The sequence below is a fragment of the Nocardia panacis genome (assembly GCF_003598715.1).
Classification (GTDB): domain Bacteria; phylum Actinomycetota; class Actinomycetes; order Mycobacteriales; family Mycobacteriaceae; genus Nocardia; species Nocardia panacis.
The window spans coordinates 173,015-230,459 of sequence record NZ_QZFU01000006.1; the positions used below are offsets into that span (position 1 = coordinate 173,015).

Annotated in this window: 56 protein-coding genes and 1 pseudogene (2 of these 57 cut by a window edge); 26 read left to right on the forward strand and 31 right to left on the reverse strand. The window is 67.8% G+C overall.

From position 1 onward, the window contains the following. On the forward strand, positions 1-669 hold the 3' portion of the coding sequence (locus tag D5S18_RS01160; RefSeq protein WP_120037023.1) for a methyltransferase domain-containing protein. 90 nt of this gene lie to the left of the window's left edge; only the last 669 of its 759 coding nucleotides appear in the window; the start codon falls outside the window, past its left edge; its stop codon occupies positions 667-669. 67 nt (positions 670-736) lie between these two features. Here the strand turns inward: D5S18_RS01160 and D5S18_RS34300 are convergent, their stop codons facing one another. Then, positions 737-943: a hypothetical protein gene (locus tag D5S18_RS34300; protein WP_147403802.1), complete on the reverse strand. Its 207-nt coding sequence runs from the start codon at positions 941-943 to the stop codon at positions 737-739. Between the two features lie 254 nt (positions 944-1,197). Between D5S18_RS34300 and mtnA the strand changes: the two genes are divergently transcribed. The 3 genes from mtnA to mtnC are packed head-to-tail and all read left to right on the forward strand — an operon-like array spanning position 1,198 to position 4,150. Then, a complete protein-coding gene (gene mtnA, locus D5S18_RS01165) occupies positions 1,198-2,898 on the forward strand; it encodes an S-methyl-5-thioribose-1-phosphate isomerase (RefSeq protein WP_120037322.1) in 1,701 nt (566 codons plus the stop codon). Then, positions 2,895-3,470, forward strand: a complete 576-nt coding sequence (locus D5S18_RS01170; protein ID WP_120037025.1) for a 1,2-dihydroxy-3-keto-5-methylthiopentene dioxygenase — start codon at positions 2,895-2,897, stop codon at positions 3,468-3,470. The genes mtnA and D5S18_RS01170 overlap by 4 nt, the downstream gene beginning before the upstream one ends. Then, positions 3,467-4,150: an acireductone synthase gene (gene mtnC / locus D5S18_RS01175; RefSeq protein ID WP_120037027.1), complete on the forward strand. Its 684-nt coding sequence runs from the start codon at positions 3,467-3,469 to the stop codon at positions 4,148-4,150. Before D5S18_RS01170 ends, mtnC begins: the two co-directional genes overlap by 4 nt. A gap of 42 nt (positions 4,151-4,192) precedes the next feature. Here mtnC and D5S18_RS01180 read toward each other — a convergent pair whose 3' ends face one another. Both D5S18_RS01180 and D5S18_RS01185 read right to left on the reverse strand, forming a co-directional pair. Then, complete coding sequence (locus D5S18_RS01180) at positions 4,193-4,627, reverse strand: YdeI/OmpD-associated family protein (protein ID WP_120037029.1); 435 nt, start codon at positions 4,625-4,627, stop codon at positions 4,193-4,195. Between the two features lie 20 nt (positions 4,628-4,647). Continuing rightward, complete coding sequence (locus D5S18_RS01185; RefSeq protein ID WP_120037031.1) at positions 4,648-5,103, reverse strand: VOC family protein; 456 nt, start codon at positions 5,101-5,103, stop codon at positions 4,648-4,650. Positions 5,104-5,300: 197 nt separating this feature from the next. Here D5S18_RS01185 and D5S18_RS01190 point away from each other — a divergent pair, with 197 nt between their 5' ends. Continuing rightward, entirely contained in the window at positions 5,301-6,998 is a 1,698-nt protein-coding gene (locus D5S18_RS01190; RefSeq protein ID WP_120037324.1) for a metallophosphoesterase, read from the forward strand. 6 nt (positions 6,999-7,004) lie between these two features. On the opposite strand, the gene D5S18_RS01195 is transcribed toward D5S18_RS01190, so the two are convergent. Genes D5S18_RS01195 through D5S18_RS01205 form a run of 3 tightly spaced genes read right to left on the reverse strand, consistent with a single transcriptional unit; the run spans position 7,005 to position 12,746 of the window. Then, on the reverse strand, positions 7,005-7,985 hold the full coding sequence (locus tag D5S18_RS01195; protein WP_120037326.1) for an alpha/beta hydrolase: 981 nt from the start codon (positions 7,983-7,985) through the stop codon (positions 7,005-7,007). Between the two features lie 23 nt (positions 7,986-8,008). Next, on the reverse strand, positions 8,009-8,713 hold the full coding sequence (locus tag D5S18_RS01200; RefSeq protein WP_120037033.1) for a DUF6875 domain-containing protein: 705 nt from the start codon (positions 8,711-8,713) through the stop codon (positions 8,009-8,011). Between the two features lie 37 nt (positions 8,714-8,750). Beyond that, a complete protein-coding gene (locus D5S18_RS01205; protein WP_239003457.1) occupies positions 8,751-12,746 on the reverse strand; it encodes a non-ribosomal peptide synthetase in 3,996 nt (1,331 codons plus the stop codon). 302 nt (positions 12,747-13,048) lie between these two features. Between D5S18_RS01205 and D5S18_RS01210 the strand changes: the two genes are divergently transcribed. From D5S18_RS01210 to D5S18_RS34305, 4 genes are all read left to right on the forward strand, one after another. Next, complete coding sequence (locus D5S18_RS01210) at positions 13,049-13,951, forward strand: helix-turn-helix domain-containing protein (RefSeq protein ID WP_120037035.1); 903 nt, start codon at positions 13,049-13,051, stop codon at positions 13,949-13,951. Beyond that, on the forward strand, positions 13,948-14,145 hold the full coding sequence (locus D5S18_RS01215) for a DUF397 domain-containing protein (RefSeq protein ID WP_120037037.1): 198 nt from the start codon (positions 13,948-13,950) through the stop codon (positions 14,143-14,145). The genes D5S18_RS01210 and D5S18_RS01215 overlap by 4 nt, the downstream gene beginning before the upstream one ends. Positions 14,146-14,566: 421 nt before the next feature. After that, positions 14,567-15,085: a hypothetical protein gene (locus D5S18_RS01220; protein ID WP_147403804.1), complete on the forward strand. Its 519-nt coding sequence runs from the start codon at positions 14,567-14,569 to the stop codon at positions 15,083-15,085. A 43-nt stretch (positions 15,086-15,128) separates the two neighbouring features. Continuing rightward, positions 15,129-16,382, forward strand: coding sequence for a coiled-coil domain-containing protein (locus D5S18_RS34305; protein ID WP_147403806.1), 1,254 nt, complete (start codon positions 15,129-15,131; stop codon positions 16,380-16,382). Between the two features lie 150 nt (positions 16,383-16,532). Here the strand turns inward: D5S18_RS34305 and D5S18_RS01235 are convergent, their stop codons facing one another. The 6 genes from D5S18_RS01235 to D5S18_RS01260 form a co-directional block, all read right to left on the reverse strand. Next, positions 16,533-17,240: a sirohydrochlorin chelatase gene (locus tag D5S18_RS01235; protein ID WP_120037328.1), complete on the reverse strand. Its 708-nt coding sequence runs from the start codon at positions 17,238-17,240 to the stop codon at positions 16,533-16,535. Further along, a complete protein-coding gene (locus D5S18_RS01240) occupies positions 17,240-18,430 on the reverse strand; it encodes a uroporphyrinogen-III synthase (RefSeq protein ID WP_120037045.1) in 1,191 nt (396 codons plus the stop codon). Before D5S18_RS01240 ends, D5S18_RS01235 begins: the two co-directional genes overlap by 1 nt. Before the next feature lie 6 nt (positions 18,431-18,436). Next, on the reverse strand, positions 18,437-18,832 hold the full coding sequence (gene nirD / locus D5S18_RS01245) for a nitrite reductase small subunit NirD (RefSeq protein ID WP_120037330.1): 396 nt from the start codon (positions 18,830-18,832) through the stop codon (positions 18,437-18,439). 64 nt (positions 18,833-18,896) lie between these two features. Further along, positions 18,897-21,425 (reverse strand): nitrite reductase large subunit NirB, encoded by a 2,529-nt coding sequence (gene nirB, locus D5S18_RS01250; protein ID WP_120037047.1) that lies wholly within the window; start codon positions 21,423-21,425, stop codon positions 18,897-18,899. A gap of 23 nt (positions 21,426-21,448) precedes the next feature. After that, the gene (locus D5S18_RS01255) at positions 21,449-22,924 is read right to left on the reverse strand and encodes a nitrate/nitrite transporter (RefSeq protein WP_239003458.1); all 1,476 of its coding nucleotides are present in this window, start codon (positions 22,922-22,924) and stop codon (positions 21,449-21,451) included. Between the two features lie 172 nt (positions 22,925-23,096). Further along, positions 23,097-24,341: an MFS transporter gene (locus tag D5S18_RS01260; RefSeq protein ID WP_439651062.1), complete on the reverse strand. Its 1,245-nt coding sequence runs from the start codon at positions 24,339-24,341 to the stop codon at positions 23,097-23,099. 65 nt (positions 24,342-24,406) lie between these two features. Here D5S18_RS01260 and D5S18_RS01265 point away from each other — a divergent pair, with 65 nt between their 5' ends. After that, positions 24,407-25,081, forward strand: coding sequence for a FadR/GntR family transcriptional regulator (locus D5S18_RS01265; RefSeq protein WP_120037335.1), 675 nt, complete (start codon positions 24,407-24,409; stop codon positions 25,079-25,081). A gap of 3 nt (positions 25,082-25,084) precedes the next feature. On the opposite strand, the gene D5S18_RS01270 is transcribed toward D5S18_RS01265, so the two are convergent. From D5S18_RS01270 to D5S18_RS01280, 3 genes are all read right to left on the reverse strand, one after another. Beyond that, positions 25,085-25,936 (reverse strand): TIGR02569 family protein, encoded by an 852-nt coding sequence (locus D5S18_RS01270; protein WP_120037051.1) that lies wholly within the window; start codon positions 25,934-25,936, stop codon positions 25,085-25,087. Positions 25,937-26,010: 74 nt separating this feature from the next. Further along, the gene (moeZ, locus tag D5S18_RS01275; protein ID WP_120037053.1) at positions 26,011-27,195 is read right to left on the reverse strand and encodes an adenylyltransferase/sulfurtransferase MoeZ; all 1,185 of its coding nucleotides are present in this window, start codon (positions 27,193-27,195) and stop codon (positions 26,011-26,013) included. A 98-nt stretch (positions 27,196-27,293) separates the two neighbouring features. Then, a complete protein-coding gene (locus tag D5S18_RS01280) occupies positions 27,294-28,418 on the reverse strand; it encodes a DUF3152 domain-containing protein (protein ID WP_120037055.1) in 1,125 nt (374 codons plus the stop codon). A 117-nt stretch (positions 28,419-28,535) separates the two neighbouring features. Between D5S18_RS01280 and fasR the strand changes: the two genes are divergently transcribed. Then, the gene (gene fasR, locus D5S18_RS01285; RefSeq protein WP_120037057.1) at positions 28,536-29,204 is read left to right on the forward strand and encodes an HTH-type transcriptional activator FasR; all 669 of its coding nucleotides are present in this window, start codon (positions 28,536-28,538) and stop codon (positions 29,202-29,204) included. A gap of 65 nt (positions 29,205-29,269) precedes the next feature. Here the strand turns inward: fasR and D5S18_RS01290 are convergent, their stop codons facing one another. Together D5S18_RS01290 and D5S18_RS01295 are read right to left on the reverse strand one after the other, a co-directional pair. Further along, complete coding sequence (locus D5S18_RS01290) at positions 29,270-29,500, reverse strand: DUF3107 domain-containing protein (protein ID WP_120037059.1); 231 nt, start codon at positions 29,498-29,500, stop codon at positions 29,270-29,272. Between the two features lie 104 nt (positions 29,501-29,604). Continuing rightward, entirely contained in the window at positions 29,605-30,135 is a 531-nt protein-coding gene (locus D5S18_RS01295) for a YceI family protein (protein ID WP_120037061.1), read from the reverse strand. Between the two features lie 101 nt (positions 30,136-30,236). Between D5S18_RS01295 and D5S18_RS01300 the strand changes: the two genes are divergently transcribed. Continuing rightward, entirely contained in the window at positions 30,237-31,073 is an 837-nt protein-coding gene (locus D5S18_RS01300; protein ID WP_120037063.1) for a helix-turn-helix transcriptional regulator, read from the forward strand. Here the strand turns inward: D5S18_RS01300 and D5S18_RS01305 are convergent, their stop codons facing one another. Both D5S18_RS01305 and D5S18_RS01310 read right to left on the reverse strand, forming a co-directional pair. After that, on the reverse strand, positions 31,074-31,772 hold the full coding sequence (locus tag D5S18_RS01305) for a ferritin-like fold-containing protein (RefSeq protein WP_120037065.1): 699 nt from the start codon (positions 31,770-31,772) through the stop codon (positions 31,074-31,076). Positions 31,773-31,889: 117 nt separating this feature from the next. Continuing rightward, a complete protein-coding gene (locus D5S18_RS01310) occupies positions 31,890-32,753 on the reverse strand; it encodes an SCO6745 family protein (RefSeq protein ID WP_147403808.1) in 864 nt (287 codons plus the stop codon). A 280-nt stretch (positions 32,754-33,033) separates the two neighbouring features. Here D5S18_RS01310 and D5S18_RS01315 point away from each other — a divergent pair. The 5 genes and pseudogenes from D5S18_RS01315 to D5S18_RS01335 all read left to right on the forward strand — a co-directional run. Next, a pseudogene (locus tag D5S18_RS01315) lies at positions 33,034-34,503 on the forward strand (DEAD/DEAH box helicase); the annotation flags it as partial. A 562-nt stretch (positions 34,504-35,065) separates the two neighbouring features. Further along, positions 35,066-36,298, forward strand: coding sequence for an Rv3212 family protein (locus D5S18_RS01320; RefSeq protein WP_120037069.1), 1,233 nt, complete (start codon positions 35,066-35,068; stop codon positions 36,296-36,298). A gap of 57 nt (positions 36,299-36,355) precedes the next feature. Next, the gene (locus tag D5S18_RS01325; protein ID WP_120037071.1) at positions 36,356-36,967 is read left to right on the forward strand and encodes an acid phosphatase; all 612 of its coding nucleotides are present in this window, start codon (positions 36,356-36,358) and stop codon (positions 36,965-36,967) included. Next, a complete protein-coding gene (locus tag D5S18_RS01330; protein WP_120037073.1) occupies positions 36,964-37,449 on the forward strand; it encodes a GNAT family N-acetyltransferase in 486 nt (161 codons plus the stop codon). The genes D5S18_RS01325 and D5S18_RS01330 overlap by 4 nt, the downstream gene beginning before the upstream one ends. Positions 37,450-37,456: 7 nt before the next feature. Continuing rightward, positions 37,457-38,173, forward strand: coding sequence for an endonuclease V (locus tag D5S18_RS01335; RefSeq protein WP_120037075.1), 717 nt, complete (start codon positions 37,457-37,459; stop codon positions 38,171-38,173). Here D5S18_RS01335 and D5S18_RS01340 read toward each other — a convergent pair. Then, entirely contained in the window at positions 38,152-38,565 is a 414-nt protein-coding gene (locus tag D5S18_RS01340; protein WP_239003459.1) for a hypothetical protein, read from the reverse strand. The genes D5S18_RS01335 and D5S18_RS01340 overlap by 22 nt on opposite strands. A 38-nt stretch (positions 38,566-38,603) precedes the next feature. On the opposite strand from D5S18_RS01340, the gene D5S18_RS01345 reads away from it, so the two are divergent. Next, entirely contained in the window at positions 38,604-39,569 is a 966-nt protein-coding gene (locus D5S18_RS01345) for a diacylglycerol/lipid kinase family protein (RefSeq protein WP_120037077.1), read from the forward strand. A 255-nt stretch (positions 39,570-39,824) separates the two neighbouring features. Further along, positions 39,825-40,079, forward strand: coding sequence for a WhiB family transcriptional regulator (locus D5S18_RS01350; RefSeq protein WP_011211115.1), 255 nt, complete (start codon positions 39,825-39,827; stop codon positions 40,077-40,079). A 159-nt stretch (positions 40,080-40,238) separates the two neighbouring features. Here D5S18_RS01350 and D5S18_RS01355 read toward each other — a convergent pair whose 3' ends face one another. After that, entirely contained in the window at positions 40,239-41,753 is a 1,515-nt protein-coding gene (locus tag D5S18_RS01355; RefSeq protein ID WP_120037079.1) for a sensor histidine kinase, read from the reverse strand. 57 nt (positions 41,754-41,810) lie between these two features. Beyond that, positions 41,811-42,026 carry a biotin/lipoyl-binding carrier protein gene (locus D5S18_RS01360; RefSeq protein ID WP_120037081.1) on the reverse strand — a complete coding sequence of 72 codons (216 nt, stop codon included), beginning with the start codon at positions 42,024-42,026 and terminating at the stop codon, positions 41,811-41,813. 122 nt (positions 42,027-42,148) lie between these two features. Here D5S18_RS01360 and D5S18_RS36540 point away from each other — a divergent pair, with 122 nt between their 5' ends. Continuing rightward, positions 42,149-42,223, forward strand: a complete 75-nt coding sequence (locus D5S18_RS36540; RefSeq protein WP_120037341.1) for a 50S ribosomal protein bL37 — start codon at positions 42,149-42,151, stop codon at positions 42,221-42,223. Positions 42,224-42,308: 85 nt separating this feature from the next. Here the strand turns inward: D5S18_RS36540 and rsrA are convergent, their stop codons facing one another. Both rsrA and D5S18_RS01375 read right to left on the reverse strand, forming a co-directional pair. Continuing rightward, positions 42,309-42,569, reverse strand: coding sequence for a mycothiol system anti-sigma-R factor (gene rsrA / locus D5S18_RS01370; RefSeq protein WP_120037343.1), 261 nt, complete (start codon positions 42,567-42,569; stop codon positions 42,309-42,311). Between the two features lie 20 nt (positions 42,570-42,589). Continuing rightward, the gene (locus D5S18_RS01375) at positions 42,590-43,330 is read right to left on the reverse strand and encodes a sigma-70 family RNA polymerase sigma factor (protein WP_439651068.1); all 741 of its coding nucleotides are present in this window, start codon (positions 43,328-43,330) and stop codon (positions 42,590-42,592) included. 236 nt (positions 43,331-43,566) lie between these two features. On the opposite strand from D5S18_RS01375, the gene ybaK reads away from it, so the two are divergent. Beyond that, the gene (ybaK, locus tag D5S18_RS01380; RefSeq protein ID WP_120037083.1) at positions 43,567-44,073 is read left to right on the forward strand and encodes a Cys-tRNA(Pro) deacylase; all 507 of its coding nucleotides are present in this window, start codon (positions 43,567-43,569) and stop codon (positions 44,071-44,073) included. A 97-nt stretch (positions 44,074-44,170) separates the two neighbouring features. Continuing rightward, complete coding sequence (locus D5S18_RS01385) at positions 44,171-44,524, forward strand: hypothetical protein (RefSeq protein WP_120037085.1); 354 nt, start codon at positions 44,171-44,173, stop codon at positions 44,522-44,524. 17 nt (positions 44,525-44,541) lie between these two features. Here the strand turns inward: D5S18_RS01385 and D5S18_RS01390 are convergent, their stop codons facing one another. Next, complete coding sequence (locus D5S18_RS01390) at positions 44,542-45,312, reverse strand: SOS response-associated peptidase (protein ID WP_120037087.1); 771 nt, start codon at positions 45,310-45,312, stop codon at positions 44,542-44,544. A 160-nt stretch (positions 45,313-45,472) separates the two neighbouring features. Between D5S18_RS01390 and D5S18_RS01395 the strand changes: the two genes are divergently transcribed. Genes D5S18_RS01395 through rsgA form a run of 3 tightly spaced genes read left to right on the forward strand, consistent with a single transcriptional unit; the run spans position 45,473 to position 49,297 of the window. After that, positions 45,473-46,975: an aldehyde dehydrogenase family protein gene (locus D5S18_RS01395; RefSeq protein ID WP_120037089.1), complete on the forward strand. Its 1,503-nt coding sequence runs from the start codon at positions 45,473-45,475 to the stop codon at positions 46,973-46,975. A gap of 40 nt (positions 46,976-47,015) precedes the next feature. Beyond that, positions 47,016-48,299 carry a 3-phosphoshikimate 1-carboxyvinyltransferase gene (gene aroA / locus D5S18_RS01400; RefSeq protein ID WP_120037091.1) on the forward strand — a complete coding sequence of 428 codons (1,284 nt, stop codon included), beginning with the start codon at positions 47,016-47,018 and terminating at the stop codon, positions 48,297-48,299. Next, on the forward strand, positions 48,269-49,297 hold the full coding sequence (gene rsgA, locus D5S18_RS01405; protein WP_120037093.1) for a ribosome small subunit-dependent GTPase A: 1,029 nt from the start codon (positions 48,269-48,271) through the stop codon (positions 49,295-49,297). The genes aroA and rsgA overlap by 31 nt, the downstream gene beginning before the upstream one ends. A 40-nt stretch (positions 49,298-49,337) precedes the next feature. Here rsgA and bluB read toward each other — a convergent pair whose 3' ends face one another. The 6 genes from bluB to D5S18_RS01435 all read right to left on the reverse strand — a co-directional run bounded on the left by bluB (position 49,338) and on the right by D5S18_RS01435 (position 56,129). Continuing rightward, positions 49,338-49,985 (reverse strand): 5,6-dimethylbenzimidazole synthase, encoded by a 648-nt coding sequence (bluB, locus tag D5S18_RS01410; protein ID WP_439651064.1) that lies wholly within the window; start codon positions 49,983-49,985, stop codon positions 49,338-49,340. A 36-nt stretch (positions 49,986-50,021) separates the two neighbouring features. Next, complete coding sequence (locus tag D5S18_RS01415) at positions 50,022-51,299, reverse strand: fatty acid desaturase family protein (protein ID WP_120037097.1); 1,278 nt, start codon at positions 51,297-51,299, stop codon at positions 50,022-50,024. A 70-nt stretch (positions 51,300-51,369) separates the two neighbouring features. Continuing rightward, entirely contained in the window at positions 51,370-52,848 is a 1,479-nt protein-coding gene (locus D5S18_RS01420; RefSeq protein WP_120037099.1) for a fatty acid desaturase, read from the reverse strand. 84 nt (positions 52,849-52,932) lie between these two features. Next, positions 52,933-54,102 (reverse strand): ferredoxin reductase, encoded by a 1,170-nt coding sequence (locus tag D5S18_RS01425; RefSeq protein ID WP_120037101.1) that lies wholly within the window; start codon positions 54,100-54,102, stop codon positions 52,933-52,935. A gap of 109 nt (positions 54,103-54,211) precedes the next feature. After that, complete coding sequence (locus tag D5S18_RS01430; protein ID WP_120037350.1) at positions 54,212-54,727, reverse strand: DUF6912 family protein; 516 nt, start codon at positions 54,725-54,727, stop codon at positions 54,212-54,214. A gap of 10 nt (positions 54,728-54,737) precedes the next feature. After that, positions 54,738-56,129 carry a WS/DGAT/MGAT family O-acyltransferase gene (locus tag D5S18_RS01435; RefSeq protein ID WP_120037347.1) on the reverse strand — a complete coding sequence of 464 codons (1,392 nt, stop codon included), beginning with the start codon at positions 56,127-56,129 and terminating at the stop codon, positions 54,738-54,740. A gap of 267 nt (positions 56,130-56,396) precedes the next feature. Here D5S18_RS01435 and secA point away from each other — a divergent pair, with 267 nt between their 5' ends. Further along, a protein-coding gene (gene secA / locus D5S18_RS01440; RefSeq protein WP_120037103.1) for a preprotein translocase subunit SecA crosses the window boundary here: on the forward strand, positions 56,397-57,445 show its start. Its footprint extends 1,774 nt past the window's final position; only the first 1,049 of its 2,823 coding nucleotides appear in the window; the start codon lies at positions 56,397-56,399; its stop codon lies beyond the right edge, outside the window.

Consider the following 57,445-nt stretch of genomic DNA (forward strand, 5'->3'; position numbering starts at 1 on the left):
GAACAGCGTCCGTCCTGGGGTTATCAGCGCCTGATGAGCGAGCGACTGGCGAAAGCGGATGCGGCGCTTGATATCCAAACCGGCGGCGGCGAGGTGCTGGCGGGTGCGCCGAAATTCCCGCCGCTGCTGGCCGCCACCGAATCCTGGCCGCCGAATATCGAGCGGGCGACGCGACTGCTGCATCCGCGCGGCGCGGTGGTGGTGGCCGTCGCGCCGCAGCCGCCGCTGCCCTTCGGGGACGATGCCTTCGATCTGGTGCTCAGCAGGCATCCGATCGCGCCGTGGTGGTCGGAGATCGCGCGGGTGCTGCGCCCGTCCGGGGCTTATTTTGCCCAGCATGTCGGGCCTGCCAGCGTCTTCGAACTGGTGGAGTGGTTCATCGGCCCGCAGTCGCCTCCGGTGCGCCGTCGCCGCCATCCCGACGACGATGTGGCGGCGGCCGAGGCGGCGGGCCTGCGGGTCACCGATCTGCGGGTCGAGCGGCTGCGGGTGGAATTCCGCGATATCGGCGCGGTGGTCTACTTCCTGCGCAAGGTGCCGTGGATGGTGCCCGATTTCACCCCGGAACGCTATGGCGAAGCCTTGCGCAAGATGTATGCCGAAATCGCCGAGAACGGCCCATTCATCGCCTATTCCAGTCGATTTCTCATCGAGGCGCGAAAACCGTGACGACACGCCATTTCGGCCGGTAATTCAGCTATTTCCGGCCATTTCCAACACCGCGGTCGGGCACTGGCTAGTGTGTTGCCTTGGGCGAATACCTATCCCCGGAAAGGACCGTGTGGAGATGGCTGACAAACAGAAGAAAACGCCTAAGAAAATGCCCAAGCAGATGCAGCGCCAGCAGCAGCAACAGCGCCAGGGTCAGGGTCAGGGGCAGGGGCAGCGCCAGGAGCAGCAGGAGCAGCAGCAGGGCATGGGCAGCACCCAGCGCCCCGGTCACCAATGATCTGAGTTCTCCCGGCGACGCCGCCGATCCCGTGCGGATCGGCGGCGTCGCCGTGTCCGGCGGCGACCGCGCGGCCGATGTGACTGCCCGGCCGAATTCGATTCACGTGGCGCGGAAAGCCGGCATTCGCACCCGATCGCGGGTTGACTGGAGTCGCGGCCGGGGGCCGCACCGGATTTCCGGCGGGGCGAGCGCGTCGGATACCGTGCACCAGGCTCGATGCGGTTCGCGACCTAAGGATGCGCCTGATGGATGACAGCTCTCTGACCTGGGTGGATGGCGCACTGACCACCATCGATCAGCGCGGGCTGCCGCACGAGGCGCGCGAGTTGCGGCTCAGCACCGTGGACGAGGTCATCGAGGCCATTCGCACCCTGGCGGTGCGCGGTGCGCCCGCCATCGGGATCGCGGGGGCCTTCGGCGTGGTCATCGCGGCCCGTGCGCACACCGTCGACGGCGCGATCGATACCGCGCGGGTCGAGGCCGAGGCCGAGCGCATCGCCGCCGCCCGACCCACCGCCGTGAATCTGGCCTGGGCCGTGCGCCGGGTGCTGACCAAGGTCGGCGCGGGCGCGCAGGCCATGTTGGACGAGGCACTGGCCATGGTCGCCGAGGACAGCCGGGTCAACAGGGCGGCGGCTACCCACGCGGCCGACCTGGTGCAGCGGTTGCGGCCGGGTCGCCCGCTGCGGCTGCTCACCCACTGCAATACCGGTCGTCTCGCCACCAGCGCCTTCGGCACCGCCATCGGCGCCCTGCGCGTGCTGGCCGAGCGCGGCGCGGTGACAGAGGTGCTGATCGACGAGACCCGCCCCCTGCTCCAGGGCGCGCGGCTCACCGCGTGGGAGCTGGCCGAGGCGGGTATCCCGCATCGGCTCACCATCGATTCCGCCGCCGCCTGGGCGATGGCCACCGGTCAGGTCGACTGTGTCCTGGTCGGTGCGGACCGGATCACCGCCAATGGCGACGTGGCCAACAAGATCGGCACCTACGGGCTGGCACTGGCGGCGCGCCACCACGGCATTCCGTTCATTGTGGTGGCCCCGGAATCCACCAGGGACCCGAATACGGCGACCGGCGGGCAGATCGTGGTGGAGCAGCGGGCCGCCGACGAGGTCACCGGATTCGGCGGTGTGTCGACCGCGCCGTCCGGGACCGAGGTATTCAATCCGGCCTTCGATGTGACGCCCGCCGAACTGGTCACCGCCGTGGTCACCGAGTGCGGCGTGGTGTACTCGAACGGAGAGTCCCGTGGCGACAACGCATCCCGCGATATCGCCGCGATAGCCCGCGAACTGTACGGGCAGGGCTGGATGGCGGGCACGGCGGGCAATATCTCCGTGCGTGCGGGCGAGCGGGCCATCGTCACCGGCAGCGGACTGTCCAAGGGTGAGCTCACCGCCGCCGACATGGTCACCGTGCGGGTCGCCGATTCCGCGCCGCTCCCGGATCAGACGCGAAAGCCCTCCGCCGAGACCACGATTCACACCGCCGTCTACCGCACCCGGCCCGCCGGAGCCGTCGTGCACGTGCACCCGCCGTACGCGACCACCCTCGCCACGCTCACCGGCGCCGCCGACGCGGTGACCACGCTGCGCATCACCGACTTCGAGCTGATCAAGGGCTTGGGCAGTCCGGATCCGGCGGCCATCGATATCCCGATCTTCCCCAACTGGCCCGACGTCCCCCGCATCGGCGCCGATATCGAACGGTACCTGCGCGAGAATCCGGACGCGCCACCGGTTTTGGGGATCGCGGGACACGGGATCACCACGTGGGGGGAGAATCTTTCCCAGGCGCGCGACCGCGCCGAATGCCTGGAGGCGCTGTGCGAGCTGGTGGCCCGCACCGGACGCCGCACCGCCTTCGCGGCTTCGACCGATGACAGTACGGTCGCGCCCGGCACCGCCGCCCCGCGCGCCACCGCCCTCGAGATTGGACTGAGATGACCCTGCTCCAGGTAATGTCCGCCGACAACGCGGCCGACGTCCGGGTCCGCACCACCGACGAAACCGTCATCGCCGCCGAACTCGGCGAGTACGGCGTCACCTACGCGCACTGGCCGGTGCTCGACGAACCCGAGCGGATCCCCTCCGAGGAACTGCTCGAGCGCTACCGCGCCGAGGTCGCCGAGCTCAATGCGTCCGGCCGCTACAAGCACATCGATATCGCGCGAATCCACCCCGACGACGCCAACCCGCAGTGGCCCGCCATCGCCAAGGGCGCGCGGGAGAAGTTCCTCGACGAGCACCGGCACGCCGAGGACGAGGTGCGCTTCTTCGCCGCCGGACGCGGCTGCTTCTACCTGCACCTGGGTTCGGAGGTGCTGGCCACCGTCTGCGAGGCGGGCGACCTGGTGTCGGTGCCCGCAGGCACCCTGCACTGGTTCGATATGGGCGACCGTCCCGATTTCATCGCCATCCGCTTCTTCGAGGAGGAGGACGGCTGGGTCGGCGATTTCTCCGGCGACAAGATCAGCGCCGGATTCCCGACCCTCGACGAACTGCTGGCGGCCCGATGAGCAGCGCCGTCGTCCTCGATGTCGAAGGCACCACCAGCCCAACGAGTTCGGTCCGCGAGGATCTGTACGGCTATACGCGGCAGCAGCTTGCGCGGTGGCTGGCCGAGAACCGCACGGGCGCGGCGGCGGCCATCCTCGCCGAGACGCGCGAGCTCGCGTCCCGCCCCGAGGCCGATACCGACGAGGTGGCCGAGATCCTGCGCGGCTGGCTGGATTCGGATATCAAAGCCGAACCACTGAAGGCCGCGCAGGGCGGCATCTGCGCCGAGGGCTTCCGATCCGGCGCGCTGCACGGCGAATTCTTCCCCGATGTGCCGCCCGCGCTGCGCGCCTGGCACGCGGCCGGACTGAAACTGTATGTGTACTCCTCGGGATCGGTGCGCAATCAACAGGATTGGTTCGCCTTCGCCCGAGGCGGCGAGCTCGGCTCCCTGATCACCGACAACTACGACCTGTCCAACGCCGGTCCCAAGCGCGAGGCATCCTCCTACGAGAAGATCTCCTCCGCCATCGGCATCGCCCCCGAGCACACCCTGTTCCTGTCCGACCACCCCGACGAACTCGACGCGGCCGTCGCGGCGGGCTGGTCTGCCATCGGTGTGCATCGCCCCGGCGAACCCAATCCCGCACGCCCGCCCCATCGCTGGATCGCTTCGTTCGCCGAACTCACGCTGCCATAGGATGCCTGTGCCCAGCGGCCGAAATGGACCGCTGGGCACTGCTCAGCCGAGTCGAGCGAGTAGCTGCGCTATGCGGCGGGCTCGGGTTTCGGGTTTCTTCGCGGCGGTGACGGATTCGACGGCTTCGCGACGTTTGGTGTGGGAGAGCGCGTCGAACGCAGAGCGGGCGCCTGCGGCTGTCAACGCGGCGGCCAAGTCCTCGGGGACGTCGACGGCGCGCGGGGCGGTCTCGCGACGAAGGGTCACGGTGACCGAATCTCCCGGTCCTTTACCGAGTTTCGCACGGATGGACTTCAGCATGCCGAGGCAGGGACCCGCGCCCATGGCAACGATCGAACCCTGGTAGTCGATACCGTCGAACCGGGCCAGCACGGGGATGCGCGCGCCACCGCCCAGGGCGGCGATGACCGACGGTGGCACCGCCACATAGGCGCCGCCGCCGTCGGCCTGCTCGATCACGCCCTCGAAGCGCTCCATACCGGCCAAACTACCCCGGATCAGGCCCGATCGTAGGCATCCTGAATCGGAGCAAGCTCGAGTTTGCGCATCGTCAGCATGGTCGCGGCCGCGGCCGAACTCTTGACCGGATCCGCGCCGGAGACGAGTTCGGGCAATCCCGCGGGCACCACCTGCCAGTTGACGCCCCAGCGGTCGGCGAGCCACCCGCACTGGCCGGGTGTGCCGCCGTCGGCGAGCAGGGCGTCCCAGAGGCGGTCCACCTCGGCTTGGCCGTCGACGATGAGCTGCAAGGAGGCGGCATCGGTCTGGGGATGGCCCGGACCACCGTTCATGAGGGTGACCGAATGGCCGCCGATCTCGAGGCTCACCACGAAGGCGTCGCCGTTCGGGTGCCGAGTGATGCCGGTGACCTCGGAGTCGGGGATGAGCTCGGCGTAGCGGCGGCCCGCGGCCTCGGCGTCGCTGTCGAACCAGAGGAAGGTGGTGATGTCCATGGCGCACTCCTTATATCGTGTGACCTGCTGTCATCTCCTGGTCGGAACCGATCGGCGCGGATCGACCCATCGCGCGGAATTTTCTCGGAGCATATTTCGGCGACAGCGCGTCCGGGAATAATTCATCCAATGTTTGTCCAGCACCGGGAGTCACCGAGTTGCCCCGCACCGCCGCGACGGACCAGCATCTGAAGACCATGCAGCCGCTCAATCCCGCCGGAGATATCCCAGACACCGGAGTGCCCGCCCACCTCGCAGCCCACATGACGATGGACGAGCAGCACGATTGGCATCGCGACTATCTACGCCGCCGCGCCGTCACCCGGCGCAATATCCTGCGCGGCGCCGCGGCGGCCGCCGCCGTCGCCGCCGTGGGCGGCTCCCCCTTCGGTCGGCGCGCCTATGCCGAGGGCGCGCAACTCGCGGTGGGCGGTCGACACGTCGGCTACGGCGCGGACGCGGCCAGTCAACTGCGCTTCTCGGCGCAACTCTCGCGCAGGCCCGACGGTGCGAAGGTCTTCCTCGATCACGGCCCGACACCCGCGCTGGGCGCGACCGCCGAGGCCGAGGTGCGCAATCTAGTGACCCAACTGCCCACCGCCGACGGCGGCGTCCTCGCGGCCGAACAGTTCTACGCCCACGTCCCCGTCGACGGACTCCCCGCCCGCCTGCCGCACTACTATCGCTGGCGCACCTCCGACGGCTTCACGGGCGATCTCCGCGCCGCCGCACCGGCCATGGCCGGCGGGCGGGCCGATGTGCTGCCCTTCCGATTCACCATGATGGGCGATCAGGGCACCGACGAAACCCCCACGCAGCCCGCAGATTTGGTGCCCGGAGACTACGACGATCGGTACTACAAACCCGACAACGATCCCACCGCGCCGCACGCCACGAACGTGCTGCGCCAAATCGCCGCGTGCAACCCGGATTTCCACATCCTGGCGGGCGATATCGCCTACGCCGACCCCTCCGGCGCGGGCAAACAGGCGCGCTTCGTACCGCACGGCGGTGAATTGCCCAGCGGCTTCGACAAATACAACCCGTACGTGTGGGATGTCTACCTGGGCGCGATCGAACAGAGCGCCGCGCAGACGCCCTGGATGTTCGCCACCGGCAACCACGATATGGAAGCCGTCTACGGAAACCAGGGCTACGGCGGACATTTCGCGCGCCTCGACCTCCCCGACAGCGGTCCGGCAGGCTGTCCGTCGGCCTACACCTTCACCTACGGCAATGTCGCGGTGCTGTCCCTCGACGCCAACGACGTCTCCTACGAGATCAAGGCCAACACCGGGTATTCCAATGGGGCGCAGACGAGTTGGGTGGAGCGCACCCTCGCCGCGCACCGTGCGAACCCGGATATCGACTTCCTCGTCTGCTTCTTCCACCACTGCGCCTACTCGACCACCGACTCGCACGCCAGCGACGGCGGCGTGCGCGACGCCTGGGTGGGACTGTTCGACCGGTATCGGGTGGACCTGGTGCTCCAGGGCCACAATCACGTCTACGAGCGCACCGACCCGCTGCGCGGCGGCACGCCCACCAAGGTCGCCGCCGACAACTCCATCGTCTACCCCGAGACCGACGGCACGGTCTACTACACCGTCGGCGGCGGCGGACGCCCCCGCTACGGCTTCCAACCCGGATCCCCGGAAACCTTCCGCGGTAGCGAGGTCGCCGACACCGCCGTACCCAACAGCTACGTCTGGACCCCGGACGGCACCAAACAGGACGAGGGCGCGCCGTGGTCGCGGGTGCGTTTCCGCAACTACTCGTTCCTGCGCATCGACGTCCGGCCGGGGGTGTTCTCCAGCGAGATGGATGTGGTCGCGGTGGACGAATACGGCGGCGAATTCGACCGCGTCACCTACCGCCGCGCCGTCACCGGTTGATCATGCCTATACGCCCAGTGCGCCCGCGAACAGCGGCCAGGACTGGTGCAGATCGTCCTGCCAGTAGGCCCAGGCGTGCGTGCTCGCCGGACGGAAGTTCACCGTGGCGGGAATGCCGAGTGCGGCCAGCCGGTCGGTCAGGGGGCGGGTGCAGCCGCCGATGACGGTCTCCATGGTCCCGCCGACCGCGATCCGGTCGGCCAGGCGCATGGGATTGCCGTCGATGCCGGGATCGTTGAGGTTCTCGTGCGGTCCCGGCATACCGGTGCCATAGGAAATGTAGAGCGCCTTGCCGCGCAACACGTCCGCGCGCAGCGTGGGGTCGTGTTCGGCCCAGGCCGGATTTCCCGGTTCGCCCCACATATTCGCGGCATTCGCGCCATACAGCGCCAACTGCGAGAACACATACGCCATACCGACCGGATCGCCGGTGCGCGCGCAGCCGCTGTAGGCGCCGACGGCTTGGTACAGGCCGGGCGCGGCAATGGCCAGGTTCAGCGCCGAAGTCGCCGACATCGACAGTCCCGCCACGGCATTGCGTCCGGTCATATGGAAGTGCGCGTCCAGCAGCGGCGGCAGTTCGCGAGTCAGGAAGGTCTCCCACCGATTTCGGCCGAGCACCGGGTCATCGCGCAACCAGTCGGTGAAATAGCTGGCCCGACCGCCCATGGGCACAATGACATTCACCGGTTTGTCGGCGAAGAATTGCGCCACATCGGTGCGCCGCATCCACGGTCCGCCGTCCTCGCCGCCGTCGACGGCATTGAGCAGATAGAGCGCGGGCGCGGCGCCGCCCGGATGCGAAACCCACACCGTGATGGGCTTGTCCATGGCGGCCGAGTGCACCACCACCTCGAATTCGCGGCCACCGAGCGGGCGCACATCGAGGATGCGCGCCTCCCCGTCGGCGCGCGCCCGCGCGGCGGGGAGCAGGGCGGCGCAGAGCGCGAGCAGCAGAACGCACAGCCCGCGTGCGGATTTCACCATGTCGTGCCTCCAGTTCGCGATGGTCATCTGGCGTGTTCTCCCGGTGCGTGGACCCGCAACTCGGTAATGGCTTCGGCGGCGGGTCCTTCCACTCGTATCCGTTCGGCGATCGATCGACGCAGTTTGCGCGGCAGATCCGGGGCGACGGTGGACAAGTAGGCGTAGAGCCAGTCGCTGCGCGCGGCGAGGAAGGGAAAATCGGTGCTCATCATGCGGCGGATGATGAGCATGGGCAGCGGCGCGTCCAACGGGCGGAACTCCCGATTCCACAGGCCGGGCACCGGACAGTCGGGATAGAACTGGCCCAGCATCATGCCCTGTTCGACCACACCGGATTTGCGGGCGGCGTGCACCGCGTCGACCAGGGTGGTCCTGGACAGTCCGGGAAACAGGGTGAGCGAGCTGAGCAGGGCGTCCGGGTCGGCGGCGCGCAATTGCCGGTGGATATCGACGGCATCGTCCACCGCGTCGGCCATCCGGGTCGCGGTCAGCCCGTCGCCGCCCGCCACCACGGCCGCCCACAGCGTGCGACGCCTGATCGCTTGGCGCACAAACGGACACACCGCGCCCTCGCGACCCAACTCCGGATGCGGATGCACCAGGTAGTCATCGATCCAGGCGACGAGTGCGGCGGCCTCCGGATGCTCGACGACCCACGCGGCCGAATCATCGTAGATATTGCGCCATTGCAGCCCGGTGCGGCGGCCGAATCGGGCGCGCGGGGTCATCGGATCGACCCGGATTGATCAGAATCCGCGCACCACTTCATATTTCGTCCCGCGCCGCCAGCACGGCGAGGTGCTCGGCCAGCAGCGGTCCGATGACGGCGACCACCTCGGAATTGGTGAGCTGGGCATGGGTCGCGGCGACCTCGTGCTGGATCAGCGCTCCGGTGACATACGGCTGCCAGATCCGCGCGTCGAACAGTTCGGTCACCCCGCGCGTGGCCGAGAAGTAGAGCAGGTCGCCGTCGAAGACGCCGGGGCGGTAGCCGTAGGAGAGGTCGACGCCGTCGACGTAGCCGCGATGCAGCCGGGTGAGCTGGTCTGCGGTCAGGCCGGAACCGAAAGATGCTCCGGCGGACACCAATTCGGCGGCGGCCTGGTCCGCAGTGAGATCGGGGAGCTCGTCGGCGTCCTCAGGTTCGTCCCCGAGCAGGTGGGTCAGCAGATCACGCATGCGTGGCGACGGCGGCGGCTCGGCCCCCTCGGGCACCACGATACTGTCCAACATCGCCAGCAGTGCCACCTCGTGGCCGAGGGCACGCAGGCGCACGGCCACGGCGTGCGCGATCTGCCCGCCCAGTGACCAGCCGAGCAGGTGATAGGGACCTGCGGGCTGGACCCGAATCATCTCCCGCGCATAGGTTTCGGCAAGATCATCGAGCGTGGCGGAGGCAATGGCGGTATCGGTCAGCACCGGGGCCTGCAGTCCGTAGACCGCCCGATCGGTGACATGGCGGGCCAGTCCCGCATAGCACCAGGCCAAAGGCACCGCCGAATGCACGCAGAACAGCGGCGGTCGAATTCCGCCGCGCCGCAGCGGCAGCAGCACACCGAGCGCGTCATCGGCGGAGTCGGTGCCGTCGTAGGCGGCGATCCGCTCGGCGAGGTCGCGGACCGTGGGCGCGGTATAGAGCCAGCGAACCGTGACCGGAATCCCGCTCGCGGCGGCGAGCTCGGCCGAAACCGTCACGCCGAGCAGCGAATTGCCACCGAGTTCGAAGAAATCGTCGTCGCGGCCGACCCGCGCCTGCTCGGTGGCGCGGGCGAATTCCGCGGCTACCATCTCCTCCAGCGCCGATTCCGGGGGCAGGTAGGTGCGGGTCCGCGCGACAGGCACGGGCAGCGCGGCACGGTCGAGTTTCCCATTGGCCGTCATGGGGAGTCGGTCGAGTTCCAGCAGCGCCGCCGGAACGGCCGCGGCGGGCAGCACCTCGCGCAGCCGCCGCAGCGTCGCCGCGTGATCGACCGCACATCCCTGCGCGACAACGACATAGCCGATGAGCCTGGCCTCCGACCTGCCGCCGTCGGCCACGGCGACGGCGGCGTGGGCGATCTCGGGCAGCGCGGTCAGCGCCGCCTCCACCTCGCCGGGTTCGATGCGGCGGCCGCGCACCGCGAGCTGACCATCGGTGCGGCCCAGGAATTCCAACGCGCCCTCGGCGGTCGATCCCACGAGATCGCCCGTGCGATAGAGGCGTTCGCCGGTCCCCGCCGGATCGGCGACGAACCGCGCGGCCGTGAGCGCCGCACTGCGGTGATACCCCTGCGCCACACCCGCACCGCCGAGATACAGCTCACCGCGCGCGCCGAGCGGGGCGCGCCGCAGCTCCGAATCGAACAGGACCGCACGCACCCCCGGCAGTGGATGACCGATGGTGACCGGGCCGTCCGGTGTCATCGCCTCGGTCTGCGTTGCCATGACTGTGGTTTCGGTCGGCCCGTACCCATTGCACATCCGCAGATACGGCGCCCAGCGCCGCACCAGCTCCGCCGGACACGCCTCGCCGCCGACCACCACCAACTCCAACCCCGGCACGTCCTGCGGTGTGAGCGTGGCCAGTACGGCGGGTGTGGTGAGCAAGTGCGTGACGGCGTGCTCCCCGATCAGCCGGGCCAATTCCGGTCCGGCCATGATCGACGGTGGCTCGACCACCAGCCGCGCGCCGACGGCGAAGGCGGCGAGCAGTTCCAGCAGGTGCGCGTCGAAGGCGGGCGAATGAGTATGCAGCACCACAGAATCGGCGGTGACGCGATACCGCTCGACGAGATGATCGGTCAGCGCGCCCAACCCGCGGTGGGTCACCGCGACCCCCTTCGGCGCGCCCGTCGTCCCCGAGGTGTAGATCAGGTAGGCCGAGTTGTCGGGACGCAAGGGCCGCGTCCGGTCGGCATCCACGAGCAACCCGGTCGCGCGCGCCCGCACCCGCAGATGCACCGCCGGATCATCGACCACCAGCCAATCGACGGCGAATTCGCCCGCGACGCCCGTCCGCAACGCCACATACGGCAGGGCAGGCCACGCCGCGCACACGGTGAGCCCCACCCGCGCACCGGAATCCGCGATCACCGCGGTGATCCGCCGCGGCGGATCCGCCGGATCGATCGGCACGAAGCACGCACCCGCCTTGGCCACCGCCCACAGCGCCACCACCGACTCCAACGAACGCGCGATGGCCACCACCACCGACTCCCCCGGTCCGGCATCGGCCGCGATCAACTCCCGCGCCAGACTCGACGACCAATCGTCGAGCTCGCGATAGCTGAGCGTGCGCGAACCATCCTGCACCGCAAAGTTTTCAGCCGACATCCCGGAGACCAGCAGATCGGGCAGCAGCCATGTCGAATCGGTTTTCGCGACAACGGCATCCGCCGCGTGCTCCGCCAATGACCGGACCGGACAATCGGATTCGGCGGACAAGAACCGGCCGAAGTAGGACAGAAACAATCCGTGCCGCCAGGCCAGCGCCTCCGCGCGATACCGCGCCGGATTCGCCTGGAAATCCAACCGCACCGTGCGCTCGTCGGGACCCAACTGGTAGCCGTTGATCAGCAGGTCCTCCACCGGACCGAGCGAAAGCAGATGCACCGCACCCGAAACCGTGCCCAACCGCAGCGGTTCCACGAAGCCGAGCACGTTCAGCACCGGACCGAATACGCCGCGCACCACATGGTGCGCCCCGCGATCACGCTGAATATCCTCATAGCCGTAGCGCTGATGCCGCAGCGCACCCAGCACCCTGGTGCGCACCTGACCCAGCACCGCGCCGACGGTCGCCGCCCGCACACCGGTCAGCCGCAGCGGCACCACATTCGACAGCGAACCCGCCGAACGGCGCAGCGCCGCCGTGGGCCGCGCGGTGACCGGGAAACTCAGCACCACCTCGTCGGATCCGGACACGGCGGCCAGGAAGCAGGCGAAAGCAGCGGCGGCGAGTTCCGGAAAAGTCGCGCCGTGCCGGGCTCGCGCACCCGCCAATGCCAGTGCCGTCTGCTCATCCAACTGGCCGCTGACATGCAGCGGATGCGGGCGCGGCAGCGCGGGATCACCGGCAAGGCCCACCGGATCACCCAGTCCCGCAAGCTGTTCCAACCAGTAGTCGCGATCGGCGGCGGCCCGCGGCGAACTCCGGTAAGCCGCTTCATCGGCCAGCAACTCCGACACCGACAGCGCCCCGGCGGGCGGCGCCGACTCCCCCTCCACCTCGGCCCGATACAACTCGCCGATCCGACGCAGCACCGCCGCCGCACCCACCCCGTCCAACGCGATGTGATGGCTGCGCAGATACAGCAGATGATGCTCGGGTCCGATCCGGAAGACCGTGGCGACGGTCAAGATATCGGCCACCGGATCGAGCGGCGCACCATAATCCGCCGCCATCTGCGCCAGCGCCGTCGCGACCGGATCCGGCCGCTGCGCCAAATCCACGACCCGCACCGGCAACTCCGCCTCGGCCACCCGCTGCCGAGGTTGACCGTCCACGACCCGAAAACACAGATGCGGGGAACCCAATTCGCGCGCCGCCTGCCGGGCACACCGCCGCGTCAACTCGGCATCGACCGGCCCGCAAAGATCCAGATACATCGCCACGGTGAGCGGCACCGCCGGAGCCAACTGCTGAGCCACCCACCACCGCAGCTGCGCCGCCGACAGCGGGTGCCAGGCCGGATCCGATTGTTCCTGCGGTCGCGAAACCACCGCGCCTACTGCGACCCCGCCCGCGCCCACCCTGGTCGCGCCGCCGTCGACTCCGGTCAACACACCTCCCAGGTCTGCTGAAACGTCCTCGGGCAAACCTACGGCATCGCGACGCCGACCGGCGCGATTGCCGCGTGCGCGTCCCACACCCGCCCCGCGACGCCTTCCGAGCACCCGCGAGCGGAAACGAATCGAATCGGTTTGCGAAACAGTACCGACCGACGGTCGGAATCGAGTCGCTTCCTGGGGAAACAGGCCAATTTCGCACAGTTGCCGAAAATCGCTCGTCCGCGGGCCCGACTCGTAGTGTGCTGTGTCGCATGCGTGCAGTGCCTATGACGTTCATGCGATGAGGGGGTGCGATGACCAGCGACATTGACGGTGAGCCCGAACCGTCGACCCTGGCCAGGCGACAGCTCGGCCGACTCCTGCGCGACCGCAGGGATCAGACCGGGATGAGCCTCGCCAAAGCCGCCGAGCTGGCCGAGATCAGCCAGTCGGCGCTGCAACGCATAGAGGCGGGGCGAACACGGAAGGTGCGCGTACTGGATGTGCGCTCACTGTGCGGGCTCTACGGCGTGCAGAAACGCGACGCCGCGCGCATGGTCCAACTGGCCAGACAGGCCACGACCACCTCCTGGTACACCGCCTTCTCCGGGCTCTACAGCGACGACGCGTTCAACCTGCACGCGGAACTGACCGCCGAGGCGCGACACATGGTCTCCTACCAGGAGATCGTCTTCGCCCTGGTGCAGACACCCAGCTACGCGCGGGCGCTCATCTCCCGGCACTACGCGGGCGAACCGATGTCGCTGATCGACCGCAAAGTCGATCTGCGCATGCAGCGCCGCTCCCTGGTGCTGCGCAAATCCGATCCGGCGAGCCTGGAGCTGCTGCTGCACGAATCCGCGCTGCACCGCAGCGTCGGCAGCCGCCGGACCATGGCCGGGCAGATGCGCTACCTGGCCGAGATCAGCAAACTGCCCAATATCAGCATCCGCATCCATCCCTACCGGGCCGGCTGCGCGTTCGGAATGATGCACGGCCCGTTCTGGATTCTCGATTTCGGTACCGATCCCAAAGGTCAACCCGAGGAGCCGCCCCTGGTCTATATCGAAGGTTCGGGAAAAGCAGATCTTTTCATGGAAGCCGAAGAGGACGTAGCGCGCTTCCAGACCATCGCTGCGGCCATTCGCAAAGGGTCGCACGACGAAGACAAATCGAGAGACCTGCTGCGGCAGGTCGCGAAGGAGTATGCACGATGAACACCAACAGGAAACTCGGCTGGTTCAAGAGCAGCTACAGCGACGGCCAGTCCGCCTGCGTCGAGGTGAACTGGCTCGCCGCCGACGCCATCGGCGTGCGCGACTCGAAGAACCCGACCGGACCCGCGCTCACCTTCGCCCCCGGAGCCTGGGACGGCCTCCTCGCGAGCGTGCGCGGGCACCAGTTTCACTGACGGACCGCACCTCTAGGTCCGATCAGTGATAGCGGAATCTCGGCATCCTCGGCGGTCGGGTGCGGTTCCCGCCGGATCCGAGATTCCGCACCCCGAACGGGCTGGTCGCCCCCGAGTTCGGCGCAGTACCCCCTTCCATACCGACTCGGGTTGCCCACCACATCACCGGCGGCCGGCCCCCTCGGCGACGACATCGCCCGCCGTCCTCCGCCATCCCCGGACGCGGACCGATGTCGTCGCCGACCTGCGGCGCTCGGCCAGGACCCCGGCCGAGCGCCGCTCCCAAATCCCCCTGGCACCACGCATCGCACCCCTGATCACGCACGCACCCCACCCGCCACAGCCGCGAGCTCGATGAAACACCCCGACCGAGGAGGTAATACTGATCTCTCTGGCACTCGACCACAGGGAGGCGCAACCGGTGGATCACGAACAGTTGAGCTTAGAATTCCATGTAGAGCAGACCGCATGGGGCAAGTGGGTAGACCCGGCTCGGCGAGCAGCGCAGACGCGGAAGTTCATGCGATACGCCGAGATCAAGGCCATCCCTCCACAACCGTGGCCGGAGGACTCGGCAGAGGTGCGCCGCCTCAATACTGTTGTCGCCGAACTCTTTCCGGACCTCGCCACCGCGATGGCGCCGGAGATGGCCGACATGGCCGATGCCTTCATCTGCTTCATCGGCGAATGCTTCGCCAAGTTCGCGGGGGCCGAATGGATCGAATACGACTGGCCGGGCCGAGAATTCACCTTCTATGAAGATATCAATCCGGCCCTTCGATTCGACACCTATGACGAGGACGAAGTCACGGCTTGGTACCTGATAAGCAGCATGATCGAGTACAGTCCCGAAGAATACAGCGGAATGTTCGCCGATATGTCCGCAACCATCCGAGAATACTCGTCCTACCACGACGAAAAGCGTCACGAAGAATTCTAGCGAACTGTCTCACTCAACGCATGAACGCCCTGGGGGGTTGGCTGTGCCGGAGTACGACAAGGACCGCGCGAAAGTTGTCGATAACAACAAGCGCGGCAGAGTATTCGAGAACGGCGCGTGCGACTACTACCGGGATCACGAAAACGGCTACGTTCAGCAGTCACGAATCTTCGAAGTCTCAAACGTCGGCAATATTCGATTCGACAAGATAAAAGAAGACGGCGGGAAAATATTCACCATCGAGGAAAAATCCGGAAGGATCGATGGCAAGAAGGACGTAAAGCAGCTTCGAGTAGTATACGCCCTCCTCGAAAGAGGTGAGATCGACCACCACACGTTGCGATCGGTAGAACGTGAGCCGATTTCAGGACCATGCCAGGAATTGATGGCCGAGCTTATCCGAGATTTTCCGGACAAGTTCACCCATCAGGTGATCTCACGGAATGAAGCCCGCGAGATATGGGCACGTGGATTGCAGCAGGAGCGCGGGCAACAACTCGAACTGCCCGGCGTCGGCGAGAAAGCACGAGAGCAACGAGCAAAGCAGCGTGAGCAGGCACGGGAACTCAAAAAGGCGCTCACCGCGGCCGAACAATCCCGGCAGCAAGACGTCGCGAATGCCAGGGAACGCGCTGCTCTCTTCCGCAAAATGGAACGGTTCCGCGAAGGCAACGAGCGTGGGCGAGCCGAAGCTCGCGAAACGATTGAACGCATTCGGGAAGCGAAGGAGTTCGAACAAGCCACACAGCGTGAGCTGACCGCGCTGTCGCGAGAGCAGCTATACAAGCATGTCCGAACGCAGGCACAGCAGTTGAAACAGGATCAGAAAGCCGGGCGAACACTCGATGCCGATCGGCTCTACGAAGTCCACAAAGACCTCACCCAGGACTTGGATATGGTTCGCGAGCAGGAACGCGAAGATACACGAAACATTCTCGCGACGCTCAATTTGGGTAAAGAGCAGACGCGCGAGATGGAACTCGAATTCGAGTTGTCTCGCGAAGAGCAGCGGCAGGATGTTGTCAAGGACTTGAACAGTATTGCACTGGCGGTACAGCGCGAAGACCAACGCCGCGAAACGGCACAGAAGGAGCAACAGCAGCGCGAAGCCCGCGAAACGTATGGCCAGACACTTCGAGAACGCGGCATCTGCCCTGAGATTGCGGCGCTGATCCAACTTCAGCAGGCACCGGGGCTAACCGGTGAACTCGATCGGGAACGAGAAGATGAGGCCCCGCGGGTCCAAGGCCGGAGTCGACGTATCGATGGTCGAGGTGGGGAACGAACCCGGTGGTGACTTCGCGTCGCATCACACGGCAGCACGCATCGCATCTACACCAGGGAGGCAGTCGGTGAATTATGAACAGTTGAGCTTGGATATCGATGTCGAACAGACAGCATGGGGCAAGTGGGTGGATCCGGACCGACGGGCGTGGAATCCGTTCCGCTAGGCGCGAACCGGGATCGGTTGGTGTAGAGCAGGGCGATAGCGGGTGGTGATGAGGTTGACGACGGCGGGGTGGGGGCCGAGAGGGGCCGTGACGGAGTGTGCGCCGACCTCGTGGAGGCGCTGGTGGAAAAGGCCGTGGGAGAGAAGGTAGGCGGCTATGTGGGTGCGGGGGTGGGTGGGGCGGAGGGCGGCGACCACGTCGGTGACGGTGGGGGTGCCGGTGGCGATATTGGCGAGATGGACTGGGGAGTTGAGGCAGCGGGCGAGGAGAGTGGTGGCGCGGCGGAGGTCTTGGCGGGCTCGGGGGTCGGAGGAGCCTGCGGCAGCGAGAACGACTGCGTCGCCGGGATGCCAACCTGCTCGGTGTAGGCGTTGGGCTTGGATTTGGGCCAGGGCCGGGTCTGGGCCGAGGGCGGGGGTGACGGTGACGCTGGGGTGTTCGCCGGCGGAGATCTCGCGGGGGACGTCGTTGAAGACGTGGAAGCCGGAGGCGAGGAAGGCTGGAACCACCACGGCGGGAATGGATTCCGCTGCGAGATCGCGCAGCACCTCGCTGGGGGCCGGGCCGAGGACATCGACGAAAGCGATCCGGATGAGGGTGCCGGGTAGGCGGCGGCGGACCGCTTCGGCCAGTTCGGCGATCAGTCGCACGCCTGCGGCGCTCCTGGTGCCGTGGGCGACCAGGACCAGGGCCGGGGCGCCCATCAGGAGCCGACTCCGGCGAAGCGGGGTGTGGCCGGGGTCGGGTCCGAGGTGCATTCGGCGACGTCGACGGCGAGTCGGTAGCCGCGTTTGACTACGGTCTGGATGGCTTTGGGGGTGCCGAGTCCGGTGCGCAGCCTGGCGATGGCGGTTTCCACGGCGTGGGTGTCCCCGCCGCCGCCGGGCAGCGTGGCCAGTAGCTGCTCGCGGGAGACGACGCGGCCGGGTTGTCTGCACAGTGCGCGCATCAATGCCATTGGGGCGGGTGGTAGTTGGCGTACCTCGCCGTCCACCATCACGCAGGCTCCGCGCACGCTGATCGTATGCCCGCCCGCTTGAATCCTGTTGGCGCGCCTGGGCAATTCCTCGGCCACATGGCGGGCCAGTGCCCCGAGCCTGGCCCGCGCGGGCTGGGTGGTGGCCACCCCGAGTTCTTCGAGCGGTGCGGCGGTGATCGGGCCGACACAGGCGGCCAACACTCGGCCGCGCAGCGCGTGCAGCAGTCCGCCGACGACATCGATTTCCTTGGCGCGCATCAGCATCGCGGCCACGGCGGGGGCGCTGGTGAAGGTGACGCAGTCGACGCTGCCGGTGAGGACGGCCTCGATCAGTCGATCCATCGGCGCCGGATCCTCCGGCGGTGTCCAGCGATACACCGGGACGGGCACCACATCGGCTCCGGCGCAGCGCAACACCTCGCAGAAGTCGGGGACCGGCTCCCATTCGGTTGTCGCGCCGTGTAATTGGACGGCGATCCGCATACCGGCCACGCCCGCGGCCAGCAGATGGTCGAGCACTTCCGCCGAGGATTCCGAGGCGGGCGACCATTCCTCGCGCAGTCCGGCCGCGCGAATCGCGCCTTTGGCTTTGGGACCGCGTGCCAGCACCCGACCCGCGGCGAGGGTGTTGTGCAGCGCGTCGGCCAGGCCCCAGTCGTCGGCGGCTTCCATCCAACCCCGCAAGCCGATGCCGGTGGTGGCCACGGTGACCTGCGGCGGATCGGCGATGAGCCCGCGGGTGACCCGCGCGAGTTCGGTGTCGTCGGCCAGCGGGATGATCCGGATGGCGGGCGCGGCGATGATGGTCGCGCCGCGTCGGGTGAGCAGTGCGGCGAATTCGTCGGCCCGGCGGGCGGCCGTGACGGCGACGGTGAATCCGGCCAGACTTTCGGGTGCGGTCCCAGCTTCGGTCATCGACGCTCAGTCCGCCGACAACGTATCCGCCACCGGCGTATTCGTCACGGCGACCACACCGTCGGTGACTCGCACCGCGTAGACCGGCAATGCGATATCGGCATTGTCGAGGCAGCGCCCGTCCAGCAGCGAGTACGCCTGTTTGAGCAGCGGTGAGATCACCACGGGTGTGCCCGCGCGATCACCGACCAGGCCGCGCGAGATGACCGCGGCCCTGCCGATCGGATCGATATTGCCGACGGCGTACAGCATGCCGTCGGGCAGCAGGAACAGGGCGGCCTGTCGGCCACCTTTCAGCAATACCGCTACGCCGCGGCCGGGTATCAGGTAGTCGAGTGGGCAGGCTCGTGTCCACCCGGTGGTGGTTAACGCGGCCCGGCCGGGCAGTTCGATCACGGTCATCGGTGTCATCCTCCAAACGCCTCAACCATTGGTACCGGTGTCCTGTTTCTCGGCGGTTAAGTGGTCATTTCCCCTGGGTACCGACCGGTAACTCCGGCATACCCAGCAACACCGGCACCTTTCGCGCGCCGCTGTCGTCGAAGGTGATGGTCGGATCGGACTCCTCGGGGGCATTGACGAAGGACACGAACCGCGAGAGCTTATCGGTATCCTCCAGCACCGCCGCCCATTCGTCACGGTAGCCGGCGATATGCCGCGATATGGCCGCCTCGAGGTCGGCGGCGATACCCAGGCTGTCGGCGCAGATCACCTGCCGCAGATAGTCGATGCCGCCTTCCAGCGCTTCCTGCCACGGCGCGGTGCGCTGCAATCTGTCGGCGGTGCGGATGTAGAACATCAGGTAGCGGTCGATGTAGCGGATGAGTGTCGCATCGTCGAGGTCGCCCGCCAGCAGTACCGCGTGTTTGGGTGAAAGTCCGCCATTGCCACCGACATACAGGTTCCAGCCGGTGTCGGTGGCGATGACGCCGACATCCTTGCCGCGCGCCTCGGCGCATTCGCGGGCGCATCCGGAGACGGCGAGCTTGAGCTTGTGCGGTGAACGCAGTCCGCGGTAGCGCTTTTCGAGCAGGACCGCCATGCCGACCGAATCCTGCTGTCCGTAGCGGCACCAGGTGGAGCCGACGCAACTCTTCACCGTGCGCAGCGATTTCCCGTAGGCGTGCCCGGATTCCATTCCGGCGTCGACCAATCGACGCCAGATCAGCGGCAACTGTTCGACCCGCGCGCCGAACAGGTCGATTCGCTGGCCGCCGGTCACTTTCAGGTAGAGGCCGAATTCCTTTGCCACCTGGCCGATCACAATGAGCTGGTCGGGGGTGACCTCGCCGCCCGGTATGCGCGGCACCACCGAGTAGGTGCCGTTCTTCTGCAGGTTGGCCAGGAAGTGGTCGTTGGTGTCCTGTAGCGCTGCGGTTTCGCCGTCGAGGATGTGCGTGCTGGAGGTGGAGGCCAGGATGGAGGCGACGGTGGGTTTGCAGATATCGCAGCCGGATCCGGCGCCGTACTTGGCGATCAGTCCGGAGAAGGTGCGAATACCGGTGGCCTGCACGATCTGGAACAGTTCGGCCCGCGACTGCGGGAAGTGTTCGCACAGCGCCTTGGACATGGCGACGCCCGACTGCTCCAACAGATTCTTGAGCATGGGAACGCAACCGCCGCAGGATGTTCCGGCCGAGGTGCAACTCTTGATGGCCGGGATATCGCACGCGCCGTCCGAGATCGCTTCGCGGATCACGCCTTTGGTGATGTTGTTGCAGGAGCAGATCTGCGCGTCGTCGGGCAGCGCGTCCGCGCCGAGTTCGGCGCCCGCCGGGGAGATGAGGGCGGCGGGTGGTGCGGGCAGCGGGCGGCCGACCAGCGGTCGCAGCGCCGAGTACTGTGCGGCGTCGCCGACGAGGATGCCGCCCAAAAGGATTCGCGCGTCATCGGAGACGACCAGTTTGGCGTAGGTACTCTTGGCCGCGTCGTGCAGCACCACCGACAGCGCGCCCGCCGTGACCCCGTGCGCGTCACCGAAACTCGCCACGTCGACGCCCAGCAGCTTGAGCTTGGTGGACATATCGGCGCCGGGGAATTCCCCCGCGCCGCCGAGCAGCCGATCGGCCACCACCTCGGCGGTGGCGTAGCCGGGGGCGACCAGCCCGTAGCAACTGCCCTCGACGGCGGCGCATTCACCGATGGCCCACACACCGGGATCGGAGGTGGCCAGCCCGCGATCGGTCAGCACGCCGCCGCGCGGCCCGACCTCGAGTCCGCAGTCGCGGGCCAGTTGGTCGCGGGGTCGCACGCCTGCCGAGAACACCACCAGCGCGGCGTCGAGCACCGTCCCGTCGGAGAGTGTCACGTGTACGCCGCTGTCCGACGGCTCGATCGACGAGGTGCCGACGCCCGTGTGCACACGCAGCCCCATCTCGGTGACGAGGCGTTCCAGGATCGCACCGCCGCCCGCGTCCACCTGGGCGGGCATCAGTCGGTCGTTGAATTCCACGACGTGCGGGGTGAGCCCGAGCAGCCGCAGGGCGTTGGCGGCCTCGAGGCCGAGTAGGCCACCGCCGACCACGACCCCCGCCGCCCCCGGCCCGGCCGCCTCGGCGGCGGCCCGGATCCCGTCGAGATCCTCGAGGGTCCGGTAGACGAAGCATTCCGGTCGATCGTGACCGGGCACCGGCGGCACGAACGGGTAGGACCCGGTCGCCAGCACCAGCGCGTCGTATCCGATGACCTCCCCGGAGGCGGTGGTGACCTGGCGCGACGCCCGGTCAATGGCGGTGGCGGGCTGCCCGAGCCGCAGGTCGACCAGCGGATCGCCGGGGTAGTCGTTGCCGGGTAGTGCGAGCGCCCCGACATCCCAACTGCCCACGTAGGAGGACAGTCCGACCCGGTCGTAGGCGGGCGCGGTTTCCTCGGCGAGCACGATCACCCGCCAGCGGCCCTCGGTGTCGCGCGAGCGCATGGCCTCCACGAACCGGTGCCCGACCATGCCGTGTCCGATGACGACGGCGGTGCCGCCCCGATTGTCGCGTCCATTCATCAGTGTCTCCTCCGGTCCGGGTATCAGGCGCGAACCGGTTGGGTCGCGGAAGTCGCTGCGGGCCTTATTGTCTCGATGACGTCGAGCGCGACCCCGCTGGGACGGCGCAGGAAGACCGCCCAGGTGATGACCGCGCACACCGCGTAGAAGGCGAGGAATACCACGAACGCGTTGGTGGCGGATTTGGTGGCGGCGTAGGAGGCGCGCAGCACCATATTGATCAGCACCCCGCCGAAAGCGCCGAGCGCACCGGCGAATCCGATGAGCGCGCCGGACATATTGCGCGACCAGGCGGCGGCATCGCCCGCGACCGATTTCGACTTGGCCTCGAAGATCGAGGGGATCATCTTGTAGGTCGACCCGTTGCCGATGCCGGAGAGTACGAACAGCAGGATGAAACCGACCACGTACCACCACAATTCGGCGTGGGTGGGGGCGCGGTGCCCATTGTGCAGACCCGTCGCCACCACCACCGACGCCGCCAGCGCCATGGTGAGAAAGGTGTAGAGGGTGATCCGCCCGCCGCCGAAGCGGTCGGCCAGTCGCCCGCCGAGCGGTCGCACCAGCGATCCGAGCAGCGGTCCGAGGAAGGCGATCTGCGCCGCACGCAGCGAGGCGTCCCCCGCCACCGCCCGCAGCGCGGCCACCCGCTCCGAACCCTGCAACGCCTGTGCGGCCTCGGTGAGTTCGGCGGTGAAATTGATATTGAGTATTTGGCCGAAGGCGAAGCTGTATCCGATGAACGAGCCGAAGGTGCCGATATAGAGCACGCTCATCACCCAGGATTCACGGTGCTTCAGCATGCGCGCCATGGCCGAGAGGTCGGCCTTCTGGTCGCGCAGATTGTCCATGAACAAAAACGCGCCGAGGGCGGCGATCACGATGAGCGCCAAGTAGATCGAGCACAGCACCGCGGCTTGGCGGCCGTCGCCGGAATAGGTCCGGCCGAGGACCGCGATGATCGCCAGACCCAGCAACTGGACGGCGGGAACGCCGATATTGCCGCCGCCCGCGTTCAATCCCAGCGCCCACCCCTTGAGGCGCTGCGGATAGAAGGCGTTGATATTCGTCATGGATGAGGAGAAATTGCCGCCGCCGACACCCGCCGCGGCGGCCACCACCAGGTAGGTGGTGTACGAGGCGGGATTGGCCATGTAGTACATGGTCAGCAGGGTGGGAACCAGCAGGAGCAAAGCGCTGAAGACGGTCCAGTTGCGCCCGCCGAATCTGGCGGTGGCCACCGTGTAGGGAATGCGCATGAGCGCGCCGACCAGGGTGGGCATGGCTACCAGGTAGAACTTGCCGACGGCGTCGATGTGGTAGATCGGCTGCGGCATCATCAGCACCAGCACCGACCAGATCGACCAGATCGAGAAGCCGATGTGCTCGGCGCCGATGGACCAGATCAGATTGCGCCGGGCGACCCGCTTGCCGCCTGCCTCCCAGGCAGCGACATCCTCGGCATTCCAGTCTTCGATTGTGCGTTTGCGCCTCAGCACCGCGGGCCTCCCAGCTATCGGTTGGCCCCACCGTAGGAAATGGGTATTGCCGTCATGCTGCGCGCAATGTCGGCGAGGTCAATCCTTGCTCACGCGGCCTCGACCCCCGATGTGAAGATCCCCGCGCCGGACGGAGAAGGAGTCGTCCGGCGCGGGGAGATCTGCAGGCGGCTCAGTGCCAGGTGTCCTCGAGGTAGCGCGGCTTGCACACCAGCCACCCGCCGATGACCATGATCAGCACCGCGACCACCAGCATGCCGAAGGGCGCGAGCCAACCGCCGGTGGCGGTGTGCAGCAGACCGAACAGCAGCGGCCCGAGGCAGGCCACGGCATAGCCGCCGCCCTGAGCGAAGCCGGACAGCGCGGCCGACCCCTGCGGGGTGTTGGTGCGCAGGTTGATCAGCGTGAGCGACATCGGGAAGGTGCTCGGGCCGAGGCCGAGCAGGAACACCCACAGCAGTGGCGCGCTCATCGGCGTCCACAGCAGTGCGGCGAAGGCGATGAAGAAGAACATCGCGCAGACGAGCACCAGCGGGAAGGGGTTGCGCACCTTCGCGACCAGGGTGGGCGCGCTCAGCGCGGAGATCAGGCCGACGCCGCCGAACACGCCGACCATGGTGCCCGCGAAGCTCGCGCTCGCGCCCGCCTCGGTGAGGATTCTGGGCAGCCAGGCGAAGATGGCGTAGGTGGTGAGCGAGGTCATGCCGAACATGCCGACCATGCCCCAGGCCACCGGCGAACGCCACACCTTGCCCTTGGGTCCGTCCTCGGTCGGAATCGCGGTGTGATCGACCACATCACGGCCGCGTCGGTCCAGCAGGATGCCGATCCAGGGGACCGCGGCGGCGAAGCCCAGGACGCACCAGACGCCGAGGGAGACGCGCCAGCCGTGCGTGTCGGCCAGCGGCACGGCGACCAGCGCGGGGACCACGGTGCCGATCTGCACCATCACGATGTAGATCGTGCTGACGGTGGCCAGTCGGTCGGAGAAGTAGCGCTTGACCAGCGGCGGAATCACCACGTTGCCGATGCCCATACCGGCGAGGGCCAGCGCGGAGAAGACCAGCAGCCCGATGGTCTGCGACATCATGATGCGGATCAACTGGCCCGCACCCGCGGCGAGCATGGCCACCAGCGCGGTGCGCTCGAGTCCGATGCGGCGCATCAGCAGCGGGGTGAGCAGACCCGACAGCGCGAACATGGCGGTGGGGATCATGCCGAAGACGCCGACCACGGCGGTCGAGTAGCCGATATCGTGGCCGATGCGTTCGGCGAGCGGGCTGAAGGCGGTGACGGCGACCCGCAGTGTGAGCGCCGACATGAGAATCGCGGCCAGGACGAGTAGGCGACCCTCGATCAGAGCTCGTTTGCGGTTCAGGTCCGGGCGCGTCGCAGTGTCGTGGAGGGTCGCAGTCACTGCAAAATCATAGGATGACCCTACGATCGGGGACAATGGTTTGTGACGAGCGGTACTCTATGGCGGTGCAACCAGTCCGGCGCACCAGCCTAATCGCCCAAGTAACCGAACAACTGCGAGCCGAAATCCGTTCCGGCCGCTGGAGCATCGGTTCCCGCATCCCCACCGAACCCGAGCTCACCGAGCTCACCGGCACCGGCCGCAATACCGTCCGCGAGGCCGTGCAGGCCCTCGTGCACGCGGGCATGCTGGAGCGCCGCCAGGGTTCGGGCACCTACGTGATCGCCGCCTCGGAGGTGGGGGGCACACTCGGCAAATACTTCGCCGACGCCAGAGAGCGCGACCTGCTCGAACTGCGCATGGCACTCGACACCACCGCCGCCGCCCTGGCCGCCCGCCGCCGCGACGACGTCGATATCACCACCCTGCGCCGCCTGCTCGACGAACGCACCGACAAGGACTGGGACAACGACAATCGCGCCGCCATCGAGGCCGATGTGGAACTGCACCGGGCCATTGTCGTCGCCAGCCACAACGCGGTCTACCTCGAGTTCTACGATTCCCTGCTGCCCAGTATCGAGCAGGTGATCCGTTCCCGCACTTCCAAATCCGACGACTCCTACGACTCCGAGCACCACGAGATGGTGCACGCGATCATCGAGGGGGATCAGGATCGAGCCGCCGCAGCGGCCAAATGCTTTCTTGATTCGCTGATCTCGGAATATCCGGACGCTCGCTAGAACTCAGAGCATCAGTCGGACCATATCCGCCGTCCTGGCCAGACCCGGAAACGCCTCGGGCGTGGACCTGGGGTGCAGTGCGTGCACCGCGAGTCGAAACATGACCGCGCGCAACAGCATCTGCGGCCATTCGGGCAGATCCGACCAGCGTTCCAGCAGTCCGTCATCGGCCCCACCCCAGGACAGCGCGTCCACCACGATGACGCCCGCCGCCCACGGCGCGGGCCGCCAGTACGGGGTGATATCGGCCAGTCCCGGCGTGAAAGCCCCCGCGAACAGCACGGTCCCGAACAGGTCCCCGTGCACCAACTGCGCCGGGGTGCGCACCGATTTGCGCAGCGTCGCCAACTGACCGATGAGCTGCATACTGCGCTGACCATCCGGCGATCCGGCGGGCGGGGTGCCGCCCGCGCGTAAACCGCGCAGCGGCACCGCCTCCCACGCGGCGCGGTCGGCCGCGACGAAGACATCCACGTCCATCCACGGCGCGACCGGCGGTTGCACCAGGAACCGCGGCCGCTCCAGCCGCGCGGTGGCCTGGTGCAGGCGCAGCGAGATGGAGACCACCTCGTCGTGGCGGGGTTCGGGATTACCGTCGAGGTAGGTGTCGGCGCGCCACCCGGAGACCACGTAGCGGCCGTCGGTGGCGCGCACCGGGCGGGCCAGGCGTAGTCCGTCCACTTTCAGCGTCTCGCGCACCTTGGCCGACCACGCCGCCCTGGCGTGATCGGCCACCGGGCTCAACACCACATCGCCGAGTCGCCAGGCACCGTCCCAGTCGCCCAGCGCCACGGGAGCCACTTCGCGCAGTCCGAAGGTGGCACGCACGTGTTCGGGGGGTTCCACAGACGTCACGGCCGGTACGGTACCGCCGGCTTGGAACGGGTTTCGGATGCCGCGCCGTAGCCGTGACCGGCCCGCGACCGAATTCAGTAAACCGGCAGCGAAGGATCGACCTGTTTGGCCCAGGCGACGATTCCGCCCTGGACGTGCGTCGCGTCGGCGAATCCCGCGCGTTTGAGTGCGGCCAATGCCTCTGCCGAGCGGACGCCGGTCTTGCAGTGCAGCACGATCGGGCGATTCTGCGGCAACTCCGAGAGCGCCTCACCGGACAGGATGCGGTCCTTGGGGATGAGCCGCGCGCCGTCGATGTGCACGATGTCCCATTCCACCGGTTCGCGCACGTCGATGATCTCCACCGGCTTGCCCGCGTCGATCATCTCCTTGAGGGCGCGCGCGGTGATGGTGGAGCCGATGGCCGCGGTCTGCCCCTCCTCGGACACCACACCGCAGAACGCCTCGTAGTCGATCAGTTCGGTGATCGGCTGACGCTCCGGATCGCGGCGCAGCTTGATGGTGCGGTAGCTCATATCCAGTGCGTCGTAGACCATGAGCCGCCCCAGCAGCGGATCGCCGACGCCGGTGAGGAGTTTGATCGCCTCGGTCACCATGATCGAACCGATCGAGGCGCACAGCACGCCGAGGACGCCGCCTTCGGCGCAGGAGGGCACCATGCCGGGCGGCGGGGCCTCCAGGTACAGGTCGCGGTAGTTGATGCCGCGTCCGTCCGGGGCGTCCTCCCAGAACACCGAGACCTGACCTTCGAACCGGTAGATCGAACCCCACACGTACGGTTTGCCCGCGAGCACCGCGGCATCGTTGACCAGGTAGCGGGTCGCGAAATTGTCGGTGCCGTCGACGATGAGGTCGTATTCGCGGAAAAGGTCCACCGCATTGTCGGGTTCGAGCCGAATCTTGTGCAGCCGCACCTCGATTCCGGAATTGATCTCCAGAATGGAATCGCGGGCGCTGTCGGCCTTGGCGCGGCCGATATCGGATTCGCCGTGAATGATCTGCCGCTGCAGATTCGACGCGTCTACCTCGTCGAATTCCACGATGCCGAGGGTGCCGACGCCCGCGGCCGCGAGATAGAGCAGGGCGGGCGACCCGAGGCCCCCCGCGCCGATGACCAGCACCTTGGCGTTCTTCAATCGCTTCTGGCCGTCGACGCCCAGATCCGGGATGATCAGGTGGCGGCTGTAGCGAGCGACCTCGTCCCTGGTGAGCTCCGGGGCGGGCTCGACCAGTGGCGGCAGGGACTTCGGTGATGACACGTCCAGGACTCCTCGCATCGAATTGGCCGATTTCTCCCGATACAACACCGGTTACGGGGCCGTTCTTCCCCGACCATGGTGTCGCACCCGCGCCGGCGTCACCCGCGCGGGTACGGCCAGGGATTGAAGCGGCAGACCTTGCCGTCCATGGGCACCACGCCGCCGGGTTCCAGCGCGGCGATGTCGTTGTCGCGCACCCCGAAGGTCTGCTGCATCATGACCGGGGCCAGGCCGCCGTCGGAATCGCAGGGCTGATGCCGGTGGTAGCCGATGGCGTGGCCGACCTCGTGGTTGATCTGGTACTGCCGGTAGGACCCGATATCGCCCTCGAAGGCGGTCGCGCCGCGCACCCAGCGCGCCTCCGAGAGCACCACCCGGCCGAGATCGGCGTTGTAGCAGGAGGAATCGATGGGGATCTCGAAACCGCAAGCCTTGCGGGTGGTTTGGCGGGTGGTAAGCGAGATGCGGAATTCGGTGTCGCCCTGGTCGACTCGGCGGAAGCCGAATTTGGGGTCGTGGGTCCAGCTTTTCGGGTTGGCCAGGGTGGAATCGATCATCCGCGCGACCGATTCGTCGCCGCCGAAGCCGGAAGTGTCGAGCCCGTCCTCGATTTCGATCGAATACCGAAAGACGGTCTCGGCGCCCGCGCCGACCTGCGGTCCGGCGCCGGCGATGAGATGCCATGTCCCAGCGCCGGATTCGGTGAACGCGCCGCCCTCGGGCAGCACACCCGTCGGCAGATCCTTCGGGAAGCGGCCGTCGCCGGGCGGCGCGCCGATGATGCCCGACACGGCGGCACGCGGACTCAGCGAACCCAATCCCGGAGCGCCAGTTACGGATGCGGGCGGATTGCCACCGCGCACCGCGTCCACGACGACGAATACGGTGACCACGAAAAGGATAGGGAGCGCATAGGCCCGCCACCCGTAGGTGGAGACGAAACGTCTTAGCGCGCTCGGCTTTTCCGTCTCGCGCTGCTCGTCGGCCCCGGTGGGATCCCAACTCGCGCGCAACGGTTCGTGCGATCCATCGGGGTGCGAATAGAGACCGAGCGGGTCATAAACCTCGAGCTCGCGCCGATTTCTGTTTTCCTCCGGGGTGTCCTCGCGCGATATCTTCCGCGCACTGGCGCTATTCCCGGTACGCGACCGTGAATCCGGTCCGGACCTTGCCACGACGCCCGAGACTACGGAAACCGGCCCGCCGAAGCCAGTCCGGAGCATCTGCTCAGCATTCGTGGGTGGGGACCGCGAGCATCCGCCGCGCGCGACAACCGAGTATCGTTTCTCGGATACCCGGTGCACACCCCTCCTGCCGGGGAATCGACTGGGAGAGCAGAAATGACTGACCTCGTGGACCGGATGACGTCGCGCAGATCCTCGTCGTCGTCGGCCCAGGCACCGACCAAACGCGGCACCCGGCTGCCGCGCGAGGAACGGCGGCAGCAACTCCTACGGGCGGCTAGCGAGGTTTTCGTGCTGCGCGGATATCACGCCGCGGGCATGGACGAGATCTCGCAGTGCGCCGGAGTCAGCAAACCGGTGCTGTACCAGCACTTCAGCAGCAAGCTGGAGCTATATTTGGCCGTCCTGCAGAACTATGTCGACATGCTGGTCTCCAGCGTGCGGCAGGCGCTGCGCTCGACCACCGACAACCGTCAACGCGCCCGCGCCGCCGTGCAGGCGTACTTCGATTTCGTAGACAACGAGATGCAGGGTTTCCGTCTGGTCTTCGAATCGGATCTGACCTCGGAGCCGCAGGTGCAGCGCCGGGTCGAACAGGCCACCGAGGCCTGCGTGGACGCCGTCTTCGATCTGGTCGCCCACGATTCGGGTCTGGATCCCTACCGCGCCCGCATCCTCGCGGTCGGTCTGGTCGGGGCCAGCCAGTTCACCGCCAGGTACTGGCTCGAGGCGGACCGGCCGATCCCGAAGGAGGAGGCGGTGGACACCACCGTCGCCCTCGCCTGGGGTGGTCTGTCGCACGTGCCGCTGCATCCGATCGACTGACCCGCCGAGACGACAAGAGCCCCCTCTTCGGAGGGGGCTCTTGCCATCTGCGAGAACTACCGATGTCACACCGCGGCGAAGCCGACCCGGCCCGCGGTGAGCGCGCCGATCTCCACGTAGGAGACCTTCCCGGCCTGGATCAGGTACTTGCGGCCCTTCTCGTCGGCCAGCGACAGGATCGCGCCCGCACCGCCGCCGAGCGCGTCGCTGACCAGCTTCTCCACCTCGTCGGGGGTCTGTCCGCTGTTGATCACCAGCTCGCGCGGGCTATCCGAGATACCGATCTTGACCTCCACGGCCAACCTCCGAACGTTGAGTCCTTCGCTGTCGAAACCAGGTTAGTGCAGCACAACCCGCCGAGGGCACGCGGTCGCGTGCGCCCACAGCGAAATGCGCCGCCTCACTTCGGTTCGACGAGCTGAATCTCGAGTTCCACCTTGACCGCGTCGCTGAGCAGGCCGGGCAGCGGGCCGCCCACGCCGAAATCGGTGCGTTTGATGGTTCCGGTGGCCGAGAATCCGGCGTGCCGCTGCCCCGTCGCGCCGAACTCCTGCACCCCGCCCCACTCCACCTCGAGGGTCACGGGTTTGGTGATGGCGCCGAGGGTGGCCTCGCCCGCGACGGTGAAGGTCTCGGCGATGGCGACGGGTTCGACGGCGCGGAAGCTCAGCGTGGGGCGGTTCGCGACATCGAGGAAGTCGGCATTGCGGATATGCGCGTCGCGGTCGGCATTGCCGGTGTCGAAGGAGTCGAGGTGGATCGTCGCGCCGATGGTGGCGGTGCCGTCCTCGTGGGCCTCGAATTCGGTGTCGAACCGGGTGAACGAGCCGCGTACCTTGGCGATGCCCAGGTGGCGAATGGTGAAACCGACCGAGGAGTGGAATGTGTCCAGCGCCCACGGACCGGTCTTGAGTGTGGCGGGAATCGTCATATCCCGACCATCGCGGCACCACCGGTCGATAGCCAGACCGCCGTTATCCTGGCCCCGCCAGGGCGAGGATAAGCCGACCACCCTTCGGCATCATGGGGTGCATGGCCCGCTCTGGATTTGCCGAATTCCTGGTCGCGCGCCGCGCCGAGCTGCGGCCCGCCGATGTCGGGCTGCCCGAGGGCGGGCGTCGCCGCACCCCCGGTCTGCGCCGCGAGGAGGTCGCGGTCCTCGCCGGACTCAGCGCCGACTACCTGGCCCGACTCGAACAGGGTCGCGACACCAATCCGTCGATGGCGGTGGTCAACGCGCTGGCCAACGCGCTCAAACTGGAGGGTTCGGCCCGACACCACTTCGGCTGGCTCTCGCTCACCGCCTGCCAGGGCGCGGGCTGTCCCGGCGAGACACCCCCAGAAGCCGAGGTCTCCGAGACGATGATGGGCATCGTGCGGGCGCTGAATCCGACCCCGGCCTTCGTGCTCGGCAGACAACTCGATGTCGTGCACTGGAATGCCGCCTGGGCCGAGTTCGCGGGGCCGCTCGGTCTGCTCGACGAGCCCGACCGGGTGAACCTCGCGACCTACACCTTCACCCATCCCGCCGCCCGCCGGGTCTGGCGCGAATGGGATGCGGTGGCCGACCTGCTGATCGCCGCGCTGCGGCGCAGCCAGATGCGCTGGGGCGCGGATACCGGGATCGAACGGTTCATCGAGGAGCTCTGCCGAACACCGGAATTCGCGCTGCGCTGGCTCCGGCACCCGCCCAGCGGATTCACGAACGCGCGCCTGGCGCTCGCGCATCCGGTGCACGGCCCCGTCACGGTGCCCTTCGAAACACTGGACGGCGCGGGCGATCACAGCGTCGCGGTCTGGCTCGTCGAGCAGACGACGGCGCGCACACCCGCACTGCGCCTGGTCGGCAAGCGCGCCGCGAACGAATAATCAGAGCCCGAGCACCGCCATGCGCTCGGCGTGGCTGTCCTGCATGCGCTCGAACAGCGCGGCGATGCCATTCAGATCGCCCGTGGCAGTGAGGACCAGTTCGGTCAGCTCGTCGCGCTGGGCCATGACGTACTGCGCCTGGGTGATGGCCTCACCGAGCAGGCGGCGACCCCACAGGGTGAGCCGGTCGCGTTCGGCGCGGTTGGTGGCCACCGCGCGGCGCACCTCCTCGACGACGAATTCGGAGTGGCTGGTCTCGGCGAGCACATCGCGGACCACCGTGGCCACCTCGGGGGCCAGCGCGCCCGCGATCTCGGTGTAGAAATCGGCGGCGATACCGTCGCCGACGTGGAATTTCACCATCGACTCCAGCCAGGTCGACGGGTCGGTGGAGGCGTGATAGGCGTCCAGCGCCCGCACGAAGGGGGCCATGGCGTCGAAGACGTCGATCCCCCTTTCGGCGAGCGCGGACTCGAGGGTGGTGAAGTGGCCCATCTCGGCGGCGGCCATCTTGGCCACCGCGACCTTGCCGCGCAGCGTCGGGGAGAGTTCGGCCTCCTTGGTCAGGCGGTAGAAGGCGGAGATCTCACCGTAGGCGAGCACGGCGAACAGGTCGGTCACGCCGGAGTGGTCGGCGGCGACCGGCGAGAGGTGCTGGTCGGTCTGCGATGCGCCGAGCGCGGGTGACGGGGCTCCCATGCCGCACAGCGTAGTCCCGCGACGCCCGATCCCGCCGGGCGTCCCGGCCGCGCTCCCGGCATCCGAAATTCGCGTCCACCATGCGGGACGCGAATTCGGTTGCCGATCGAATAGCGCTCAGTCCTCGACCTCGCCCATGGCCATCGGGCTCGCGGCCGGGATGATCTCCGCGCGGATCCGCTTGACCAGCGGCGCGAGCGTGGTGGTCACCTCGGCGATCGCGTCCTGCGACAGCACCGACAGCGCGCCGCGCCAGGACGACTCGTCGGTGGCCCGCTCGATCCGATCGAGCAGGTCGCCACCTCCCGCGGTGAGCGTCGGGCTGGTCGGTTCGCCGACCACCAATCCGGCGGCCCGCAATTCGTCCACCGCGTCGGACCATTCCTGTTCGGAGATGCCGCGCACGGTGCGCGCCACCGACTGGAGCGTCTTACCCGCGGCGACCTGCAGCACCATCGCGTGACGGCCGGTCAGGCCGTGGGTGATCAGGGCCGCGACATGGCCGTCGCCGCGATGTTCGCGCAGTGAGGTGGCCAACTGCCACAGCGCGCCCACCGGATCCTCGGGCAGCGGCAATTCCGCGTTGGCCGCGAACAGCGCCCGACCGGTGGGGTCCGCGCTCTGCTGCACCGGGGTGAGCAGGGCGACCGCGCGCGCCGCCTCGGCCGAACCCGCGCCGCATTCGCGCAGCACCCTGGTCGAGAGCGCCAGCCTGGCCTCGAGGCAATGCTGGGGCGTGGTGTGCTCCCAGGCGGCGGGCAGCGCCCTGGCTATGGCGTCGCGATGGTAGACGGAGAAGGTGGCCAGCACCGCGCCCGCGCCGACCGCGCCGAGCGGGGCCGCCCGATATGCGAAGTATGCCTGCGAGACCCCGCGCAACCCGAGCGCGAGCGCCGACTCCTTCACCCCCGACCCGAAATAGGTGACGACATGCAGCGGTTCGAGCGTCGCCCAGATTCGACGCGCCGGATGAATTGCCATGTGCCACAACATACGTCGAGAAACGTCTCAGCGAAACCGTACTAATGCGACGAATTGCGCCGGACGGCAATTCGAGCGGCGCACAATATCACGCTACAATCTCTCGGGACAACGGAAATTTTCGCACGCGACAACGATTCGCAGCGGGTTTCCCGAGTTCGGAAAATGTGCGCGCACCTGATCCGCGTCACCCCGTGCGCCGCGCCTAGGTATCCCGAGTTGGCCCACAGCTGGCCCCGTGATCCGGCTGCGGCACGGCGGTGAACAGCGACAAGCGGAGATGTGGTCGTCGCGGACCGGCCGGTCCGCCCCACACCCTCGGTGCGCGCGGGACGCGCATACGAGGAAGGCGAAGAACCTGAGCAAGATCACCGTAGAACCGGAACCGGGTCTGACCGACACCCTGTTGACGGCCGAACTGGACGCGACACATACCGCACCGACATTCGCGGAATTGGGCGTGCGCCCGGAAATCGTGCGCGCACTCGGCGAGATCGGCATCGAACGCACTTTCGCCATTCAGGAACTCACCCTGCCGCTCGCGCTGGCCGGTGAGGACCTGATCGGCCAGGCCCGCACGGGTATGGGAAAAACCTTCGGATTCGGAGTGCCACTGCTGCATCGCGTCGCCACCCCGGAATCCGGTGTCACACCGTTGGACGGCACCCCCAGGGCACTGGTCATCGTGCCCACCCGCGAACTGTGCATCCAGGTCACCCAGGACCTGGAGAACGCCGCCAAGCACCTGGCGGGCGGACGCGGCCCGCTGCGGGTCACCTCCATCTACGGCGGCCGCCCCTACGAGGCACAGATCGAGGCACTGCGCGCCGGAGTCGATGTGGTCGTCGGCACTCCCGGTCGCCTGCTCGACCTGGCCGACCAGCAGCACCTCATCCTCGGCAAGGTCGGCGTGCTGGTGCTCGACGAGGCCGATGAAATGCTCGACCTGGGCTTCCTCCCGGATATCGAGCGCATCCTGAACATGGTCCCGGAGAAGCGGCAGACCATGCTGTTCTCGGCCACCATGCCCGGCCCGATCATCACCCTGGCCCGCACCTTCCTCACCCGCCCCACCCATATCCGGGCCGAGGAGCCGCACGACTCGGCGGTGCACGACCGCACCGCACAGTTCGTCTACCGGGCGCACGCGCTGGACAAGAGCGAACTGATCGCGCGCATCCTGCAGGCCGAGAGCCGCGGGGCCACCATGATCTTCACCAGGACCAAGCGCACCGCCCAGAAGGTGGCCGACGAACTGGCCGAACGCGGTTTCGCGGTCGGCGCGGTCCACGGCGATCTCGGCCAGATCGCGCGGGAGAAGGCGCTCGCCAAGTTCCGGCGCGGCGCCATCGATGTACTGGTCGCCACCGATGTCGCGGCGCGCGGCATCGATATCGACGATGTCACCCACGTCGTCAACTACCAGTGCCCGGAGGACGAGAAGACCTACGTGCACCGTATCGGCCGCACCGGCCGGGCCGGGCGCACCGGCGTCGCGATCACCCTGATCGACTGGGACGAACTCAACCGCTGGTCCGCCATCAATGCCGCGCTGGGCCTCGGCATCCCGGAGCCGGTGGAGACCTACTCGCGTTCGCCGCACCTATTCTCCGATCTCGGCATCCCGGAGGGCGTTACGGGCCTGGTCCGCAAGCCGCGCCCCGAGCGCGCGGCCGACGCGGAGGTCGTCGAGCGGCCCGCCCGCGCCGCGCGCAAGCGCAACCGCAAGCGCACCAGGGGTGGTCAGCCGGTGGAGGCGAATGGCGCCGCGCTCGAGACGGATACCGAGCCGACCGCCGAGAACCCGGATGCCACACCGGCTCTCGCGGACGACGAGCAGGACCGTCCCGCGCGCCGCAGGCGAAGGCGGCGGCGCGGCGGCGAGGAGAACGCGGTCGAATCCGAGTCGGGCGCAACCGATTCCGTCGACGCGGACGCCCCGACGCCCGAGCATGACGCTGCCGTATCCGATGCTGCCGCACCCCGAGTGACCGCATCCGATGTTGCCGCATTCACCGCCGCGGCGCCCGAGTCGGAGACCTCGCAGGACGAGCAGCCCGCCAAGCCCGTCCGGCGACGGACCCGCACTACCCGCGCGAAAGTCGCCGACACCGCGACGGCCACCGGGGACAGCACGCAGTCGACCGAGGCTCCGGCCGCCGACGCGGGCGAGCAGGCGGCCCCGCGCCGCACTCGTCGCCGTCGCCGCCCGAGCGAGGAGTCCGCGGCAGGCACGGCGCAGGCCGGGGAACCCATCCCCACCGTCGCGACCGCATCGGCCTGAGCGCGCCGAATCCGCTACTCTCGCTCACGTGCTCGCACCCGAGCGGCGGACGCGCGCCGACATCATCTCCGCGGTCGTGATAGCCGTCTTGGTGGTGGTGGCGGCGATCGTGGTGTGGGCGCGCGGCGACGCGCGCGGCACCGAATCGGTGACGGCCACCCACCCCGCGACGGCGCCGACCCCCGCCGACAAATTGCCCACCGGGCTGCGCGAACTGTGGCATGCCCCCGACAGCGCGGACGCCCGTGCGCTGGTCGCGGGCGGCGTCGCGGTCACCGGGGAGGAGGGCTCGGTCGTCGGCCACGACCTGACGACGGGCGAGCAGGTGTGGCGCTACCGACGCGATATGCCGCTGTGCGGGGTGGAGTCGCAGTTCGGGATGGTCATCGCGGTGTATCGCGACCAGCGCGGCTGTAGCCAGGCCACCTTGCTGGCGGGCGAGGACGGGTCGCGGCGCACCGCCCGCAGCAGCTATATGGACAAATCGGTCCGCCTTTCGGTCGACGGCACCTACGTGCTGGCCGCGGGGCGGGACAGGTTGGAGATGTGGCGCTCGGATCTGGTGCGCACGGTCGAATACGGATATGTCGACGCCCAGGTCAACGCCAAGACCCAGCCGCGCACGGGCTGCACCCTGCTCTCGGCCGGCTCGAGCGCGGCCCGGCTGGCCGTGGTGGAGCGTTGCCCCAACGATCCGTCCAATCGGCTCAGCGTGCTCAATCCCGCACCCAAGGACAACACCGTCCCGGAGGAGTACGGCTCGCACGTGCTCACCGGTCCCGGCGCGGACGCGCCCGGTGTGCGGGTGCTCGCGGTCTCCGACAGCCGCGTCGCGCTGTATCTGCCGCCCGCGCCGCATCCGGTGGCCGACGCGCCCGCCGGTCCGCGCATCGGGATCTATGACGCCTCCGGCAATCAGCTGCTGCTGCGCGATCTGCCCGCGCCGATCGCGGACACCGCGACCACCCGCATCGGCTCGGCCTTCTTCGTCTTCACCGGCGACAGCGTGATCGCTTTGAGCGCGAGCACTTTCGACCAGCTGTGGCAGGCTCCCGGCGCTGTGGGCACGCCCGCGCTGATGGCGGGTCGGCTGCTGCTGCCGGTGGCCGGGGGGATCGCGGTGCTCGATCCGTCGACGGGCGCGGAGCAGTCCAGAATTCCGGTCGATCGCCCCGACTACGGTGGCGCACCCCTTTCGCTGTCGGTGCTCGGCGCCGTCATCCTGGAGAAGCGCGGCGCCACCCTGTTCGCACTGGGCTGACCGGCCCGCGACCGAACCCGGTACCCCCGATCCCGGCGAGTAGCCCATGATTGACCCATGCCCGAACCAGAGGATGCTCGCCTAGTGCTGCTACGCCACGGTGAGACGGCGTGGTCGGCCGCGCATCGACATACCGGCCGCACCGATCTCCCGCTGACCGAACGCGGCGAGGATCAGGCCCGTGCCGCCGGACAGTTGCTCGCCGCGCTGAAATTGCGCGATCCGCTGGTGCTGACCAGCCCGCGCCAGCGGGCCGTGCGCACCGCGGAATTGGCCGGATTCGCCGATGCGACCGTCGACGACGACCTGGTCGAGTGGGATTACGGCGACTACGAGGGCATGACGACCCCGCAGATCCGCGAATCCGCGCCGGGTTGGACCATCTGGACCGGCGCGGCGCCCGGCGGCGAGACGGCCGCGCAGGTCCGCGCCAGGGCCGACCGGGTGCTGGCCGCCGCGGTGCCCGCCCTGCCCGAACGCGATGTGATCCTGGTCGGCCACGGTCATTTCTCGCGCGCGCTCATCGCGCGCTGGGCCGGACTCGATATCGTGGAGGGCCGCCGCTTCGCCATGTCCACGGCCGCCGCCACCGTGCTCGGTCACGAGCACGAGGCGCGAACCATATTGGCGCACAATCTTGTTCACACTATCGATGGAGCACAGCAGTGACCGGAACCATTCGCCGCGCGACCGAGGCCGATATCCCCGGCCTGGTCGAACTCGTCCACGCCCTGGCCGAGTACGAGAAGGCAAGCCACGAATGCCATCTCACCGAGGAGCAGTTGCGCGAGGCGCTGTTCGGCGCCGCGCCCGCGCTTTTCGCGCATGTGGTCGACGAGGGCGGCGAGATCGTCGGCGGCGCGATCTGGTTCCGCAACTACTCCACCTGGCGCGGCGTGCACGGCATCTTCCTGGAGGACCTGTTCGTCAAGCCCGAGATGCGCGGAAAGGGTTACGGCAAGAGCCTTCTGGTCACGCTGGCGCGGGAGGCGGTGGCCAATGGCTACGCCCGCCTGGATTGGTCGGTCCTCACCTGGAACCAGCCGTCGATCGATTTCTACGAATCCCTCGGCGCGGTGGCCCAATCCGAATGGGTCGGCTATCGCCTCAGTGATGACGCACTCGAAAAGCTGGCCGCGACAACGACGTAACCCTGCGATGCGCATCGACTCCCCCGCCCGCTGGCCGAGGACACCCGAGCAGGCCATGGTCGTCCAGGACGAATTGCGCCCCCTGGTGGATACCCGCAATCCGACCCGACCCGAATTCCGCACGGCGGCCGGCCTGGATTCGGCCTACGCCGCGGACGGCACGGTGGCCGCCGCGGTGGTGGTCCTGGATATCGTCACCGGCGCGACCGTGGAAACCGCGGTGGCGCACGGGCACACCGAATTCCCGTACGTGCCGGGCCTGCTCGCCTTCCGCGAACTGCCCACCACGGTGTCGGCCCTCCAAAAGCTCACCACCACACCGGATCTGCTCGTCTGCGACGCGCAGGGCCTGGCCCATCCGCGCCGCTTCGGACTGGCCTGCCATCTGGGCATCCTGACCGGTCTGTCGACGATCGGCGTCGCCAAGAACGCCTGGGGCGACTATCTCGAACCGGGTCGCGAGCGCGGCGCCGCGTCGGATCTGGTGCTCGACGGCGCGGTGGTCGGTCGGGCACTGCGCACCAGGACCGCTGTCAAGCCGGTCTTCGTCTCGGTGGGCCATCGCATCGATCTCGATACGGCCTGCGCGCAGGTGCTGGCGCTGACATCGAAGTACCGCGTCCCGGAAACCACGCGCCGCGCCGACCGACTGTGCCGGGATGCCCTGCGCGGGATGTTCGCGAATCCGCCTGCGCCGCAGGACTATTCGGGATCCGCCCCGTAGGCGTGCGCCATGTAGCGGGTGGTCGGCGGCGCGAACAGCAGCACCAGCGAGGCCACCGCGGCCAGGCCGAGCAGCGCGCCGTACACCGGCTGGTGGGAGTCGGTGAGCAGCGACCACACCACCGGCAGCAGCAGGACCTGGGCGATGACCGCGATGGCCCGACCCCAGCGGCGGCCGAGCAGCAGGCCCGCGCCCGCCGCGAGCACCCCGCCGCCGAGAATGCCGAACCACGCCGCCGTGCCGTACCCGCTGGCCACGCTCTGATCCGAACCGAGCAGCCCGCGCGCGATCAGCACCACCGCGACGATCACCGCGACCGCGCCCTCCACCGCCACCAGCGCGCCCGCGCCGCGCACCGTCGCGGGCACGGCCGCATGTTCGTTGTCCACCACGCGCCCAGCCTACGACCCGCCCCGTCTACGCTTCGAAGGTGCGGACGCTGCTCATCGTGAATCCCAACGCCACCTCGACGACTCCGGCGACCAGGGATCTGCTCGCGCACGCCCTCGAGAGCCGCACGCAGCTCACCGTCGCGCACACCCAGCATCGCGGCCACGCCGCCGAACTGGCCCAGTGGGCCGCCACCAACGAAATGGACCTGATCGTCGTGCATGGCGGCGACGGGACGGTCAACGAGACCATCAACGGTTTTCTGCCGCTGCCCGAACTCGACGACGGCCAAGCGTGGATGCCGCGTCTGGGGGTCATCCCTGGCGGTTCGGCCAATGTGTTCGCCCGCGCCCTTGGCATCCCCCGCGATCCGGTCGCCGCGACCAACCAGCTGGTCGACCTGTTGAGTCTGGATCGGGGCGGTCGAGGCGAGACCCCGCAGCGCCGCATCGGCCTCGGCCTGGCCGACGACCGCTGGTTCACCTTCAGCGCGGGCGTCGGTCTGGACGCGGATGTGTGCGAGGCCATCGATCGCAGCCGGGCCGACGGCCATCCGGCCACCCCCGCCCGCTATCTGCGCACCACCGTCCGCCAGTTCTTCAAGGCCAGGCGGCACGCCCCCGAGGCGACTGTCGAGGTGCCTGGATTCGATACGGTCACCGGCGTGCACTACGCGTTTGTCACCAACACCACACCGTGGACCTATCTCGAATCCACGCCGGTACACACCAATCCGGGCACCCGATTCGAGACGGGTCTGGGCGTTTTCGCGGTGCGCTCCATGGGGGTGCTGCCGACGCTGCTGCTCGCTCGCCAGTTGCTGGCGGCCGAGGGAAACCCCAAGTCCCGCACTTTGTTTCGGCGCGACGATGTGCCTTCTATCCGGATCGAGACCAAAGAGCCCATCGGCCTGCAAATCGATGGCGACTACATCGGGAAACGTAACGTGGTGGATTTCACCTCGGTTCCCGGCATCCTCGATGTGGTCGCGCCCCGCCCCTCCTGAAACGCGAAACGCCGGGAAAAACCTCGCAGTTGCGCTGCGAAATACATCCGGAGCGAGTACAAAGGACCGGGCAGGTTCCCCCTCGGGGTTTCCTAGTGAGCGTGAGCTTCCCCACGGTGCACCGCAAACCTATTGACATCTACGGTGTTCGTGAAAGCATTCACAAGCAACCGTGCGGAAACATTCGAGTCGCACAAGTGAACGGACCACAAACCATAGGCACCCTTTTGCGGTGCCCAGCAAAGGAGCAGAGGAATGGACTGGCGCCACAAGGCCATCTGTCGCGACGAGGACCCCGAGCTGTTCTTCCCGGTGGGTAACAGCGGTCCCGCGCTCGCGCAGATTGCCGATGCCAAGCTGGTCTGCGCTCGCTGCCCCGTTACTGCCGACTGCCTGTCCTGGGCCCTGAAGTCCGGACAGGATGCCGGCGTGTGGGGTGGTATGAGTGAGGACGAGCGCCGGGCGCTGAAGCGTCGCAACGCGCGCACCCGCACCCGCACCGTCGTTTAACTCGACGATCGGTTACCGGGCTTGCAGCCCGGCCCGGTAACGCATTCACCCGGCACCCGAGGTGCCGGGTTTTTTGTTCGAATACCCGCGCCACTCGATGCGGGCGCGCACCGCGTATTCCCCAATTGGCCGCGGCGCCCGGCAATTGGTGGCGAACTCTCAGCGACCCGAACGCCGACCGAGCGGAACGCGCAACACCGCGTCGGTGCCGATATCCGCGCCGGGATGTAGCCCGATGGATCCGCCGAGTTCCGCGGTGACCAGCGTGCGCACGATCTGCAGACCGAGCCGGTCGGAGGATTCCAGACTGAATCCCGGTGGCAGCCCACGCCCGTCGTCGCTGATGATCACATCCAGCCAGCGCGCCGAACGCTCCGAACGAATCGTCACAGTACCGTTCTGGCCCGGATCGAAGGCGTGCTCGATCGCATTCTGCACCAACTCCGTCAGCACCATCACCAGCGGGGTGGCCCGCTCGGCGGAGAACACGCCGAGCGATCCGGCCCGGCGCACCTTGATCCGCGCGGTGTGCACCGTCGCCACATCCGCCATGATCGGCAGCAGCCGGTCCACCACCTCGTCGAGATCGACCTCCTCGTCCACCGACATGGACAGCATCTCGTGCACCGAGGCGATCGAGGTGACCCGGCGCACCGATTCGGTCAGCGCGACCTGCGCCTCCTCGTTCTCGGTGCGACGAGCCTGCAGGCGCAGCAGCGCCGCGACGGTTTGCAGGTTGTTCTTCACCCGGTGATGGATCTCGCGGATGGTGGCGTCCTTGGACAGCAGCGCCCGATCGCGCCGCTTCACCTCGGTGACATCGCGCACCAGCACCGCCGCCCCCGCCAGCGCGCCGTGCGGACGCAGCACCAGGGTGCGCAGCAGCACCGTCGCGCCGCGCGCCTCCACCTCCATCCGCCGCCCGGTGCGGCCGGCCAGCGCGGCCTGGATATCGCCGACCACCTCCTGCGCGTCGAACGGGTCGGTGATGAGCGAGCGCGTGGTGACGGCCAGATCCTGCCCCGCCAGATCGCTCTGCAAACCCATGCGGTGATAGGCCGAGAGCGCGTTCGGGCTCGCGTAGACGACGATGCCCTCGGTGTCGATGCGAATGAATCCGTCGCCCGCGCGCGGGCTGGAATGGGTGGCGGCCCGGTCCTCGGTGGTGGGGAAGGTGCCCTCGGAGATCATCTGGCACAGGTCGTCGGCGCAGGCCACATAGGCGATCTCCAGCGTGCTGCGCACCCGCGAGCGCTGCACATCGGTATCGCGGCTGAGCACCGCGATGATGTCATCGCCGCAGCGCACCGGAATGGCCTCGCGGGTGGCGTGCACCGGATGCGGGTGATAGACGCCGCCCGCCTCCACCTCGCTGTCGGAGCGCACGATCTTGCCGGTCAGCAGCGCCTCGAAGACCTGCGGGTGGTCGTCCTTGGAGGCCGTGGAGCCGACCAGATCCTCCACGTGCACGGTCGCGGCCGTGGTCGGGCGGCACTGGGCCACGCACACCACCTCCGCGCCGTCGGCCACCGGTCCGGCCCCGACCCACAGCAGCAGATCGGCGAAGGACAGGTCGGCCAGCAGTTGCCAATCCCCCACCACCCGCTGCAGATGATCCACCGCGACGCCGGGCAGGTCGGTGTGTTCGGCCAGGAGCTCGCTGAGTGTCGCCACGTTCGGTCTACCGCTTCGCTTGTTCGGTCAGGGTCGAGAAAATCGGATCGGTCGGGCTCAGGAGATGACGGCGATCAGGTCGCCCTGCTGGAGCACCTGCCCCGGTGCGACGGCGATGGAGGTGACCTCCCCGTCCACCTCGGTGAGCACCGGGATCTCCATTTTCATGGATTCGAGCAGGACGAGGGTCTGGTCCACGTGCACCCGTTCTCCCACGGCCACCTCGACGGCGAGCACGGTCGACACCATCTCCGCACGCACTTCCTCAGCCATGAAAACCTCGTTCCTCGCCCATGACAACCCGATTCCCGCGCGATCCGCGGGGACCCGCATCCGCTGCAGCTACAGCCAACCACACGTGAAACAATGGTCTTCAATCAGAAGGGAGACTACCGATGGGTAAACGCGGACGTAAGAAGCGCGGGCGCAAGGGAAATGCGGCCAACCACGGCAAACGGCCCAACGCCTGAGCGACGGCTCGCCGGGAAATCGAGCGGCACGCGCCTCCGAGAAGAGCACGGAGAGCGCATGCCGCTCGAATTCTTTTGCCTACCTTCAGGATTCGGTCTCGACCTCGGTGACGGTGACCGTGCGGCGGATCTCCAGGGTGAGCCGATCGCGCAGCGACTCGGGCGCTTTGTCGCCACCGCATTTGCGGTTCAGCAGGCGCTTGAGCTTCTCTTCGATGCCGTACGCCTCGATGCAGGGGCCGCAGGTGTCTATATGGTGCTGCAACCGCGCCTTGGTGGCCTCGTCGCACTCGTTGTCCAGCATCAGCCAGACATCGGCCAGCACGGCGGTGCAGTCCAATTCCATATCGGGGTCATGCTCGTGACTCACTGCTTGACCTCCTGACGTGCCGCACCGGTGCGGTGGAATCCACGTTCGCGCGCCACATCGGCGAGCAAACCCTTCAGTTGTTTACGGCCGCGGTGCAGCCGGGACATCACCGTACCGATGGGGGTCCCCATGATGTCGGCGATTTCCTTATACGGGAACCCCTCCACATCGGCGTAATACACCGCCATCCGGAACTCTTCGGGCAATTCCTGTAAAGCGCTCTTGATGTCGTCGTCGGGCAGCGCGTCCAACGCCTCGACCTCCGCCGAGCGCAGACCCGTCGAGGTGTGCTCGGCGGTGGCGGCCAACTGCCAGTCGGTGATCTCGTCGGTCGGGTACTGGGCGGGTTGGCGCTGCTTCTTGCGGTAGGAGTTGATGTAGGTGTTGGTCAGGATCCGGTAGAGCCAGGCACGCAGATTGGTGCCCTCCCTGAAGGAACGGAACCCCTGATACGCCTTGACGAAGGTCTCCTGGACCAGATCCTCGGCATCGGCCGGATTCCTGGTCATGCGCAGCGCGGCGCCGTAGAGCTGATCCAGCATCGGGAGCGCGTCGCGCTCGAAACGCTTGGCCAACTCCGCCTCGTCGGCCACCGCCTCCTCGCCCGCGGGAACATCGGACACCGCGCCGGGATCGTCGACCACCTTGCCGGGATCGTCGACCGTTTTTCCGGCAGCGCCGATCGCAGCACCGGCCTCCGGTTCGGTCACCACGCCTTCGTCGCTCGTCACACCAATCCCTTCGATCGCCGTACCAGCCAAATCTACCGGCTGCGGCATATCGAATGGGAATCGAGCGCCGTCACCCGGCGCTCGGCGTTCTTTCAGCAGAACGGGCACCGACCTCTCCTTCGCATCGATCACTGTTTATTCGGGGTTTGTATAGCCGACAACAAGACCGGACGGCCGACTGTTCCCGCACCCGCGCGAAAACGACTGGGTGGCGCGCGCGTCACCCGGTTAGGGTGACGCGCATGGCTGTCGATCGCAAAAAGGGAACCGCGACTCCGGCGATCACCGCGCTGGCCAAAGCCGGTATGCCGCACCGGGTCCACAGCTACGCGCACGATCCGCGCGCGGAGTCCTTCGGCGCGGAGGCGGTGGCCGCGCTGGCCGCCGAACTCGGTGTCGCACCCGCCCAGATCTTCAAGACGCTGATCATCGAACTGGGCACCGGATCGCTGGCGGTCGCCGTGCTGCCGGTGCCCAATACCCTCTCGCTCAAGGCCGCGGCGGCCGCGCTCGGCGCGGGTAAGGCCGCCATGGCGGAGAAAGCGAAGGCCGAACGCAGCACCGGATACGTGCTCGGCGGCATCTCCCCGCTCGGGCAGCGCAAGCGGCTGCCGACGGTGATCGACGAATCGGCGCTGTCCTGGGACCGAATACTGTGCAGCGCGGGCAAGCGCGGTCTGGAGATCGAGGTCGCGCCCGCGGATCTGATCCGACTCACCGATGCGGTGGCCGCACCGGTGATCGCCTAGACAAGGCGCGGGGGCGGCGCGGTTGCGCGGGGTTTCGTACCCGCTGTGCGTTACTGGACGGGCCGAAAATCGTCCAATCCCGAGGAGTGATGCGAATATGCGTGCGCGCGAAGTTGTCGTTGCCCTGTTCGGTGCGTTGATGATAACCGCGAGTACCTCGGCTCTACTGGCTCCCGCGGCCGTCGCCGCGCCCGCCACCACCCAGAACGCGCCCGCCACCACCCAGGATCCGACTCAGGGGCAGCCCCTCGACTACTACAGCGGGCCGAACCGGAACCAGCAGGAATTCCCCCTCGACTACAGCTATCCCCGCCGGGACCCCGAGGTCGAGACCATGGACCGGATCGAGAAATTCGGCGGCGGATTCGCCACCGAGATGATCGACCTGATCGGCAATACCGCCAAATGCGCGCTGAGCATCGCGAACAAGTCGGTCGAATGCCAGTACTGACTCCGTAGCCGGGCCGGTCAGAGCAGGCTGATCTGACCGGCCTCGGTGCAGGCGGTGGGGGTGAGCAGTTCCGGCCCGTTGTTCTTGACGCTGTTGACCAGCGTCGAGACCGGGCGGGCCACGATATCGGCCACCAGGTCCGGGGTGGGGGTCGCCAGGAGTTCGGCGGGGGCGGGATGGTCCGGATCCAACCAGGCCGCCCAGTGTTCGCGCGGCATCGGCAGCGGCATCCGGTCGTGGACGCGGGTCAGGTCGCCGACCGCGTCGGTGGTCAGGATGGTGCACGAGAGCATGGGTTCGGATTCGGGCAGCGACCGATCCCGCCACACCGACCACAGCCCGGCCATATAGAGGCGGCCGCCGTCGGCGTCGGCCATGTAGTAGGGATGTTTGATCGCCTTGCCGTTCGGCGCGGATTCGACCAGCCATTCGTACCAGCCGTCCATGGGCACCAGGCAGCGCCGGTACTTGACGGCGTCGCGGAAGGACGCGGTGGTGGCCGCCTTGTCGGCGCGGGCGTTGAACAGCGGTTTGCCCTTGATCGGGACACCGGGTTCGGCGGTCTTGGTCCACACCGGGATCAGTCCCCAGCGCATCCGCCGCACCCGAAGCCGGGGTTGATCGTCGGGATGGTCGCGGTCGTGCCGCCGCACCACGGTGAGCACCTGCGTGGTGGGGGCGACGTTGTAGTTGGTGAACGCGCCCGCGTCGGGACCCGTCTCGTCGATGGCGTCCAAATCGGCGGCGAGCCTGGCCGGATTGGTGGTGGTCGCGTAGCGTCCGCACATATTCGGATACTCCCATCGCGTGCCGACAAACGGATACCGGAGTCGTAGCGGCCGATTTCCCGAAGGAATCACCCCGGTCGAATGCTAGCGGGTGACCGAATGAGAGTTTCGACCTAACATTCTCTCACGACGCCGCGCCGCGGCACCGGAGGAGATTGCCGTGACAGCCACCGACACCAGTCCGGATCAGGACACTTTCACCTCGGTCGATCCGGCCACGGGCGAGGTCATCGCGACCCACCCCCGCGCCGACGAAGCCGCGGTGCGCGCGGCCGTCGCCCGCGCCCGCACCGCCGCCGCGTATTGGGGCGCACTGGATTTCGACGCCCGCCGCGCCCACCTGCTGCGCTGGAAAAGCCGGGTGGTCGCCGACTCGGCGGAATTCAGCGCGCTCATCCACCGCGAGAACGGCAAACCGCTCGACGACGCCTACCTGGAACTGCTGCTCGTCGTCGAGCACATCGACTGGGCCGCCAAACACGCCAAGAAGGTTCTCGGTCCGCAGCGCATCGCACCCGGACTGCTCATGTCGAATTTCGCCGCACGCCTCGAACACCGCCCGCTGGGTGTGGTCGGCGTGATCGGTCCCTGGAACTATCCGGTCTACACACCCAACGGCTCCATTGCCTACGCGCTCGCGGCGGGCAATACCGTGGTGTTCAAACCCAGCGAATATTCCACCAGCGTCGGCAACTATTTCGCCGAGAGCTTCGTCCGCGCCAATCCCGAACTGCCGCAGGGGATTTTCGCCACCGTCAACGGTTCCGGGGCGACCGGCGCCGCCCTGGTCGCGGCAGGCGTCGACAAGATCGCCTTCACCGGGTCGACCGCCACCGGCAAACGCATCATGGCCGCCGCGGCCGAGACCCTCACCCCCGTCCTGCTGGAATGCGGCGGCAAGGACGCGGTCATCGTGGCCGCCGACGCCGACCTGAAGGCCGCCGCCGACGCGGTGGCCTGGGGCGCGACCGCCAATAGCGGGCAGACCTGCGCGGGCGTCGAGCGCGTGTACGTGGATCGGTCGGTGCGCGACGAATTCGTCGCCGAGGTCACCCGCATCCTGTCCGAGGTCAAACCGGGTTCCGGCGCGGGCGCGCACTACGGGCCGATGACCATGCCGAGCCAGATCGATATCGTCAAACGGCATATCGAAGCGGCACTGCGCAGTGGCGGCACCGCCGCACTCGGCGGACCCGAATCCATCAAAGGTCCCTACATCGACCCGGTGGTGCTGGTCGACGTGGACGAGGATTCCGAGGCGGTGCGCGAGGAGACCTTCGGCCCCACCGTCACCATTCGCACCGTCGAGGGCGTGGACGAGGCCGTCGCACTCGCCAACGCCAACAAATACGGGCTCGGGTCGGCGGTGTACTCGCGTCGCCGCGGCCTCGAGATCGCCCGCAGACTGCGGGCCGGGGCCACCTCGGTCAATTCGGTGCTGTCCTTCGCCGCCATCCCCGGCCTGCCTTTCGGCGGCGTCGGCGACTCCGGTATCGGACGCATCCACGGCGCGGCCGGACTGCGCGAATTCGCCCGCCCGCATTCGATCGCGGTGCAACGCTTCGCGATTCCCGGTATGGCCCTGCTCAGCTATACCCGCACCCCATCGACGGTGGCCCTGCTGCGCAGGCTCATCCCGATTCTGCACGGCCGAAATAAATAACGGCCCGCCGCTGGTGTGTCCATGCGACTCATGCGTCACTATGGACATCGTGAGTTTCTGGCCAGCACCCCACGTCGATGCCCCGGTTCGCGCGACCGTGACCCTGCCGGGGTCCAAGTCGATCACCAACCGGGCATTGATCTTGGCGGCGCTGGCCGAGGGGCCATCCACCCTGACGGGCGCGCTGCGCAGCCGTGACACGGAGTTGATGATCGGCGCGCTGCGCGCACTGGGCGTGCGGATCGAGGGCGAGGCGGACCGATTGACCGTCACCCCCGCGGCGACATTCGCAGGCGGCACGGTCGATTGCGGTCTGGCGGGCACCGTCATGCGGTTCCTGCCGCCGGTCGCGGCACTGGCGGCGGGCGATGTCCACTTCGACGGCGACGAGCAGGCCAAGGTGCGCCCGCTGGGCACCATCCTGGACGCGCTGCGCGCGCTCGGCGCGCGGATCGACGGCAACGCGCTGCCGTTCACGGTGCGCGGCAGCGGGGCGCTGCGCGGCGGGCCGGTCACCATCGACGCCTCCGGGTCCTCGCAATTCGTCTCCGGCCTGCTGCTGTCGGCGGCCCGCTTCGATGAGGGCGTCGTGGTGCACCACACCGGCAAGGCGCTGCCGTCCATGCCGCATATCGAGATGACGGTGGAGATGCTGCGGCGCGCCGAGGTGAAGGTCGACGCGCCCGCGGGCGCCAGGGGCGCACAGACCTGGTCGGTGCATCCCGGCCCCATCCGCGCGGTGGACTGGGAGATCGAACCGGATCTTTCCAATGCCACCCCGTTCTTGGCGGCGGCGGCCGTCACCGGCGGCGAGGTGAGCATTCCGCATTGGCCGCGCCTGACCACCCAGCCGGGCGATGTCATCCGCGAGATCCTCGTCCGCATGGGCGCGGAGGCGCGCATCTTCGACGGCGTGCTCACCGTGCACGGCCCGGACCGACTGGCGGGCATCGATATCGACCTGCACGACGTGGGTGAGTTGACCCCCACGGTGGCCGCACTCGCCGCACTGGCGGATTCGCCGTCTGTGCTGCGCGGTATCGCGCATCTGCGCGGCCACGAGACCGACCGGCTGGCCGCCCTGGCCACCGAGATCAACCGGCTCGGCGGCGACGTCACCGAGACCGAGGACGGTTTGGAGATCAACCCCGCCCCGCTGCGCGGCGGCGACTGGCACTCCTACGCCGACCACCGCATGGCCACGGCGGGCGCGATCCTGGGTCTGCGGGTGCCCGGTGTGGCGATCGAGGATATCGGCACCACCGGCAAGACACTGCCCAACTTCGTCGGACTATGGGAGCGGATGTTGGGAGTCGCGCGCTGAGCCGGGCCGGACGCTCCGCCGCCAGCTACGACGAATCCGATGTGCGGGTGCGTCCGGGTCGGAGTACGCGACCGCGCACCAAGACGCGTCCGAGCCACAGCGATGCCCAATCGGCCATGGTGATCGCCGTGGATCGGGGCCGTTGGGGCTGTGTGCTCGGCGGCGATCCGGAGCGTCCGATCGTGGCCATGCGCGCCAGGGAGTTGGGGCGCACCCCGATCGTGGTGGGCGACGAGGTGGACGTGGTGGGCGACCTGTCCGGCAAACCCGACAGCCTGGCCCGCATCGTGCGGGTCGCGCCGCGCCGAACAGTGTTGCGCCGCACCGCCGATGACTCCGACCCGTTCGAACGGATCGTGGTGGGCAATGCCGAGCGGCTGTTCATCGTGGTGGCGCTGGCCGATCCGCCGCCGCGCACCGGATTCGTGGAGCGGGCCATGGTGGCCGCGTATGCCGGTGGGCTGCAACCGATTCTGTGTCTGACCAAACATGATCTGGCCGCCGACTCCGAATTCGCCGCCGCCTTCGACGATCTCGATCTCACCATCGTGCACGGCGGCCGCGACGACCCGCTCGAACCGATCCGCGACCTGCTGCGCGACCGCCTCACCGCACTCATCGGCCACTCCGGGGTCGGCAAGTCGACTCTGGTGAATCGCCTTGTGCCGCAGGCGGATCGGGCCGTAGGCGAGGTCTCCGGCGTCGGCAAGGGCAAGCACACCTCCACTCAGTCGGTGGCACTGCCGCTGGAAGGCGGGGGCTGGGTGATCGATACACCGGGCGTGCGGTCGTTCGGGTTGGCGCACATCACCCCCGACGATGTGCTGGCCGCGTTCAGTGATCTGGCCGGGGCGATCGAGGACTGTCCGCGCGGCTGCACCCATCTGGGTCCGCCCGCCGATCCCGAGTGCGCCCTGGATCGGCTACCCGGCAAGGAGCGCCGGGTAGCCGCCATTCGCCTGCTGCTGGTGGCGCTGAACGCCAATACCGATTGGTAGAACCGGTGGCGCCGCACCCGAATCACCGCATGCCGCGCAATCACCGCGCGCCGTAGCTCTCCTGATGCACCGCGGCATCGAGCGGACGACCGCGCCGCCACCCGAAGCGCTCCAGATCCGGAACCGTCTGGAATTCCCGGACCGGACCCACACACAGCCAGGCCACCGGACGAATACCCGCGGGCAGGCCGACCAGCCCGGTGAGGAATTCCGGATCGTAGAACGACACCCACCCGACGCCGACGCCCTCGGCGGTCGCGGCCAACCAGAGATTCTGGATGGCCAACACGGTGGAGTACACGCCGGTCTCGGGCACCGTGGCACGGCCGAGGACATGCGGGCCGCCGCGCGCGTCGTCATGGGTCACCACGATGCCGGTGCCGCTCTCCGCGATCCCTTCGATCTTGATCGGATCGAAGACCTCGGCCCGCTCCGGCGGCAGCGACTCATGGAAGGCCCGGCGCTGATCGGCCACATGCTCGGCGAAAGCGCGCAAACGCCGAGGATCGCGCACCACCACGAAATCCCACGGCTGCGAATTGCCGACGCTGGGCGCGCGATGCGCGGCATCGAGAATCCGCCACAGCGCCGCCTCGTCGATACGCGCCCCGGTGAATTCGGCGCGCACATCGCGGCGCAGTCGAATCGCCTCGTAGACCGTCAGTTCCGCAACCACGCCGCCAGTCAATCAGCAGCGGGTTGCGCGCACCGACCGGCCCCCGACTCAGCCGACCGGCTGCGGCGCGCGACCGGCGATGGCGCGGCCCCGCCGGATGAGGCGGCGCCTACTGGTGGCCAGTGCGGTGCGCAGCCCGCGCCGTTTACCGGTGACCGGATCGATGATGCTGTGGGCATTGCCGCCGAATTTGCGCTCCGAGGCCGTCTCCGGCGCGTCGTCGACGGTATCGCGCAGGTACTTGTTCGGCAGGGTGAGTTTGAGAATGGTGCGCCATGTCTTGAAGTACTGCACCGGCAGCGAACCCGTGGTGTAGGGCAGATCGTATTTGTCGCACAGCGCGCGCACCCGGACCGCGATATCGCCGAGCCGATTGCTGGGCAGATCCGGGAACAGGTGGTGTTCGATCTGGTGGCTGAGGTTGCCGGTCATGAAGTGGGTGATCGGGCCGCCGGAGATATTGGCGCTGCCCAGCATCTGCCGCAGATACCACTGGGCCTGCGTCTCGCCGTCGACATCGGCCTTGGTGAATTTCTCGGCCCCGTCGGGGAAGTGGCCGCAGAAGATGACCGCGTTGGTCCAGACATTGCGGATCATATTCGCGGCCAGATTCGCGGTGAGCGTGCTGACGAAGGCCGGACCGGTGAGCAGCGGGAACACCACGTAGTCCTTGACGACCTGCTTGCCCACCTTGGTGAGCACCTCGGTGCGCTTGCGCTCGAATTCCGCGCGGGCCGGGGTGCCCGGCTTGTAGCGGCCCGCGGCCAGCTTGCCGAGCTCCAAATGCTGAATGGCGACGCCGTATTCGAAGAACAACTGCAGCAGCAGGTTGTAGACCGGATTGCCGATACTGAACGGCCGCCAGCGCTGATCGCGGGTGACGCGCAGCAGGCCGTAGCCGATATCGTCGTCCATGCCCAGCACGTTGGTGTACTTGTGGTGCAGGTAGTTGTGGGTGTGCTTCCAGTGCTTGGCGGGGCCGGTGTTGTCCCACTCCCAGGAGCTGGAATGGATCTCCGGATCGTTCATCCAGTCCCACTGGCCGTGCATCACATTGTGCCCGATCTCCATATTCTCGATGATCTTGGCGGTGCTCAGCAGGGCGACGCCCGCGAACCAGGCCGGGGGCAGGAAGCTGACGAAAAGCACCGCGCGGCCGCTGATTTCGAGCGCGCGCTGCAATCGGATGACATTGCGGATATACCGCGCGTCCGATTCGCCGCGCGATGCCTCGATTTCGCGCCGGATCGCGTCGAACTCCGCGCCGAGCGCCTCGACATCGGCTTCGGTGAGGTGCGCGTACTCCTTGACATCCGAGATCGCCATGCCGGTTACAGTACCGTAAGTTACGAAACCGTAGGTTATCGGGAGCGCCGCCGAGGCTGTGGCAAATACCTTATTGCGACCGCGCCCGCCACGCACTATGCTCGCGTCGCCGCATTGCCTTCTCCCGCAGGGCTTTCCGACGCAACGCCGACTTCTCCTGCTCGGCTCGCTCCCGCAATGCCGCCGTCGCCGCGCGCAGCGCCTGCCGCTCGTGGCGCGCCCGCTCCCGCAGCGCCGCCTTGGCCTCGCGCAACACCTGCTTCTCGTGGCGCGCCTTCTCCTCGAGCGCCGCCTTGGCCTCACGCAGCGCCGAACGCAGCCCCCGATACCGACCCGTCTCCGGATCCACACCCAGCCAATGGCTTTCCAGCCAGTGCCCCTCGCTGCGGACCGCACCGGGCAGCGAGGGCAGCGTGATACCCGCGAACTTGCGTTCGGAGGAGGTCTCGGGCGCGTCGTCGGCCGTGCGCTTGAGGAAGCGGTCCGGCAGCGCGAGCTTGTGAATCGTGCGGAACGCCAACAGATACTGCTTACCGAGCGAGCCCGTCGTATACGGCAGGTCGTACTTGTCGCACAGCTCGCGCACCCGCGCGGCGATCTCCGGATAGCGATTGCTCGGCAGATCCGGGAAAAGATGATGTTCGATCTGGTAGCAGAGATTGCCGCTCATGAACGCCATCACCGGACCCGCCTTGAAATTGGCGCTGCCCAACATCTGCCGGAGATACCATTCGCCGCCGGTCTCGCCCTTCAACTGCTCGACGGTGAACTTCTCCGCGCCGTCCGGGAAATGACCGCAGAAGATCACCGCGTACGCCCACAGGTTGCGCACCAGATTCGCGGTGGCATTGGCTTTGAGCGTCGAGCGCCAAGCCGGACCGGTGAGCAGCGGGAAGACCAGGAAATCCTTGCCGACCTGACGCAGGATCTTGCGTGCGAACTCCTTATTCGGCGGCGAATCCAGTTGGAAACGCGGCACGCCGGTGAGCTCTTTCTCGATTGTCCAGTCGTGCAGGGCGATACCCCACTCGAAGGTGGCCGCCAGCAGCAGATTGGCCAGCGGCTGCACCAGATGTTTGGGTTGCCACTGCTCGTCGCGGGTCATGCGCAGGATGCCGAAACCGAGATCCTCGTCCATGCCGAGCACATTGGTGTAGGTGTGGTGGGAGTAGTTGTGCGCGCGCCGCCAGTGCGCCGACGGCCCGGTCATATCCCACTCCCAGGTGCTGGAATGGATTTCCGGATCGTTCATCCAATCCCATTGCCCGTGGGCGACATTGTGCCCGAGCTCCATATTCTCGATGATCTTGGACAGCGACAGCAGCGCGGTCCCGGTGAGCCAGGCCCAACGCGTGCGGCTACCGAACAGCACCGCGCGCCCGACCACCTCGAGTCCGCGCTGCGCGGCGATCGTGCGGCGAATGTATTTCGCGTCACGCGCACCGCGCGAGAGCTCGATATCGCGACGCACCGCGTCGAGCTCCCGGCCCAGTGTTTCGATGTCGGCCGCCGTGAGATGGGCGAATGCCTGAATATCGGTGATGGCCACCGAGGTCCCTTTCCCTACGCGAATTGGCTTCGAGGGTACCCGTCGATCCGGCCGTCCGGTTCGGCGTCGATTCGGCGTCTCGACTCAGACGTCGAGCGTGCAGTCGCCCGCGGCGGCGGAGATGCAGGTCTGCACCTTGTCGCCCTCGCGGCGCTCCTCCCCATTGCGCAGATCCGTGGCGTATCCCGAACTCAGTGTGACGACACAGGTTTGACAGATCCCCATCCGGCAGCCGAACGGCATCCGAACCCCCGCCGACTCCCCCGCCTCCAGCAGGCTCGTCGCCCCGTCGACCATCGCGGTGCGCTCGGATTTGGCGAAGCTCACCGTGCCGCCCGCGCCCACCGCCGACCGCTCGATCTCGAATCGCTCCACATGCAGCCGATCCGCGACACCGGCCGCGCGCCAGTGCTGCTCGATATCGTCGAGCATGGCGGCCGGACCGCAGGCCCAGGTCTGGCGCTCACGCCAGTCGGCGGCCACCTCATCCAACGCGGCCAGCGGGAATTTGCCCGATTCGCCGGTCAGGTGCCGATGCACCGCGAAGTTCGGATACCGCTCGTGCATGGCGCTCAACTCCGCGCCGAACATGACATCGGCCTCGGTGCGCGCCGAATGGATATGCCGCACATCCGTCATCACCTCGCGGCGGGCCATGGATCGCAGCATCGACATGACCGGGGTGATGCCACTGCCCGCCGTCAGGAACAGCACTCGCTCCGGCGGCGGATACGGCAGCACGAACCCGCCCTGCGGCGCGGCCAGCCGCACGATCGTGCCCACCGGAACCCCGCTGACCAGATGGCTGGACAGGAAACCCTCCGGCATCGCCTTCACCGCGATGGAGATCAGGCGCTTGCTGTGGCTCTTCCCGCCCGGCTTGGACTCCTGCCAATTCGGGGGGCAGGTCAGCGAATACGAACGCCAATGCCAGCGCCCGTCGACCAGGATGCCGATACCGATGTACTGGCCCGGCTCGAACTTGAAATCGAAACCCCAACCCGGCCGGATCACCAGCGTCGCCGAATCGACCGTCTCCGCGCGCACCTGCACGATCCGACCGCGCAACTCCCGCGCCGACCACAGCGGATTGGCCAGATGCAGATAGTCGTCGGGCAGCAGCGGCGTCGTGACCCGCGCCACCGCGCCGCGCAGCACATTCAGCCTGCCACCCCGTTCGGCCACCTCCGCCGCGGGCGCTTCCAGCCACTGCCGCACACCCCGCACCGACCTTGCCACGCGTTTCGAACTCATCGCCGCCGTTCGTCTCCCTCGTACCGAAACCACCCGTTCGCCCTCAGGTTACGGCATCGTAGGTTCGGATGGCGGCCCCACGTTGCCGCCCTGCTCAGAGCTCGCACGGCTACAGCAGATCCAACAGGAACGGCAGTTCCTGCGCCGCGTACCAGGCCAGTTGATGATCCTCGGCGTCGCCGAGCACGAACTCCGCGTCCGCGTCACCCAAATCGGCGGCATCGACGACATCGACCGCCTTGGCCACCGCGGGCTCGGCCTCGGCCAGATCCACATGCACCGAGGCGATCTTCGAATAGGAGATCGGGCCGGAAAGGCGCACCACCGCGTCATCCAGATCCGGACGCAACGCGACCCCGACGACATCGGCCGCGACCACCGCGCGCCGATACACCGGACTCGGATCGTCGGGTTTGGCGTCCTCACGCTCGGCCACCAGCAACCGCAGCGCCGCCCGCGCCGCCTCCCCCATCGCGACCTCGGCCAACTCCTCGTCATCACCCGAGGCGTACGCCTCGCGCAGCGCCGGGGTCACCGCGAAAGCGGTGCCGCCGACCGCGCGCAATTCCCGGTCGGCCACCAGTTCACGCAGCATCGGCACGGTGGCGGGCACATAGACCCGCATCGCGCGCTGATCAGAGACAGGCACCGAGCATCTCCTCCATCGATTCGTGCACCGACGCGGCGAGCACGCCGATATCGGCCATCGCATCGCGGTCGGCGTTGAGCCCGTAGCAGACCCGCCCGTCATAGGACGTGATCCCGATACTCGACGCCTGATTGCGCAGCAGCGGCGACACCGGATACATCTCCAGCATCCGCGCGCCGCCGATATACATCGGCGTCTGCGGACCCGGCGCATTGGTGATCACCAGATTGAACGTGTGTTCTGCGAACGTACTCGCCGCGCGCACACTCATCGCGTGCAGGCTGGCGGGCGCGAACCCGGCCATCCGCACCAGCGTGCGGGCGCGCACCCCGCGCCGCCGCCGACCGCTCGCCTCGGTGGCATGCGCGATATGCGACAGCCGCATCACCGGATTCGGTTCGCCCACCGGCAGATCCAGCAGTACCGAGGACACCTCGCGCTCGGGCCGCAACTGCGTCGCGCCGGGACGATCCACGTACACCGACATCGGCACCACCGCGCGCAGCGTGCTGCATTCGGTCAACGCCTCGCCGCGCGAGAGCAGCCAGTTGCGCAGCGCACCCGTCACCACGGCCAGGATGGCGTCATTGGTGGTGCAGTCGAAGCGGCGGCGGATCCTGCGGTAGTCGTCCAGGTCGGTGCGCACCACCGCGAAGCGGCGATGCCGCGAGGTCCGCACCTTCAGCGGACTCTCGGGCGCGCCGCGCACCGCGGACAGCGCCGAACCCACCGCCTTGCCCGTCACGCCGATCGCGTCGGAACCTCTGGCGCGCACCAGATCCAGCGCCTCGCGCGGCCGAGCCGCCAACTTGGCCAGCGCGCCGACCAGTAGTTCGGTCTCACTGGGTTCGCGCGGGGCCAGCCAGGCGTCATCGGCCAGGCCGCGCGGCGACGGGCCGGAGTCGAGGATCACGTGACCGATCTCCAGCGCCTCCTCCCCGTCGACCAGCGCCGAATGCGATTTCGTGAATATCGCCACCCGCCCGTCGGACAGTCCCTCGATCAGGTACATCTCCCACAGCGGCCGCGTCACATCCAAGGGTCGCGACGCGAGCCGGGCCACCAGATCGTGCAACTGCTCGTCGGTGCCGGGAGCCGGCAGCGCCGCGCGCCGAATGTGGTACGTCACATCGAAGGCGCTGTCCTCCACCCACACCGGACGGCCCAGCGCGAACGGGATCTCGCGCACCTTGCGCCGATAGCGCGGCACCAGCGCGAGTCGACGCCCCACCAGATCCACCAGCCGGTCGTAGTCGGGCGGGGACGCACCCTCGATATCCCCGCTGCCGACAATGGCCAGCGAGCCGATATGGATCGGATTGCTACTGGACTCGAGTCGGTAGAACGCCGCGTCCTGCGGCGTCAATCTGGTGATCACGCTCCCCGCCGCTCCTTCCGCCGCGCAGTCGTCGTGCTGCGAATTCGATTCGACCACACCGGCATCGACGGTACCCAGTCGGCGAGCCGCGCGGCTCGCCTCCCAGAACACGACGCGCCGGGTACGGTGGGGTCAGGCGGGGCATCCAGGCGGGCACGGGGGTGAGGCGGCGCATCGTCGCTCTTCGACGCTTACCATGGGTGCCGCATTAGCATGAATGCGCCCGCGCGCCGTTCATACCCACCGACCAGAGGACTGACGAGACCCGTGCCTGCGCTGACACTGACGAGGTTGCTACGGATTGGTGAGGGTCGCATCGTCAAGCGGCTCGCGCATCTCGCCGACGAGGTCATCGCCATCGGTCCCGAATACGAGGAGCTCACCGACGCGCAACTGCGCGAGAAGACCCAAGAGTTCCGCGAACGCCACGCCGAGGGCGAATCCCTGGACGACCTGCTGCTCGAGGCGTTCGCTGTGGCGCGCGAGGCGTCCTGGCGCGTGCTGAACCAGAAGCACTACCGGGTGCAGATCATGGGCGGCGCGGCCCTGCATCTCGGCAATATCTCCGAGATGAAAACCGGCGAGGGCAAAACGCTCACCTGTGTGCTGCCCGCCTACCTCAATGCCATCAGTGGCAAGGGCGTGCATGTCGTCACCGTCAACGACTACCTCGCCAAGCGCGACGCCGAGTGGATGGGCCGCGTGCACCGCTTCCTCGGTATGAGCGTCGGGGTGATCCTCTCGGGCATGACCCCCGCCGAGCGGCGCGAGTCCTACGCCTCCGACATCACCTACGGCACCAACAACGAATTCGGCTTCGACTACCTGCGCGACAACATGACCCACTCCCTGGACGATCTGGTCCAGCGCGGGCACAATTTCGCCGTGGTCGACGAGGTCGACTCGATCCTGATCGACGAGGCCCGCACCCCGCTGATCATCTCCGGCCCCGCCGACGCCTCCTCCAAGTGGTACGCCGAATTCGCGCGCATCGCGCCGCTGCTGAAGAAGGACCTGCACTACGAGGTCGACATCAAGAAGCGCACCATCGGGGTGCACGAGGCGGGCGTGGAATTCGTCGAGGATCAACTCGGCATCGACAACCTCTACGAGGCCGCCAACTCGCCGCTGGTCAGCTACCTGAACAATGCCGTCAAGGCCAAGGAGCTCTACGCCCGCGACAAGGACTACATCGTCCGCGACGGCGAGGTCATCATCGTCGACGAGTTCACCGGACGCATCCTGGTCGGCCGCCGCTACAACGAGGGTATGCACCAGGCGATCGAGGCCAAGGAGAAGGTCGAGATCCAGCCGGA

Coding starts and splice junctions, on each gene's coding strand:
- D5S18_RS01310 (WP_147403808.1), bottom strand. CDS start 32,753: ATGGCAATTCATCCGGCGCGTCGAATCTGGGCGACGCTCGAACCGCTG.
- D5S18_RS01335 (WP_120037075.1), top strand. CDS start 37,457: ATGCGCATCGACTCCCCCGCCCGCTGGCCGAGGACACCCGAGCAGGCC.
- D5S18_RS01305 (WP_120037065.1), bottom strand. CDS start 31,772: ATGGGAGCCCCGTCACCCGCGCTCGGCGCATCGCAGACCGACCAGCAC.
- nirB (WP_120037047.1), bottom strand. CDS start 21,425: ATGAATGGACGCGACAATCGGGGCGGCACCGCCGTCGTCATCGGACAC.
- D5S18_RS01325 (WP_120037071.1), top strand. CDS start 36,356: ATGCCCGAACCAGAGGATGCTCGCCTAGTGCTGCTACGCCACGGTGAG.
- D5S18_RS01360 (WP_120037081.1), bottom strand. CDS start 42,026: ATGGCTGAGGAAGTGCGTGCGGAGATGGTGTCGACCGTGCTCGCCGTC.
- D5S18_RS01180 (WP_120037029.1), bottom strand. CDS start 4,627: ATGGAGCGCTTCGAGGGCGTGATCGAGCAGGCCGACGGCGGCGGCGCC.
- D5S18_RS01170 (WP_120037025.1), top strand. CDS start 2,895: ATGACCCTGCTCCAGGTAATGTCCGCCGACAACGCGGCCGACGTCCGG.
- D5S18_RS01215 (WP_120037037.1), top strand. CDS start 13,948: ATGAACACCAACAGGAAACTCGGCTGGTTCAAGAGCAGCTACAGCGAC.
- nirD (WP_120037330.1), bottom strand. CDS start 18,832: ATGACCGTGATCGAACTGCCCGGCCGGGCCGCGTTAACCACCACCGGG.
- fasR (WP_120037057.1), top strand. CDS start 28,536: ATGACTGACCTCGTGGACCGGATGACGTCGCGCAGATCCTCGTCGTCG.
- D5S18_RS01385 (WP_120037085.1), top strand. CDS start 44,171: ATGCGTGCGCGCGAAGTTGTCGTTGCCCTGTTCGGTGCGTTGATGATA.
- D5S18_RS01295 (WP_120037061.1), bottom strand. CDS start 30,135: ATGACGATTCCCGCCACACTCAAGACCGGTCCGTGGGCGCTGGACACA.
- D5S18_RS01425 (WP_120037101.1), bottom strand. CDS start 54,102: ATGAGTTCGAAACGCGTGGCAAGGTCGGTGCGGGGTGTGCGGCAGTGG.
- D5S18_RS01350 (WP_011211115.1), top strand. CDS start 39,825: ATGGACTGGCGCCACAAGGCCATCTGTCGCGACGAGGACCCCGAGCTG.
- D5S18_RS01200 (WP_120037033.1), bottom strand. CDS start 8,713: ATGACCCCGCGCGCCCGATTCGGCCGCCGCACCGGGCTGCAATGGCGC.
- D5S18_RS01390 (WP_120037087.1), bottom strand. CDS start 45,312: ATGTGCGGACGCTACGCGACCACCACCAATCCGGCCAGGCTCGCCGCC.
- mtnC (WP_120037027.1), top strand. CDS start 3,467: ATGAGCAGCGCCGTCGTCCTCGATGTCGAAGGCACCACCAGCCCAACG.
- D5S18_RS01235 (WP_120037328.1), bottom strand. CDS start 17,240: ATGGGCGCCCCGGCCCTGGTCCTGGTCGCCCACGGCACCAGGAGCGCC.
- mtnA (WP_120037322.1), top strand. CDS start 1,198: ATGGATGACAGCTCTCTGACCTGGGTGGATGGCGCACTGACCACCATC.
- D5S18_RS01430 (WP_120037350.1), bottom strand. CDS start 54,727: ATGCGGGTCTATGTGCCCGCCACCGTGCCGATGCTGCGTGAACTGGTG.
- D5S18_RS01190 (WP_120037324.1), top strand. CDS start 5,301: ATGCAGCCGCTCAATCCCGCCGGAGATATCCCAGACACCGGAGTGCCC.
- ybaK (WP_120037083.1), top strand. CDS start 43,567: ATGGCTGTCGATCGCAAAAAGGGAACCGCGACTCCGGCGATCACCGCG.
- aroA (WP_120037091.1), top strand. CDS start 47,016: ATGGACATCGTGAGTTTCTGGCCAGCACCCCACGTCGATGCCCCGGTT.
- D5S18_RS01240 (WP_120037045.1), bottom strand. CDS start 18,430: ATGACCGAAGCTGGGACCGCACCCGAAAGTCTGGCCGGATTCACCGTC.
- rsrA (WP_120037343.1), bottom strand. CDS start 42,569: ATGGAATTGGACTGCACCGCCGTGCTGGCCGATGTCTGGCTGATGCTG.
- D5S18_RS01415 (WP_120037097.1), bottom strand. CDS start 51,299: ATGGCGATCTCGGATGTCAAGGAGTACGCGCACCTCACCGAAGCCGAT.
- rsgA (WP_120037093.1), top strand. CDS start 48,269: ATGGGAGCGGATGTTGGGAGTCGCGCGCTGAGCCGGGCCGGACGCTCC.
- D5S18_RS01185 (WP_120037031.1), bottom strand. CDS start 5,103: ATGGACATCACCACCTTCCTCTGGTTCGACAGCGACGCCGAGGCCGCG.
- D5S18_RS01195 (WP_120037326.1), bottom strand. CDS start 7,985: ATGGTGAAATCCGCACGCGGGCTGTGCGTTCTGCTGCTCGCGCTCTGC.
- D5S18_RS01280 (WP_120037055.1), bottom strand. CDS start 28,418: ATGCTCCGGACTGGCTTCGGCGGGCCGGTTTCCGTAGTCTCGGGCGTC.
- D5S18_RS01210 (WP_120037035.1), top strand. CDS start 13,049: ATGACCAGCGACATTGACGGTGAGCCCGAACCGTCGACCCTGGCCAGG.
- D5S18_RS01300 (WP_120037063.1), top strand. CDS start 30,237: ATGGCCCGCTCTGGATTTGCCGAATTCCTGGTCGCGCGCCGCGCCGAG.